Origin of the sequence: Candidatus Enterococcus testudinis, assembly GCF_002140915.1 — a bacterium.
GTDB lineage: Bacteria > Bacillota > Bacilli > Lactobacillales > Enterococcaceae > Enterococcus_D > Enterococcus_D testudinis.
The window spans coordinates 1512186-1569856 of the sequence record NZ_NGKU01000001.1 but is presented as its reverse complement, the minus strand read 5'-3'; the positions used below and the strand labels follow the sequence as shown (position 1 = coordinate 1569856).

The window sequence follows — 57671 nt, the reverse complement described above, 5'->3', positions numbered from 1 at the left end:
AAAGGGGGAAAAATACTGGATTGCTTGCTGGACATTGCCTTGATGCAAACCGCCTGCGATGAATAATGGCTTGTCTATCTGTGCTTTTTTGGCGACGACCGACCAATTAAAGGCCCGACCATTACCTCCGGCATAGCCGGTCGTATCAGCAGGGGCATCCAATAAGACGAAATCAGCTTTTGACCCAGCAAGTTCTTTGTGCAAATCTGGCGACTCTCCATTGAAAGCATGGATGACTGAGAGCTGCAATTGCTGAAATGCACCTTCTGTCAAAGCCTGCTGCACAGAGTCTGTCAGTTGTCCATGCAGTTGCACGTGAGATATGCCGGCGCTGACATAAGCGGCTTTTATTTCAGCAAATGTTGGTTGGACAAAAACCCCTACTTTGTGGACCGTTTGTGGTACATGGTGTGTGATTTCCTTGACAGATGCTGGCGTGATCAAACGGCGGCTTTTGGCGAAAACAAAACCAAGATAGTCGGCACCTGCAGCCACGGCCGCTTCGACATGGCGTGCTTGTGTCAAACCGCAGATTTTTACTTTGGTCATCAGCGCGCCACCTGCAATTCTTTGACCGTCGCTGCAATAGCCCCGCTACGCATCAAGGTTTCTCCTACCAATATGCCGTGATAATCCCTTGTGACCCGTGCTACATCCGCTTTTGTTCGAAAGCCTGATTCACTAATAAAAATCGTTTCCGTCTGTTTCGGTGCCAAGTCGACACTGACATCGATTGACACTTGGAATGTCTTCAAATCTCGATTGTTGACACCAATGATTTTGGCACCTATAGCTTGGGCTCGTTGCAGTTCCTCAGCATTATGCACTTCTACAAGGACCTCTAAACCTAGTGCATTCGCATCTGCATATAACGCAGCCAACTGAAGATCTGAGAGTGCCGCAACAATCAATAGTACGATACTTGCCCCAGCATTTTTCGCCCGAACCAATTGTTTTTGACTGATAATAAAATCTTTACACAGTAACGGGATATCTACGACTTGACTCACCTTGCGTAAATCGTCGATTGCGCCATGAAAGTATTGTTCATCTGTCAGTACAGATATGGCACTGACGCCCGCGTCTTGGTATGCTATGGCTTGAGCAACACAATCAACTGCTTGATTGATCAAACCTTTAGACGGAGAAGCCCGCTTGACTTCACCAATGATGTGTATCCGGTCAGTGTCTTGTTGTACCTTATGAAAAAAGGAAGGTCGAGGTTTGCTATCTCGTATACGTTCCTCTGGCATATTGGCTACTTCTTCGGCTTTTGTTGCTAAAATTTGTGTCAAAAAATCCATAGTTGATCTCCTTAGGTTTATTTTATGAAGCAATATGTTGGTTTGATGCAGTGATCAATGCTTGCAATTTGTCAAAGGCAGCACCAGAGGCAATACATGCTCTAGCCAGCGCAAATCCTTCTGAGAATGTGTCCACTGATCCATGAGCACAAAATCCTAATCCCGCATTGAGTACGACTGTTTCTAAGTATAGAGAAGGTTTATTCTGTAAAACGTCTGTTAAAATCGTTGCATTGCGTGTTGCATCGCCGCCAATGATTGCTTGGATCGGTGCGGATGCAAATCCATATTCCTTCGGATCCAGGACGATATTTTCGACCTGTTGCCCTTGAAATCTGCTGATCTGTACGGGACCAGCTAAATTGGCTTCATCCATGCCCTGATATCCATGAATGACCATCCCACGCTTTCGCCCCAAAGCGCCTAAGCTATGGGCAGTATCTTCCAGGGTTTCGCCAGCGTAGGTGCCCATTAATTGGGTAGTTAACGGCACAGGATTGATCAATGGGCCTAGCAAATTGAAAATCGTCGGCGTGGCTAGCTCTTGTCTGACTTTCATCACAACCTTCATTCCTGGATGCAAGGACGGCGCAAATAAGAATGCAATCCCGATTGAAGACAACATATCTGCAATATGTGTCGGTGTGGACTGGATATTGATGCCCAAACTGGCTAAAACATCGGCACTGCCAGAACGGCTGGATACGCTGCGGTTACCATGCTTCGCCATGGTGATACCGCCGGCCGCCAAAACAAATGCGGTCGTTGTTGAGATATTGAAACTATTAGAATGATCACCGCCAGTCCCGCAATTGTCCATCGCATCTCCTTGATACGGAATGGCAATAGCCTGTTCTTGCATGATCTGAGCCAATGCAGTCAATTCTTCTGCTGTGATGCCTTTATGTTTTAGCGCCATCAATGCAGCGCCTAATTGGCTATCCGTGTATCCGCCAGTCAAGACTCCTTGGGCAAAGCAGCGCATTTGGTGATGCGTGAGATGATGCCCCATAAATAACTGTTCTTGGATTTCCTTAAGATAACTTGTTGTGTTCTCAACAATCGTGCTATTTGGCATGTCTTACCCCTCCAATACGTGACTGTGTTGTTTTTTTGGTTCGCTTGATAAACGCGTCGATAAAATAGGCACCTTTTGGCGTTCCTAATGATTCAGGATGAAACTGCAGTCCGATAATCGGTTTTTCCCGATGTTGGATTGCCATGATTGTCTCATCAACGGAGGCCAGTACCTCGAATTCAGGCGACAAAGTGGTCGGATCAATCACGAGGGAGTGATAACGCATCACTGTCATTTCTCCAGTGAAATCTTTCAGGATACCGGACTTTTGAACATGCAAAGTGGATTGCTTGCCGTGCATCACTTGTGGCGCGCCAACAATCGCTGCCCCATAGGCCAACCCAATCGCTTGGTGACCGAGACAAATACCTAGAATCGGTTTGCTTGATTGAAAAGCGGCGAGTATGTCCATCATCTGTCCAGCTTCTTCTGGTCGACCAGGTCCTGGTGAAAGGACGATACCTTCCGCTTGCTCGGCTGCTTCGAATAAGCCCGGATCATCATTGCGCATGACGTGGATCGATTGCTTTGGAAATAACTGAACCAAGTTATAGGTAAATGAATCATAATTATCAATCAAAAGAATCATTTTGCGGCCACCTCCAATAGTGCTTTTGCTTTATGCAATGTTTCTTGGTATTCCAACACCGGCTCTGAATCATAAACGACTCCAGCTCCAGCTTGTACATATCCATAGCCGTCTTTGACCACCATGGTTCGAATGCCAATCGCGAAATCAGCCTGATCGTTTCTTGAAAAGTACCCAACAGCTCCCGCATATACGCCTCTGCGGACTGATTCCCACTGATAAATGCGGGTCATCGCTCTGATTTTCGGTGCGCCGCTGACAGTACCAGCTGGCAGGGTTGCTCGTAAGGCATCCATTGCTGTGATCTGTTTGCGTCGTCTGGCAGTCACCACAGAAACGATGTGCATCACATAGCGGTATTTTTCAACGACCATACATAGTGGCACGGTGACGCTACCGATTTCCGCGATTTTTCCCAAATCATTTCTGCCTAAATCAATCAACATTAGATGTTCTGCACGTTCTTTCTCATCCGCCAATAGTTCTTCAGCTAACGCTTCATCTTCTTGTTTCGTTTGACCACGTTTTCGAGTGCCAGCAATCGGATTGGTAATGATGTTCTCGCCGTTGACGCGAATCAAGCTTTCTGGCGAACTGCCGATCACTTTGAAATCATCTGTCAAATCAAGGTAATATAAATAGGCTGAGGGATTGGTAACGCGCAATTTGCGGTAATAATCAAAGGGTGCTTGCGCAAAAGGTGCTTTTAGCCGTTGAGAAGGCACGACTTGGAACAAATCCCCTGCTTTGATCAATTCCTTCGCTTGTGCGACGACAGCTTCATATGTTTGCTGCGTCATATTACTCGTGAATGACAAGTGTTCATCAACTGGGGGGTAATTTTCTAATGGACTCAGAACTGTCAGTCGGGCCTTCGTCTTTTCAAATATTGCTGTCATCTCAGCCTCACTGCGCTGGCTGTAACAGTTTTCTACGATCAGCGACAATGTTTCTTGTTGATGATCAATAACAATGAAGGTTTCAAATAGCAAGAAAGCCAAGTCAGGAATCTGTAATTCATCATAAGGTATCTTGCCGATATCTTCATAGCAAGCAGCAATATCGTAGCCAGCATAGCCAATGGCTCCGCTTTGTAAAGGAAGGTTTGGAATGGAAGGTAATGCCCGTAAAACATGCTGTTCCATTTCTTTCAAAGGGTCTGTACAAGGCGTTTCCACGGTCTTTCCAGTCAAAAAATCAAATCTTGTAAAGATCCCCTCTTGGTATGTCAATTTAGCAACTGGGTCAAATGCGATGATCGAATACCTTCCCGTATCTTCCTCTCGCGGGATACTTTCTAATAAGCAAGTCGATCGTCCTTGGATCCGCAAGAACACGGATACCGGTGTCAAGCAGTCACTAGTAATCTTGGTTGTCATGTACATCTATACTCATCCTCTCTTTTCAGCTATAAAAAAAACCCTCAAGCAAGCCAAAATCAAGCTTGCTTGAGGGCGAGTCATCGCGGTACCACCTCAATTGGAAACGATCGCTAAAAAAATCAGTCTTCGTTTCATCTTTCTCAGTCGTCAAACAACGACCTTCTGCGTTAACGGGCATTCCCGCATGTCCCTACTTTCATTTCAAGACATGATCTGCTAAGGCCATTTCCCAATCTTCTTTGTGCCAGACTCTCATCAATACTGGCTTTCTGTAACAAAGAAATCAATCGGTACTTCTCTTAGTATGATAGTGATGCTATGCAATTGATCAACAACGAAAGGGTCTACCCTTCCGATGTTCGGCAAATGAGTGACAGCAAAAAAGCCCCCACGCAAACAAACTGTCTGCATGAGGGCGAATCTCTCACGGTGCCACCTCAAATTATACTCTTCATCGTCAAACAACGACTTTGCGCTATAACGGGCGCTGCCCGAAATGACCTACTTCTTTCAATCATTTGACACAAAAGTCCATTTCTGAAAGGTTGATTTACTGATTCCCACCACCATCAGCTCTCTGAAAAATCGCACTTGCATACTTCTCTTTTGACTTGTCTTGTTCTTATTGCTAGCAATGTTACGCGATTCTGAATAGTCTGTCAATAGAAAATAAATATTTTTTTTATTTGCTTTTTGTATTTGTGCATATTCGTTCACATATTGACTACGCTACTGCCAATAAATCAACGATGATTGCTGCAGCATGTGCGGCTCCTTCAACATGAAAATACTGCTTCAACAGTCGTGCCTTATTATAAACTGTTGGATCTAATGCTTGAAGTGCAGCAGCTATTTTCTTATGGGTCACAGGCTTTGTCAGCTCAACGGCATTGCCATACTCTACACAGGCCGCAATATGGCAATGCTGTTCGTATTGCATCCCAATAGCGATGAATGGTTTCCCAGAGGCGCAGGCTGTTTGAACAGTCCCCTCCCCGCCGTGTATGAAAGAAAAATCGATCCAGTCTTTTAAAGAACTTGTAGGCAAGTAGTCACATATCAACCATTGCGGATGTATTTCCGTATCCCTATCCAATAGTTTTTTAATCGGTGCAATCACCGCGATATCTGCTCTGCCAGATAAATAGTGCAAAATCTTCTGCAAGATTTTCGGATCGCCAGAACTACCCATAGCCAAATACATGATTTTCTTGCCTTGCTGTCTTTGCTGCTGGATGAATGTCAAGACTTCATCAGACAGCTTACTGTTTAAATTAGCAAAAATAGGTCCCACGATGCGATAATGCCCAGGCAAAGTTGCATCCGGCATAAATAGAGCCGGCGTGGTGATCAAGTTTAAGTCACCATCCATTAAAGCATGACTGCGATGCGGCAATTGAAGACCATATGCCGCGGCAGTCTTTTTAAAGGCGGTTGGTTTCCAGGTGATTTTGGCGAGTATTTGACGTATCAAAGACCACATCGGTTTTTTCAACGGACCCAACCGTTGAAGACTGATAGGAATTGGCGTGTTAGCATCTGCCAAAAACGGCCCACTTAACGCATAAGGTTTCACGTAAATCAGAGGAATATCTTTGATTCTGGCAGATAAGAAAATTGTGACGTTCGATCCCGTGACGATTGATTGCGGCTCATTGGTTGTTAGAAAGGCCAATTCGCTGGCGACTCTTTCTTTTACCATTTGTTTTGTAAAAGGATTTTTAAAAGACTTCCCTTGATCGAAGGCAATGATTTGCTTTTCTTGCTGAATCGTAAGTACTGGGGACAATAAATGGTACTCAAAACCAGCGGCTGTAATCAATGGTGCAAAAGTGCTAGAAAAACCAATAAAGTCACAATGATAGGTATCGGGTAATTGTTTCGCAATCTCAACCATTCTCGTTGTTTCGGCAAGATTGAAAACAGCTGGTGCAAAAACGATCGTCGGCATGATAGTCTCCTCCGGTTTTTACAGTCATTATAAAGTTTTTTTACCGATTAAGAAAATAGTCCTATTTTTCGGTCGCCATTTAGATTGAAAACGATAATTTTCCATTACTAAGGTAATATTTTTTGATATACTTAGGAAAATTAGGCTTGGAGATGACTTATGTTCAATAAATTTAAAAAACCTAAAACAAATATCGTTTCTCTCATGATTTACTTTTTCTTGCTATTTTATGTGGGTTCGGTGATCAAAAAATTAATTCAGGGAGAATTCGAAATCCTCGACGGTTGGCATTTGCTCAATCTTTTGCTCTTTCTTTGCATAACCTATTGGCTGCAGCAAGTACGATCTTCTGCTGTCTGTATTGGTATTTATAGTAGTTATATGTTTATCGTTGGTTGTCTATTTGCCTTTGTATTCGGTGATGTTCCCCTTGAATCACAGACAGTCGCTCTTTACCTCATTGGTGCTTTTTTTGGCGGTATTCTTTGGTATCTGATTGCAAAGAGTATGTTGGGAAGACAATGATCACTTTGAGCTGTTTTTCACTAGCTGCTTTCATAACAAATTAATCAGATTTTCTTTTTTTTCACCTGATGATTTTAAGAATGAAGCGTATGCTTGTTTTTATATTATTGGAGGTGTGAAAGATCGAACTTATTGGACATCTTGTTTTTTGGATACCAGCGCTTGTTTTTATTGTAGTCGGTTCTTTTTTTATCCAATGGCGCAAAAAAATCTTTCCAACATTTCTTTCAGCGGTACCTATGGCTTATTTTATGTTCAAAATTTTCACGTATCGGCATTATGAACCAAATCGCGTCTTGATTTTTTACTTGATTGGGTTATTTTTATCAGCCATTTTGCTGATTTTGGCTATTCGTTTTTTGATTAAAAAGCGCTGAGGGATTCAAACTTGTGTGTATCTGAACGAAAGAAAGGGAAAACTTCGACGGAAGTTTTCCCTTTTTTTTTATAAATACATACTTGCTCCCGGTCCTAATGGAATATTGAACAAGTAGAAAATCACGAATAAGACAATCCAGACAATCGTTAAAATGATCGTATGAGGCAACATCAGTGCGACGATTGTTCCGACACCTGTTTTCTTTTGGTACCTTGCTGCAAAAGTAACGATCAATGCGAAATATGGCATCAATGGCGTGATAATGTTGATTGGCGAATCACCGACACGATAAGCCGCCAGCACCGCTTCCGGAGAGACACCCAACTGATACAATAAAGGAATAAAAATTGGGGTCAAAATAGCAAACTTTGGAACAGCGCCGACCAGGATAAAATCAAACAACAAAATCAAGAAGATAAAACTCAAGAGCAATGGTAAACCGCCCAACTCCATGCTTTCGATCACTGACGCTGCATTGATGGCCAACACTGTACCCATGTTCGTAAAATTAAAATAAGCAATAAACTGTGCAATAATCAATAATAGGAAAATCATTCCGCTTAAATTACTGAACACTTTAATTATTGGATTGACTACATCCAGACTTGATTTGATTTTCCCTACACCAAGTCCATAACAAATCGATGGAATCAAAAAGAGTAACATGATCAGCGCAATCAAACTGTCCATGAATGGTGTGGAACCAATGATTTGATTGGTTTCCGCATGGCGTAATGGTGCGCCTGAAGGCAATGTGATCGCCATGATCATCACCACAACTGCAAGAAAACCAAACAAGGCATAACGCAAACCTTGGCTATCATCCATTTGTTCTTCCAAATTGCCGTCAAATTGATTTCTGTCATACACACCCAATCGCGGCTCAATCAGTTTTTCATTGATCAAGGTACAGACGATTACGACCAAAATAGTCGACGCAATTGAAAAATAAATATTGGCCATTAAATCGATGTTGTATGTCGGATCAACGATCTGTACAGCATCATTGGCAATTTCCGTCAACATGCCATCGATCGGTGTGATCAGAATATTGACACCAAAACCAGCAGAAACGCCAGCGAAAGCAGCGGCCAATCCAGCGATTGGATGTCGCCCAACTTTATAAAATACGGCAGCACCTAATGGAATCAAGACAAGATATCCTGCATCGGAAGCAATACTTGATAAAACACCTAGGAAAACCAAAATAGCCGTCAGCATGCGATTTGGCACGACGCGAACTAGTTTGTGGATCAATGAAGCAATCAATCCGACTTCTTCTGCAAATCCGACACCAATCATGGCAACCAACGTCACACCCAACGCTTGGAAGTTCATTAAATTCTGTACAACTGAAGTTAACATAAATCGGATACCGTTAACTCCTAAAAGACTTTCTACCTTGACAATTGATTCGGTGACTTCATGTGTATCTGGGTCGATCGTTTCCAGTAGTGCTGAAGCCCCGGTAAATTGAAAAATCGCAGACAATACGATGACACCCGCCATTAAAATAAGAAAAATAATTGCCGGATGAGGCACTTTATTTCCTAACCGTTCTATCGCATTTAGCATGCGATCCATCCTACTGACCTTCTGTGCTTCTTTCATCTTGTCACTTCCTTCTCTAAAAATTCATATTAAAAAACATATTATTTGAAATAATTATAACACATCGAATAGAATAAAACCTTTTAAAACGAAATTAAAACGTTTTTTCTATAACGATATATGTAAATTTACTTTGTTTTAAAATAACATCAGTTTTAGTAAAGGAGTTCTTTAAGTTTCATTTAAGGATTACCTGTTATGTTGATTTCGACATAATAATTTGGGTCTATACTAGCGGAAACTAGGATAGGCCTTTTCTTTTTGCAAAAACCTGGCTCTTATATGCTGGAATCCCGTAATCCACCAACTTAGCACTACGATCCTGCTTTTTTTTCTCATAATAATGGCAAAAGAAAAGCGGCACACCTTGTGCAAGATAAAAATCATGATGATTCATTGCTTGGATGTGGATATGGGGTTGTGTGGAATTGCCAGAGTTGCCACAACGACCGACTTCTTCCCCTGCGTTGATCCATGCACCTGCCTCACAAGTGATGGACCGTGCTTTCAGGTGAACGATCACCACATATTGTTTGCTTTTGTCATCTTGGATCATGATATAGTTTCCAGCAATATTTGCAGGCCCACCTGCTATCCGTTGTGCTTGCTTCATCATGTAAGGAATACCCGCAGGAAGCGAACGACGCACGTCATTGTCTTCTTCTTCACAATGCACAGCGACAATGCGTCCACTGACAGGGGCAAATACAGGCAGATCAAAACAATAGAAATCCACCGGGTCCTCTTTACTGATCAGCGTTCGCCACGTTAACTTGTTGCTGGAACGACCTTTGTCATTTACGCGAAAGAAATCATACGCATACGTCACACCAAATAAGGTTGTCCCGTGACTTGGCATTCTCTTTGCCGGTGTGGCACTGACAAGCCATTCGCCTTTAAAAGGCAACATGCCAATCACTTTTTTCTCCATTGTAAACTATTGATTTTCTACTAAAGTATCCATTTGCCTATCCCACCTCTTCACACGTATTCAACTATACATATCATTATTATACAATAAATACATATATACTCGGGAAATATGAAAAAAAAACCGACCCAATACGATATTGGATCGGTTATCTGCTCATATCATTGAAGATAGATCACTTACTGGTGTTGGGTACGCAAAGATCATCCGTGACAAATCATCCTTCGTTAGGTCTAACCCTAAAACGAAGACAAAGGTATTGATCAATTCATCTGCGAGCGTTGACAAGATGGTGAGCGCAGCAATGTTGTGTGCTTGATCATAAACGACTGTCATCTTCGCTTGCTTGTCGTTGATTCTTTGATACGTATACCATGTCGACAGGTCAATGACTTCACTACTGTATTGATCTGTATTTTTTTGTATAGTTTTTTCACTGACACCGATACGGGCTAATTTTAGATGTCCGAAAACTAGTGTTGGGATCAAAGGATACTGAATCGGTTCTTGTTTGCCAGCTAATACCTTCACTACATGTTGCGCTTCAAAACTAGCGACAGGCGTTAATTTCGGCAGCTGTTTTGAAAGAACATCACCGATGGCATAAATATGCGGTTGGTTCGTCCGTAAGTATGTATCCACCAGCACACCGTGTTGATCAAATTCCACATGGGCCCTTTCTAATTGCAACGTCTCAACATTGGGGATACGCCCTGTTGCACCAATGACCATGTCGGCTCTGAAATTGCCCTTATCAGTCTCCAATACATAGTAATCAGCTTCTTTTTTCAGCGCTTTCGGTGACGTATCCAAATGGAAAGCAATCCCTTGTGTTGATAGCTCAGCAACAAGTGCCGTCACCAGTTCTTGATCAAAGCCTTTTAATGGCTGCTGATTGTGGTGAATAATATGGACCTGAGCGCCAGCTGCTTGGGCAATTACTGCTAACTCAAACGTGATATATCCTGCACCGATAAATACGATTTCCTGCGGCAATTGATCTAAGTCTAGAAAATCGGTACTGGAAGACAAGTGTTCCTGACCGGGTATATCTATAACCGCTGGTCGCTGTCCGGTAGCAATCACGATTTTCTCACCAGTGATTTGCTGATCACCAATCATCAGCGTATGAGGATCGACGAATGCGGCTGCTCCAGAATAGGTATCTATATTTGCCTCTTTCAGACCTTGTTTTGTGCTTGTTTGTACTGGTTCTGTGTATCCTCGTTTATGTGCCATTAATTTGGTCCAATCAATCGTTACCTGTCCATCAATGCCTGAATCGAGCATCGCCGTTGCTGCTTCTTTGACCTCAACACCCCGCATCAACATTTTTTTAGGGTCGCACCCGCGATTTGGGCAAGTTCCACCCCATAAATCACTTTCGATGATCGCCACGCGCTTTCCTTGCTCCTGCAAAGGATATGCAACCGCCAAACCTGCGGGACCCGCACCGATGATCACAACATCATAGGTAGACATCTCTTTCCCCTCTTTCACTAAAGAATCTTGTTTCTTCTACTTATTATACCTAATCAATGGAAAAGCGTCCTACAATGTGCAATCCGCAACCTGTCCATAGCAAACAAACAGACGATTGAAGGACCACGAGTCCTTACAATCGTCTGTTGCATACGCGTTTATTGTTCTTCTATTTGCGCCAATTGGACAAAAAAGTCATTTTGAAGGGTACGATAAGCCGCGATCACTTGATCACACCATTGATCAAACTGTGGGTCTTCTTGCGCTAAATCAGGATGTTCTGCCATATAATCCAAGTACCTTTGCAGCCCTTCTTTGATTGATATCTGACAGTCGAAATCGGGTACCACTGTCTTCAAGCGACCAATATCAAAAAGGTTTGACCAGCGTTTATCTCCTTGGATCGATTGATCAAAGTCATAGTTGTCAGCTTTGCGTAATAGGTCAGTAGGAATATAGACTGGACGATAAGCCACGCCAAGCAAATCAGCCAATGTTTGATACAACATATCCCATGTGTGACTGGCAGGATTCATGATTTGGCAGATTTCACCAATCAATGCTTGTTGCTCAATGATTGGTACAAACCCTGATGCAAAATCCTCCGCGTGGGTACTCGCCCAAAGAGATTGGCCTTCACCATGAATGATTACTTCTTTGCCGTCAATCATCCGTTGGACTACGCCCCAACAATTTTTCCCTTTGATACTCAAAGGTATACGCTCTTTTGAATAGGTTTGTGTCGGGCGAATGATCGTCACAGGAAAGTTTTCTTCCTGATACGCCGTCAGAAATCGGGCTTCTGCAGCTGCTTTGTTTTGGCCATAGGGTGAAAAACGATTGCCAACAGGGCTATCTTCATCAATCAAGCAAGTTGCTTCATGATTAAGGGTTGCTACGGTACTGATAAAGACGAATTGCTTGGTCTTGTCTCTGAACAAAACAATATTTGTTTCAGCATCTTGGGCATTCCACACGATAAAGTTGATCACACAATCGTACCTACGATCGGCCAGTAGCGTCTTCATCGCTTCTTTATCTGTGATATCTCCTGTAAGCGTGGTGACTGCAGCTGGCAACAGATCGTTTTTGGTCCCTCGATTCAGGACATACACATGATTGTCTTTGTTTTGCGCTAATGCTTGGGTAATCGGTAATGAAATCGTTCCAGTTCCACCGATAATCAATATGTCTTTCATTGTAGTCTCCATTTCTGATCCAGTTTTTATCCGAGTAATGCGCCATTTGAGGCGATTACTTGTTTGTACCAGTCAAACGAGTCTTTTTTGCTGCGGGTCATCGTTCCGTGTCCTGCGTTATCACGATCTACATAAATCATTCCATAGCGTTTTTTCATTTCTCCTGTTGTAAAGGACACCAGATCGATGATTCCCCATGGCGTATACCCAATCAACGCAACGCCATCGTAATCAACAGCCTTTTGCAGCGCTTCGATATGGGCCCGCAAATAGTCGACGCGGGCTTGGTCATGGATCTGCCCATCTGCTTCAACTTGATCAATGGCACCGAAACCATTTTCGACGATAAACAAAGGCAATTGATACCGCTCATATAAATGATTCAATGTATAACGCAAACCGGTAGGGTCAATTGACCAGCCCCAATCGCTTGATGTGATATACGGGTTCTCCACTGAGTTGGCCAAACCGCCATTGACATTGTCATCCGATTGATTGTTGACACCCCTTTTGACGACAGTGGACATGTAATAGCTGAAGCCAACGTAATCTACAGTCCCTTGTTTCAATATTTCTGCATCAGAAGGATCCATATCGATCGTATAGCCTTCTCGTTCAAATTCTTTTAAGGCATAACTAGGGTAATATCCCCGAACATGAACATCTGAAAAGAAAAAGCGTTGGTGCATCGCTTCTGCAGCAGCCATTACATCTGCCGGATCACAAGAAAATGGATAGATAGGCACATGGGAAATCATACAACCTATTTGAAAATCAGGATTGATTTTTTTTCCGATCATCACGGCTTTCGCGCTGGCAACCAATTCATGATGCGCCACTTGGAACATGACTTCCCGTGGATTTTCACCGGCCGCCACTTTTACGCCTGAGTTGGTCCATAAGAACAACGGATTATCTGTATCCATTTGATTATTGATTTCATTGAATGTCATCCAATATGTGACTTTATCTTTGTAACGGTCAAAGACAGTTTCAGCAAAATGAGCAAAGAAATCAATCACTTTTCGATTGCGAAATCCGCCATATGTGTTGGCTAAGTGCAGCGGCATTTCAAAGTGGGATAAAGTAATGACTGGTTGGATGCCATGTGCCAATAATTCATCAAAGACAGCGTCATAAAAAGCCAATCCAGCCTCGTTGGGTTCAGTTTCGTCCCCATTTGGAAAAATACGACTCCACGCAATGGAAGTCCGCAAACACTTTAGCCCTATTTCTGCAAATAAAGCTATATCTTCTTTGTAATGGTGATAAAAGTCGATTGCTTCGTGATTGGGATAAAATATTTCTGGATCGATGTGTTCAGTGATTTTCCTCGGGACGCCATGGGCCCCAGCCGTCATCACATCGATAACACTGGGGCCTTTTCCGTCAGCATTCCAACCACCTTCAAATTGATGAGCAGCCAATGCGCCGCCCCATAGGAAGTTTTCTTGTACCATAATATGTCGCTCCTAACCTAAATTGATCTGCGCATCTGCCAAGGCCGCCTCTACAACGTCCATGACCCGTTGACTATGCGCCAAACGATCTTCCGCAAAAGATTGGTCGTTGCTGGCAATGACTTGCTGGAACATTTTGAACTCTTCGTACATGCGATGTTCATTGACTTTGCGGTCAATAGTCACTGCTGGTGTTTTCAATGCTTCATAGGCATAACTGTCCAAGACATTGGTTGGTCCATTGACGATAATGGACCCTTTGGTTCCTTGGATGGTTGATCGAATGGTTGCCGTTGAATCTTTGGCACCGATACAAACAACTTTCGTTTGATCATAATCTAATAATAACACACCAGAGGTATCGATTCCTTGTTCGATATTGGCATGATAGTGCACCGCATTTGGCGTGCCCAAAAGACCAACGACAAAGTGGATATTATAAATATTGATATCCATTAATGCGCCACCACCCATTTTGGGATTAAAAGCCGGCAAGACCGTTCCTTCTTTGAACAGATCATAGCGAGAAGAATATTGTGAATAATTACATTCAATCAATTTCAGATCACCCAATTCGGTCAGCTGTGCTTTGATTGCTTGGTAGTTGGCCAAATATTGATTGGTGATTGCTTCGATCAATATCAACTGCTTTTCTTTGGCGATTGCTGCTAACGCCAACAATTCGCTTTTCTTCAATGTGAAAGGTTTTTCACAGATCACATGTTTTCCTTGCAGCAATGCTTCTTTGGCAAAGTGATAATGCAAATGGTTCGGTAATGCGACATACACTGTATCCACTGTCTCATCAGCCAAACACTCAGCTAAATCCGTATAGATCATTTCAATGCCATGTGCCTCTTTCAAGGCCTTCATGCCAGGTACATCCGTTTCTGTACCTAAGATTGCCCGTAGTTCGATTTCTGGCAAGTCGTGGACAACTTTCATAAAGTCATGGACGATCATTCCTGCGCCAAATATTGCTAATTTCATATTACTTCCCCCAGTTGTTCTGCTAATAATTTTGTTAAAACATGAATGATGATTTGATGATCTTCCATGTGATCTAATCCGGATACACAAATAGCCCCAGTGACCACGCCATTTTCCACTATGGGAAAGCCGCCACCACAAATGGCGTAACGACTGTCCTGCGCCCATTGTGCAAAGAGAGGTATTTGGTCTTTTTGGTAAAAGGTATACAGCGAACTGTGGCCACTATCTAAAACCGTTGTTTCTTTTCTTTCCAACCAAGGACTTTCTTTTCGACCGTTCATCAAGAATCTGAGTACGGGTAAGCCACGATGTGTGATTTTTATGCCTACTGGTCTTGGATAAGTTTTTGTTACATGATCATTAATTTCTTCAGCAATTCGCAAGGCCAATTGATTATCAAAAAAACGAAATTGCAGTCGCCGTTCTTGCTCCAGTAGTTCATCAAAATCCATAAAATCAGCCTTTTTCTACAATTCCTTGTTCTGCAAATTGTGTATTTGTTTGTTGTTGTTCTAATCGTTCATTTTCTTGTTCTGTATCATAAGCTAATTTATCTGCTGTTCTGAAAAATGGATAATAGACCGCAGTAGAAACCAAAATTTGTACGATATTCAATACGGCACCACGCCAACCGGAAACTAAGAAACCGGAAATTACATGCGGTGTTGTCCAAGGGATATTGACACCATTTGTCAACGGTACTAACCCTGTACTCATGGAGATATCATTGGGGACAGTGAAGAATCGCTGCCACCCTTCACCAAGTTTATGTTCCATAAAGTTTATATAGGCAGGTATCGGCATATTCGCAAAAAGGATAAAAGAATGAACCAATGATCAATAACGGCATCGCTGCCATAAAGCTATTTTTAATGGCGGACAAGTAACGATTGCTATCTAATTTCATTGCAATTGGTGTTAATTTTTCTTCAAAAATCCCAATAAATTTATCCATTCTATGAACGCTCCCTTATCCTTTTTGGATTTGCTGAATACCAGTTTCTAACATCTCGATCTGTAAGATCGTTTCTTCATCTTTGACGATTTTGTCTTTGCCATTGATAATCGATTCGTACAACCCATCGTAGACACGACTATAATCGCCAATCTCCGAAATCACTTTTTCCTCGTGATAGTCGCCTTGTTGATCGATATACGTCAATGTCCCATAATGTTGTGGCAGATCAATGCCAAAATCAGCATTGTCAGGCATGTGAAACGCTTTTAAATGTTCTTCTTGACGGTCTTTGGTCTCTTTAACAAATACACCATTCTCCCCATAGACGACAAAGCTCGGGCGCTCCTTCAAGCGGAAGTAACTAGATTTGACCGATACTTTCATACGCCCATAAAACAAGTCTAGATCAAAGTAATCATTCATTCGATTTTTGCCTAATAATTGGCGGACTTCGTAATGAACATCATCCGGTCGGCCAAAGTAAGAAATGACTTGGTCTAAAGTATGACAGGCATGTCCATATAGATAGCTGGTATTCAATGAGAATTCCTTCACTGAACGAGGAATCTCTGGGCGGAAATAATCATAGTGCATTTCCACCTCAATCAAGTCGCCTAGCACCCCGCTTTCGATGACTTTCTGAACAGTTAAGAAATCTGAATCAAAACGGCGGTTTTGGTAGCATTGTACCAATAAACCCTTTTCCTTCGCCAAAGCAAATAATTCTTTGGCTTCAGCAGATGTTTCTGCGAATGGTTTTTCGATCAAAGCATTTTTGCCGTGAAGCAAAGCTTCTTTTCCTAAAGGATAATGTAAATGACTTGGTGTCGAGATCACCACCAGTTGAATCTCTGGATCGCCATAGATGTCATTGATATCCGTTGTATAATGGACACCATCGATTTTTGCCCAAGTATTTTCCTCTATCGGAGAATAAATGGTCTTTACGTTGATTTTGTCTGTTAATTTTGTAGAAAAAGGTAAATGATAGCGATTGGCACTTTTTCCATTACCAATGTAAGCAATTGTTAACATGTGTTTTTCCTCCAAATCTATTTGATGCCCTCATTATTCTTCATATCGACATAAATGAAAAGTGTTTCTAAGTAAACAGAATCTTTTGAACAAAGTATTTGCACATCTCCCCAAATACTTGAACATTTTGACCAGATAGTCTTGAACGTCGAAAATTTACCTTCTTGTTTTCGTTGAAATACGCTATCATTAAGAATGAGGTGGTCACATGTTACTGATTGATAAGTTACGAATAAAAGACGGATTGACGGATACAGAAAAAAGAATCGCTGATTATATCTTGCAACATTTGGCGGAAATTCCTTCACTTAATGTTGAAACGATTGCCAAGCACACCTATACATCTCATTCATCTGTGATTCGATTGGCAAAAAAAATGGGGTATGATGGCTTTAAAAATTTCCGCTTCGGTATAGCTGAAATGGCCCACTCGCAAATGTTTCATCCAGCATTTGTTGATGCAAATTTCCCATTCGCTTCAACCGATCCAACAGAAGATATTTTAAAAAAAATGGCCGATTTGACAATCAGTACTATCCATAAAACCCGGGCACAAATGAATAACGCGATTATGGAGCAAGCTGCTGAAACCATCGAAAAAGCGCAAAGAGTTTTTCTTTTCGCTTTGGGTGATTCCCAAATTCGAGCCCGCAGTTTCCAGAATAAATTAGTCAAGATCAATAAATATTTGATCGTTGCAGACGAATATGGGGATGACGCTTGGAATGCTGCCAATCTTTGTCCCAATGATTGTGCAATCTTTATTACCTATCGCGGCAAGAACGCACAGTACCAAAAGATATTAAAGCATTTGACGAGTATTGGTGTACCTTCGATCGTTATCACTGGCAATCCTAAAGCCAAAATCAGTAAATTAGCCAATCTAGCCATCGTTGCGTCACATGACGAACTCGATTTTCTAAAAGTTGGCACATTTTCTTCCCAAGTGGCCTTCGAGTATATCCTAGATGCCTTGTTTGCTCTTATGTATGCCAAAGAGTACCAGAAAAATATTGTAGAATTACGTAGAAAACAACAACTATTGGAGCAGGGTATTTTGTCAGAATATCCGCGAGAAGAATAAAGGAGAATGAACATGATCAATTGGGGTATTATCGGTGCAGGCAATATCGCTGCACGTTTTGCAGAAAGTCTAGCGCAGGTAGAAGATGCACATTTATATGGGGTTGCTTGTCGAACAATGGAGAAAGCCAATCGCTTTCGCGAAAAGTTCCCCTGTGACCAAGGGTATGATAACTATCAAACATTGCTGGATGATCCGGCAATCGATGTCGTCTATATTGCCTTGCCGCACTTGTATCATTTTGAATGGATCATCAAAGCACTCACCGCAAAAAAAGCTGTTTTATGTGAAAAACCAGCTACCATGACGGCTGAAGAAATGCAGACCGTCAAACAAACAGCCAATGAGACCCACGTCTTCTTTATGGAAGCGATGAAACCACGCTTCACCCCGGCTTATCGTCGATTGAAAGAACTAGTAGCAGAAGGGACGATCGGTACGATCAAACAACTATCTACGACTTTCCGTCGTCATTTGCCTGAAGAACATGCGTCTTATCACTATTTACCGAAACAAGGCGGTGCGTTGCTGGATATGGGTATTTATAATTTGGCTTTTATTCAAGATTTTGCCCCAGCCCCACTCTCAGCTGAGATTTTGGCTAGCACCGTGTTAGACAACGGGGTCGATACCTATGTCTATGGTCGTTTCTATCAAGACGACTTTGAAGCGTTTATCGAAACTGGTTTTGATCAAACCAAGGATACAGTTGCGGAGATTGTTGGTACCAAAGGAAAGATCAAAATTCCCAACTTCCATCGACCTGAATCATTTGTGTTGATCAAGGACGATGAGGAAACTGATTATCAAATTGGCTACGATATCGATGATTTTCATTCGGAGATTGATGCTGTGACACAAGCAGTGATCCGCGGGGATTTGGAACATCCATTGATGACTTTTGATGATAGCATCGCAAGTATTGCTTTGTCTGATCAACTAAAACAATTGCTGCAACAATAATAAAAGGATCAAGTGAATCGCAGGATGTCTGCGCGCACTTGATCCTTTTTGCTATTTAATAATTGGGGAAGTGCTGCCAACGTAGCTGTTCTTTTGTTTCTTTGTTTTGGAAGGCTCCTTTTTTTGTCGATTGATCAAATAGACGACCACTCCCGCCGCAGCAAGGATTGCTGCAACTGTCCCGATAATTCTCAACCAGGTTTTCCAACGAACATCGCTTTTCATCTGCGCATGGGCATCTACATAATCTGTTCGCATGCCGCGAACCAAGTAACGATGTGAGTTGACCATATAAGGTGTACAGGTCATCAAAGTCACATAGTCTTCATCTGGAACGATCAGCAGATCGTCGATGTCTGTCGGTTCAATGATGTTGATCTGATCCACTTCATAAGCCAGAGTCTCGCCATTGATATCGATAAAAAACAGGTCACCTTCTTTGACTTGCGGCAGTTTAGAAAATAGTTCTGCTTCTGGCATACCGCGGTGAGCCATGATCACTGCATGGGTACTTTTACCGCCGACAGGTAAGGAAGACCCATTCAAAAGGGCTGCCCCCTTCTTTAAAAAAATTTCGGTGCCTCGATCATAGACAGGCATTTCTCCGTTGATTGCGGGAATCGTCAATATACCCAACGTATGTTTGACGAAGAAATCTTGGGATGTATCTGTAGCTGATCCACTTGTGTCATTGGCCAGAAGTGCTTCTGCTGCAGCCAATTCCTTTGCAAGAATGTCCGCTTCTACTTGCTTTTCTTCATTTTCTGCAATCATTTTTGCTTGGATTGCGGCGAGTTCAGCATCATTTTTTGCGGTACTTTCCTTTTGAAATTGACGAATGACTTGTTGATCAAGGTATTGAGAGAAGGCATTTTGATCGAAAGGATACGTAAATATAGCAAAACCAATCAAGAAAAGAAAGGAGGCAAAAATTTGATTTTTTCTTACTGTTTTTTTTGCTCCTACGTGCTTTCATGCATTCTCTCCTCCTCGATCTTTGATTAAGTGTGACTAACTTTCGGTGTTTTTCTTAAAATATTTCACACCTGTCCCTACAAGAAGCAATCCAAGAATTACCAGAAAAACATTTGTGATTTCGCCTGTTTTAGGCAAAAAGCCTGATTCCTTGGTATCATCATTGCGTGTTGGTTCCACCTGAAGCTGTAGTTTTCCCTAATTCAGAAACGATGTCGTTGTCATGGACACTTGCAATAGGTAATGATTTATAACCTGGATTTCCTTCTAGGTCAGATGCTGATTCAGCAAAAGATACATAACCCATATGGATTACTTCTTCTAAATTATGCTCTTTGATCGCTTTAACAAAAGATTCGACACCATCTTTTAGATAAATCAATCTATCATTATCTTTCATACTTCCTGATCTATCCGCAACAATGACGATATCTACAGACTGAGCTGTTTCACTATTAAGTGCGTTTCCCTTAACTTCTAAAAAGATATTAAAAAGTCCCTCTGTTCCAGTTTCCTCTGCATACTTGCGAATAGCAAAATCAGCATCACCTTCCTCACGAACAGAACCATTGACGTAATAATCGAGCCATTTATCAGTAACCGTACTTGATAAGCCCGTATCATTATTACCCCAACAGGATTCAATACAGTCGTTCCTTCAGGTTGTGATGGATTGGGATAAACACCTGTTCCATCGCTCTTTGTTTTAATATCGATATTTGGATAATTTGCAATAAACGTTTCAGCAGTTGTCCCTTCAAATCCAGCAATTCGTAAAATATTTTGCGTTTCTTGCTCTGTTGATTCAGTTGTTGCTTCAACCGTTGATGAAGATTGCGTTGCATCACTTTCAACGATACTGTTCGTAGTAGTCGTTGTTGACGTTGTGGTGTTTTTTGCCAATGTTAGATGTTCAGGGGCAACGATTACTTGATGCGTACTTTCATCTAATACATTTTCTTTAATCTCCGATTCATCATTTTCGGATACTTTTAGATCACGTTGTAATGAAATTCTCAATCCGTAATCTGTTTCTGCTTTTCCAGAATGTAATGACGTTTCAAAGGAAACTTCACCAGATGCTGCACCATCAAAATCACTTAGGATCAACCAATTATCCTTCGTTAGTGATTGATTTAAAACATTTGGTGCAGACAATCCCGGTATTTCACTGACAGCAAATTTCAATTGTTCCGGCTCATACTCACCCTTTTTTGTCAAACTGTATCGTCCACTTGACGGTTTGATTATCTATTTTGTATGATGCGGTCACATTTGCCAAATCATCATTTAATAACACCTGATTTCTTGTGTAGCTCTCTGGTTCTACATGGACTTCTAACGTGTTTTTAACGTTAGTTAGAAACATTGCGACAAAGCTGAGTAACTGTCTCTTATACACATCTAATCTTGTGTGTTACACTTAAAATGATACACACCAATATTTATTTTCTTTACCTATTTAATGTGAAAAAATTATCAGACAATCATAAAGGAGAAATTGTCATGTAGATCGATCTTTTTTTAGAAAAGAGAGAAGTAAGAAAATTAGTTATTTACCAAGAAATAGTCGCGATGCAAGAAATAGAAAATGACCTCACTGTCTTAACTGAGGATACCCTTTCGTTGACGCGCTAATTCAACCAAAAAATGCAATCTTCAGTACCTGACCTACATCATTATCGGCAATTTCTTCTAGAGCATTCATTGGTTGCGCAAGTATTCTATACTATGCTTTTCACACCAGAAGCCTGCATCAAAGATTTTTTGCGAAAAACAATATTTGAGCCGTGCTACGGTTTTTCGAAAGCTGAGCGTGATCAAAGAAATTCTAGCCCCCTTCCATCTTCAGTTCAATATCAACAAGCTGGAATTGATTGGCTCTGAACTAGCCATCTGATACTTCTTTTGTAATATCTTTTAGTTTTTGAAACCGCACATCATTGACAGCTATCCTATGGAGGATCAAGGCTTGCAAGAAATGGTGAATGATCTTTACCATACATTTGATTCAGTTACGTCCATTGGAAATAAACAAAAATTTGAATTATGCTTGAAGATTGGACAGTTACGACGGGATGCTGGGTACTTGATTGATCAGGAGATTCCACAATCTGCTTTGGTACTTAAAGAATCAATTATTGATACCCACCAAAAAAGCTTCTACGCCTTTTTATCACAAAAATGCCCGCCATCTTATCTCAAAAAAGAGCAAATGAGTTTTTATTTTATCTTATATTCCGGCGCCATTTATATTCATCAAGACACACCTGTCTATGGTATGTTTCAAAAGTGGGCTTCAGAGGAAAATGAACCGTATCAAGTGATTAGACAATTAACTGGCGATATCGCTGCGCGCTTTTTACAAAATCAACGGCCGATAGACTATGAAGTGATCATTGCAAATCTAACCAGCGTTTTCAACGCTTGTGTCGTTTTAAGTGATGCACCCCCATTGATTTTTCTTTTACTTCAAAAGAATTGGCGCATCGAGGAGCCGTTGTCTAAACATGTGTATAAGTATTGCGCTAAATTCTTGAAACATCTCTCTCGCAGAAAAAAATATTTGTTTCTAGACGATCATCTGGAATCGTTGACTAATTTGTTCACCTTTTTTTTGTGGCCCACAGTAAAAGCCGCGATTCACAAACTGAAAATATCCGTTGGCATTGTTGCAGAAGATAACTTTATTACGATGCTACCCCTGTATAATTTCTTTACAGAACATCATTATGTTGATTTATCCCCTTACCAAGGTGACGAAGATGTCGACTTATTGGTAATCCCTCATCTTAGTTTTTATCCGGATAACTTTCATAAACAAGTATTTCATTACAACTACTTAGCTGTCGAAAATCAGTTTGCTGATTTAAAAAAAGCACTGGCTCAGCAGCAATTGTTAAAATATGAAAACAATCTACTTAGCCATGATGACTACCTCTATTGACCAATTGTAGGCAATTCAAAAAAAAGACGAATCAAAGATTAGATTATGTTGATTCGTCTTTTATTCTTCATCTAACATGATTCGTCATAGCACATCTCTTTTACCCAACTTGATCCCGGGAATTTCTTTGATTTGCATCAAATCTAAAAAGAACGTAAACAATGGAATGCCGATGATTAGGCCCCATATACCAAAGAGATGTTCACTCAAGTACAAAATGATAAATGTATAAAACATCGGTATCTCCGTTTTGTTCGCCATCAATCGCGGATTCAAGACATAAGACTCTAATGCATGGACAAAAACGATCACCAGCAAAATATAGATCACATCATTGAAGCCCCCCACTGAATAGGCAATGAATGTCAATGGCACACAAGAAATGATCACACCGGCTACTGGGATCAAACTGAGGAAGAAAATCATCAGAGCCAAACTCAGCAGCTGAGGAAAGCCCATAAACATCAGAGCCAAAACAGTGATTCCCGTATTGACTAACGCAATCACCAATTGCGTTTCGATCACATTCCCGAAGGCGCGGGTGAATTTGGCCCCTAAATCATAGACATCTTCAAAAAACCAAGCGCCACTGCCCTTTAAAAACAAATGTGAAAATTCAAGAGTCTTCTTATTATCGATCATAAAAAAGAAACTAAGCAAGAAAGAAATCAGTACAGTCAAGGCCAGTTCTCCAAAGTTATACAGATAATTGATTACGACCAAAACACCACTTTGCAATTTCTGGATATAATCACTGGTTTGCAAAAAGGTCAAAATAGACTCAATGATCTCATTGTTCGAATCAGTCCGCTGATAAAAAGATGAAACTGAATTGATAAGTTGAATGGTTTGATCAAAAATGATTGGTACATAATTGGTGATCACTAAATACAAAAACAATAGGATCAGACTATACGTAACAATACTCGTTAATTTTAGAGAGAGTTTCGTTTTATTGTGGATATATAGAATCACTTTGTAGACGAGATACGTAAAGATAAATGTGAGCAAGATAATGGTCATCATACTGCGAAGCAGATAAAGCAAAACGGCCATGACAAATAGAACCACCCAGCGACGCAACGCGCGGTTTTGTAAGAAAGCTTGATAGTATTTCATGCGAGACTCCTTTTCATTCTATGACTCAGGAAAACTGTTCCCCTACTATGCAATATATAATCACTTATTTCTCCAGATAGCAAGCCAATTTAACTGATTGCATCAAAAAAATAGGCGCCTTTTATCGGCGCCTATTTCTGTGTCACTATTTCATGTCTGGCTTTAACCGAACCGGGTGAAACAATCGATTCAAGTGACAACATGAACAAGCTAGCTGCCAATAAATCAGCACTGCCACCAAGAGATATGTGCATTCTTTGACAATAGTCATTTAAGAACTGAAAGTCATGATTCGGCAAAGCTTGTTGGTTTGCAGTTGCTGCCAATCCTTGTACATGGCTCAATACAGCAGGATCACTGCGATACAATATACAGGTGTCATCCAAACTAGCGATGATCGCCAACAACATATGCAATTTATTTTCATCCGAAAGGACCAAATCCCTGCTAAAATAATCAGCCAAGGCAATTTGAACATGAGGATAGCCCGCTGCGGCTTCACCAAAGGCGCCTAGACCGCCATATTTTTGTTTGACGGCATGTCCGTGGGTTTCATTGGTCGCTGCCCCTTGCCAATCAGCAAAGGAGACCAATGTTTGGATATCAGAAAAAATCTCAGGAAAGAACAAGGATTGTTTGCGGCTATATTGACTGCTGACGGCACTGACGAACAAACCTAGCGCCCAGATTGCCCCTTTGTGGGTATTGACGCCATTTGTTGCCTTCAGCATAGCTGTTTCTGCCCTTCGACCAATGGAAGCAATTGCTTCTCGTAGTGTTTGTGACATCGGTACCTGCCAAGCAGCTTGCGCCATTTCTTCAAAAAATGGTGTCAGGGTTTTGGCAGATACCAAAAACAATTGACTAAGATGATCGCACAAACATTGCAAGATTTTTTTCAAACAAAGTAAGCGTCATCTGCATGGAAGAAAAATTGGCAAATGAAGGATTGGCAAAATGTATTCTCCATGCTATGATATGAATTGAATAAAAAAACGGTTGAGCATTTGCTTCAAGGTTTCGTTCTTCTTAGGGCAGGAAGAACACTTGGATGCAGATGCTCTTTTTTTGGAGGTTATCATGACAGAATTATTGAGAGAAGCACCTTTGTTCCTATTGGTGATAGTTTTTATATGTGCACTTTTTGTCTTATCCAAGGCAGCCGATCAACTCACGGATCAAGCCGTCTTTTTGGCAAAAATCTTTCGTATCCCGGATATGATTGTTGGCGCAACGATCGTGTCTTTAGGCACCTCTTTGCCGGAATTTGCGACCAGTGTCACTGCAGTATCCCAAGGGTCCGGCGGTATGGCCCTAGGAAATGCATTGGGATCGATCATCACCAATACGAGTCTGATTTTGGGTATCGGCACTTTATACGGGGCGATCCCTACAACCAAGAAATCAATGAAAAACAGTTTATTCTTATTAGGCTGTCTCTTGATGCTCTATCTTCCGTTGGTTTTCAAACAAAGCCAACAATTGCCCTTAACGCTTTCCCGCTGGAACGGTTGGCTACTGCTGATTGCATTGCCGCTTTTTTTGATGCAAGCATTCAGAAAGCAAAAAAAAACGGAAATGACAGAGCAGACAAATAGACAGCAGTTATCGTTTTCTATAATGATCAAACCAATCATCTACTTGTTCCTTTCCGCATTACTCGTGGCAATCAGCTCTACATGCTTAGTCGCTTCGGTACAAATCACTGCCGCTCGGATCGGTATATCAGAAGCCATTATTTCGGCAACCATCGTGGCATTAGGCACTAGTTTGCCTGAACTATCAACAACGATCATGGCAGCAAAAAAAGGCTACGGTGCTTTGGCATTCGGCAATATCATCGGTGCAAGCTTAATGAATCTGTTGTTAGTTCTTAGCAGCACCCTCATTCTTTCTAAAGAAGCAGTGATCGTGCCTCGTGCATTTCTGCTTTTCCATTTTCCCATCGTATTTTTGATCTTAGTGTGTCTGCTATACAATTTGATCGTGTCAAAAAGCAGCCAATTCACAAAGAACGCAGGCATGGGTTTATTGCTGATTTATCTATGCTATCTTATTGGGAATATTTGGATAGGATAATAATTAGCCCACGCAAAAGCAGACGTTGGCACCTTGAATGCCAACGTCTGCTCTTCTTTATTCATTCTCGTTTATTGCGCTTGTTTTGCTGCATCAACGATTGCTTGCAAATAGCCGGAAGTATCGACGAATGTCGCACCGCTGACAACATCTTCTGGAGAATCACCTTCTCCTTGCTCAGATAATTCACCAATCACTTCGTTCACTTCATCAACGGTCTTACCAATCGTTGCATGGATGATTGCTTGAATATTTTCTGACCAAGTATAGGTCGCATCCATATTGGTTTTCATCAAATCCGAATAGGCTTCATCATTGGCTAATTTCGATGCCAAGACTTGACCGCTGACCACACCTTCCCCAAACCCTAAATCTGAATTAGGGATACCCGCATAACTATCTGCCCCTAAAAATTGCCATTCATCCATAAAAACAGCGGCAATCGTATCTCCAGCCATCGCCACTGTGACAATTGCGAAAGATTGTTCACCATGCGGTGCAGCAATCAATTGTGCTTGCGTAAAGTCGTCACTGTCCGTTTCCATTCCCACCGATACGGCACCCGTTTCTGCAGCTTCGATGATCGATTCCAAATATCCTTTGGTGTCGACAAAAGTAGCACCGCTGACGACATCTGGTATCTCCACACTTTCATCTGCAAGCGTTTCTGCTGTTTCTTTCAATTCATCGGCTGTTTTTCCAGCAGCAAAGTCCGTGATTGCTTTGATGTTATTCCCCCAAGTGACGGTCGAATCGCCACGTTCCGCCATCATAGCAGAATAGGCTTCATCATTTTCTTGTTTTGAGATCAACAATTGGTCCTCTGCATAGTTCTCTCCAAATTTTTGATCACTGTTCACGACGCCCGTCCATTCATCGCTGTTGGCTAAAAACTGAAACTCATCGATTTCAGCAGCCAGGATCGTTTCGCCTTTCATTGTGACCGTAACGACTGCAACCGATTTTTCACCATGAGGCGCAGCATATAACTGCCGCATATAAACTGTGTCATCTCCCGGTATCTCCGCTGAGGCATTGGCACCATTCGAAGTCTTGACTGCCACTTCTCCATCTTTTTCACTCTCTAACACGATTGACGTACTTGTTTCAGTTTCCGTTGTTGTATCTGTACTTTCCTCAGATGCGCCATCTGCAGCACAGCCCATCAGCAAGACAGCAGTAAGTGTCATGCATCCAGCTACATATCCTTTTTTCATCCTTTTCCCTCCATAACGCTCATTTTAAAGTGAATATATTCACAATAAGAAATATATTTATCACTTATCTTCATTAATTTTATCTAATGTGAGATAAAAAGTCAATTTGTTTCAAATATTCATTCATATGTGCAGTAAAAAGAAGAACTATCACTTTAAAAAGTCTATAGTTCCTCTTATGTGATTTTTAATTATCGGAGAAGTTCTTTTTGAAAAACCAACTCATGCTGCATGCGATGATCAAACTACCTAGCAGGACAAAGAATCCATTAGTTTGGTTCCCCGTATTTGGTAATTTCTGACTTTTATCCGCGTCATTGGTCTTATCTTGTGAAGACGAATGACTGCTGTTTTGCGTCTGATTTTTCCCGCTTTCGCTGGACGTTAAGTCAGATTTGCTGCTTGATTCCGTACTAGCAATCGTGCTTGGCTGCGAACTCGGTTTTGTACTTGATTCTGTACTTGGCTCTGTACTTGATTCTGTACTTGATTCTGTACTTGATTCTGTACTTGGCTCTGTACTTGATTCTGTGCTTGATTCTGAACTTGGTTCTGAATTTGATTCTGTACTAGGATCCGTACTCGGTTCTTCTTCATCTATTTCAGCATCACTGACCAGTTCATAAGCTGGATAATCCGAATACGGCGATGTGTGGCCATTGAAACGCGCGCCGACTCTTTCATCGAGTACACCCTCCGCACAAATTGCCTCTTTGATTTGCATCAGCCCTGATACATCAATACTGCCATCATCAAAACGTGTAACCACTGCTTTAGCTGCTTCAAGGGTTTGCTCTCCTGTAGTCAATGTTTCAAACCAGTCTTCCTCAATGACATGCCCTAGTTGATTGCTTGATTCCGCTATCTGTGGATGCCAATAATAATTCAGTGCATTATATACTTGCTGTTCATCTTGCTGCAAAGGCCGTATTTGTTCACCGATATCAAAGGCATCTGGAAAAATCGAGGTCCGGTATGAGAGTACACCTTCGGCATGAAAATCCGTTCGATCAGTTGATTGGGTATACAGTGCTATGTTATAACTGCCATTATTCAAGCTTGAGCTGCTTTTGATTACGATATCGGTCCCGCTATTAGAGTCTATACCTTTCGCTAAATTCTCAAATGCCAAACTATTGATGATTTCATGGTTGCCAGAAAGCGATGATCCACCCATTTTAAAGCCATTGCCATTGCCAGTTTGATCCATCCCTGGTATCCAACCATTTCTATAAGAAACAGAATTTTTGATCAGCACTTTACCAATTGGTCCCGTTTCCGTTTTGGCAAAGAAATCCCATCCATCATCCGCGTTATGGTATGAAATACAGCCATCAAAGACATTGCCGTCACCCACGGTCAATTTGGCAGCAAACCCATCTGCATCGCCAAAACCGGGATCATGATTTTCAAAAGAGGCACTATTTTTCACTGTATTGTAGGCGGGCCAGTTTTCATATGAATCTTGTGAGCTGCCACTGATTTGAAAACCAGTATTTCCATTTCTGTACGTTTGTATATCTTCAAATAGGTTATAACTTCCAGAAACTTGAATCCCCTTTTGCATGTCAGCGCTGTTTGTTACATCAAAACCACGAAATACCCAATGGTTTCCCCAATGCGTCAATCCATTGCCGGTCTTATTGAAATTCAAAATCGGTCGTTGTCCAGAATCATTCTTTTCAGCCACCAGATAGATAGGGTCCGTTTCCGTTCCGTCTATACCTTTAGGAATCGTCAAACGAGAAGTCAATGTGTAGTCACCCGGGGCAAGCACCAAAAATTGACCTGGCTTGGCATATTTCAATGCTTCTGCTAAAGATTTAGGGTTTTCCACTGATCCTATACCTGATGCCAAGCCGTCTGGGGTAATATAGACAGTATTCAATTCTGGCACTGCATAGTGAACAGTATGCTGAATTTCACGCGTATCGTAATCACTTAACGCTTGAAATTCATTTGGTGGATAATCAGGATCTGGCGTGAACACAAAAGTATATGGATTTTGCCCTTCTTCTAATACAACTGGAAAAACGAACTCTTGTTTGGCTTGAATCGATACTGATGGACCATCCAATAATGAAGAGGAATTTGATCCATCTAAAATATCCAGTTGACCATCTGCATTGGCTCTAAACCGTAATTGGTGATTCGAATTGCCAGTATGTGCAGCAGATGTGACAGCATATACTGGGGTAATATACTCGATTGGTCGCTCTTGGGCATCGGGGTCATCATTCGGATCAGAAAATACAAGCGAGATATCCTCTACAACGATCGTCATATTTCGAGCAGCCGTAAATCCAATATAAACATGTTCATTTTGTGATTGATATAATTCTTCCCAATGATAGAGGATATCAGAGCCAATCTCTACTCCGGTCTCAACACTATAATAAATTGCTTCAATACCTGTGTTGGTTTTTTTCATGATCACATCGATACTGGTCACATCTGCCGTAGCTGGATATTGACTACCATCGATATTGCCGAAATAGTTGTAATCACCGCTAGGTAACTGCAACTCTCCTGCAGAGGTTTCTAACGTTTTGTAACTGACGGACACAGTGCCAACTTCGGGCGCTCCTGTGATATGATCCACATCGACGCCTAAGACGGATCTTGTGCCTAAACCAATCCGCATGGTGTATTTATTGCTTCCTACATCACTGACTTTATTCTCGATTGGATCCCAATTATACTCTATACGACTACCCAGAATCGAATAGGAATTTCCATACACTTGTGACCCAAAGACATGGTTTTCGGGTACAGCATCGCGTAACATCACCGCAAATCCTTCTTGACCATTCGTCAGCGACCATGAATCAATAGTGATTCTGGCTTTTAGTTCAAAGTTGACTTCTTTTGAGACGGGATGATAATAATATGTCATGCCGTCGAAGCCGTTGGTTTGAAATTTACCGCCATTTTCAGTTGATGCAATCAATACACTGCCATCTTCTCTTTCCGTCACTTCATACTTATTCGCGTTCGTACTTTCACCAAAAACAACATACTGCCAAGTCGATGGCTCTTGCTCTACTTCACTTCCATGCGCCGTAGCAGATCCAACCAGTGTAACGCCTAAACCAGCAATCAACAAACATCTCAACTTTTTCATTTTTTGCCTCCTGATTTGTCAAATATTACCTCAACAGTACCGAAAAAATGGCATAACAGGAATAATCATTTCTTCAGATTATGAAAACGTTAACATTAACTAACGTTTAACGAAATGTTGTTTTTGCTTGACTTAAAGTCCACTTCAACCTATACACTCAACCTATCTTAGGATAGAAAGAAGGATGTATATGAAAGCTGCACTATTTGAAAAAGCTGGCTTGGTCTCAGTCAAAGAAGTTGAAAAACCTCATTTACAAGAAGATGATGATGTGATCATCAAAATCGTGCGTACCTGTGTCTGTGGCTCTGATCTGTGGTCTTATGCCCACGGAGACAATAAGGAATCTCATTCTGTCAATGACGGTCACGAAGCGCTAGGGATCGTGGAAGAAATCGGCACTGCGATCACCAGTGTGAAACCTGGATATTTTGTGATTGTACCGTTTACCCATGGTTGCGGGGAATGCGATGCATGTCGTTCAGGATTTGATGGTACCTGTGACCGTCATCAAGGATCGACCAATTGGTCAAAAGGGTTTCAATCCGAATATGTACGTTTCCACTCTGCGAATTGGGCGCTGGTCAAAGTCCCTGGTCAGCCATCAGATTACACTGAAGGTATGATCAAGTCTCTATTGACACTAGCTGATGTAATGCCAACTGGTTATCACGCAGCCCGCTGTGCCCATGTTGAAAAAGGTGACAAGGTCGTGGTGATTGGCGATGGTGCTGTCGGCCAATGTGCCGTTATCGCTGCGAAAATGCGAGGTGCTGCGCAAATCGTGCTGATGAGTCGCCATGATGATCGCCAAGAGATGGCGTTGCAATCAGGGGCAACTGCGGTCGTTGCTGAACGTGGTGAAGAAGGAATTGCCAAAGTAAGAGAAATTTTGGGTGGCGGAGCTGATGCTGCATTAGAATGTGTTGGCACAGAAGCAGCCTTTGATCAGGCGTTAGGCGTATTGCACAATGGCGGTCGAATCGGCTATGTTGGTGTTCCTCATTATAACAACCGGGCAATTGGCTCAACGTTTGCTCAAAATATTTCGATTGCCGGAGGCTCTGCTTCTGTCACGACATATGACAAACAACTTTTGCTAAAAGCTGTCTTAGATGCAGAGATTGATCCTGGCCGCGTATTTACTGAAACGTATCAATTAGCGGATATCAATCAAGCTTACGCAGATATGCAAGCTCGGAAGACGATCAAATCGATGGTTGTGTTGTAAGAATTTGAGTATGAGCCTAGAGCTTTTAAATGGATGCTCGTTCTAACTGGCGAAACAAAATCAGAGATTCGCGCTTTTACAATCAATAGATCATGCAGCTGACATGAAAAAGAAGACTGCCATTTCCAAATGTCGGAATGTTGAGTCTTCTTTCTCATTATGAGGCATTGATTAAACATATATGCTACTGAATCAATAATAGTAAGCGACAAAAAGGGCTAATCATAGTCGTAGTTACAGTTTCTGATATCAATTACCTCATCTACGATTCTCAGATTTTTAGGGCGATGTGTGATCATCAACACGATTTTATTTTTAAATAATGTACTTATCTCATGTAGTATCTTCTCTTCTGTATGTTCATCTAAAGCAGATGTTGCTTCATCAATGATGATTACTTCTGCATCTGAAAAAAACATTCTTGCAAAATCTATACGCTGCTTCTCACCGCCAGAAATATTCGCACCTTTTTCGCTAATTTGAGTAGCCAATCCTTATCATTCAGTATTTTCCAGTATAACTCAAAAAGTCCAGATGGATTTCATCTATTATCCACGACTTCTCACTCTTTTCAAACAAATAAAATAGTCTGCTATAATCATTAAAAAGGAGAAAAATATGTATCATATCCTGATTATAGAAGACGATAAAATCCAAAACGATGTCCTTGCTGGTTTTCTTAGAAAAGACGGCTATCAAGTATCTTCAGCTTATACAATAAAAAACGGACAAACACTATTTGATTCCACCGTTCATCTCATCGTCTTGGACGTAAATCTACCCGACGGAAGCGGGCTTGAATACTTGAAAAAGTTGAGAACGCAGAGTACTGTACCCGTCATCGTTCTAACAGCCCTAAATGACGAACTCACTCAATCTGATGTTTTTGAGTTAGAGGCGGATGCTTATATTGACAAACCTATCTCCCCATTTATTCTGACAAAGCAAATCAATGCACTGATGAAGCGGTTCTACAACGACCCAGAGACCGTTACTATCCAAGGCATCGAATTCGACTTTATCAATTATTTTGTACGCAAAGAAAAAGAAGAGATCCATTTAACAGCTACGGAGTTTCAAGTGATCAAGTTGATCTATCAGGGAAAAGGAATGACCATTCCTAAAGAACGCATTTTATCCTTAGTTTGGGGACCAGAGTATCAAAATGATCACCGACTCTTGGATCCGCACATCAAAAATATACGGAAGAAATTACATCCCGATATGATTACTACGATTAAAGGTATTGGTTATCGTTTGAATCAATAATAATAAAAGCAGCCTATTCATCTATAAAGGGGAAACCATGAGAAAACCATTCACTATCTTTGCAAGAACATTTCTATTCTCAAGCAGTATGCTAATCAGCGTGATTCTGATTGTCTTTTTATTGATCTATGCGTTTCTTCCCCAGTTTTATATGACCTATCAAACAAATCAGTTCCAACAACAATTCCAAGCAAAACGTTCTTCTCTTGAACAAGCACTAAACGTGAATGAAGAATTATCTGTATTGCAACAAGTCACCACATTCGAAGATGGCCAAATCTCTTTTATATTAAGCAATGAAACCGGTGAAATTCTATATGAATTCAACCAGATGAGTCATGGTATCAACATTGTCACCAGTGAACAATCCCTTGATAATGAAGAACTATCCATGACAACTGAATATCTTCAAGACAAGCTTTTCCTCGAGATGACATATTTTGTTTCTGAGGGGCAAAGATATTTACAGGTGTTTATTCCGATGCATTCCCTTATTCAAGCAAGAAAAGTCATCATGAATCTCTATCCATGGGCCGCATTACTCAGTATCCTTTTTGCTTTGGTTATGGCTTGGATTTTTTCGCGTTGGATCGTGGTGCCGATCAAAACCATTCGTCATGCCACAGCAGATATGGCTCTTCTAAAACCGGATGTACGTATCGAGTTGCGGCGAAAAGATGAAATTGGTGACCTTAGTCAAGAAATCAATACACTTTATCAAGAATTTTGCTTAACCATTCGCCGTCTAGAACAAGAAAAAAAAGACCATATAGATACTGAGAATAAGAAAATACGTTTCTTGCAAACAGTGTCTCACGAAATGAAAACCCCTTTGGCCAGCGCCAATGCCTTACTTGAAGGCATTCTTTATGATGTTGCCCCCTATGCTACTGAACCCCAATATTACCTGGAAGAGTGCCGGATGTATTTAGCTAAGACGATTGCGCTTGCAAAAGAATCCTTGCAATTATCAGAAGAATTTAATGAAGAGTCAAAAACATACAATCTTCAACAGATTCTTCAAGAAGTTTCTAGCCAATATCAGATCATCTTTCGCTCAAAACAACTATCATATGAAGAAAACATTCCAGACAACATCATGATCACCACAAAACTGGCGATATTTCAGCGCATCCTTTCCAATCTTTATTCAAATGCTGCGACGCACTCAGATACCGGCGGCATGATCTCGCTGAAAGTCAGAAATAATTGTTTGGCGATTACCAATACCTGTCAGCCATTAAGTAACGAGGAGCTTGAGAACGTCTTTACACCTCTATATACAAAGTCAAAGTATCCAGATTCTACTGGATTAGGCTTGACCATCACGCATCAATTGTTGAATCAACTGAAATTACCGTATACATTTACACCATCAGAAAAAGACGATGGGATGATGTTTTGTATTTTTCTCGATACAATCAAAAAAACCAACGAATAGGTAATCGTTGGTTTCTTTAATTTATTCTTCATCCAATTGTTCTATATGCACATTCTCCGCTCCTTCTTCTAACACTTTTGTTTCTGTATGTTCAATAATGATGCTGCTATCCGTTATCATTTCAGCATTTCCCTCAAGTTCTTCGTTTGTTTGATTGAGTTGTACTTGGCCCTCGTTGTCATTTTGTCCATTTTCTGAACAGCCACTCAACAGTATCATGCATAGAAGCCCCATCGATATTAATCTAGTTTTTTTCATACATACACACGCCACTTTCTTCCAAATTTTTACCATCTTGAATTCGAACAGTTCTCTCACAAACATCTGCCACACTTTGATCGTGGGTCACGATAATGATTGTTTTGCCTTCATCATGGAGTCGTTTCATAATCGTCATAATTGTTTTTTCATTCTCCTCATCTAATGCACCTGTTGGTTCATCCGCTAGAATGAGTTTTGGTTCGTGAACAATAGCCCGTGCAATAGCTACCCGCTGTGCCTCACCCCCACTCAGTTCTTTCGGGTACTTGGTTAGATGTCTGGCTATATCCAGCTCTTCAGCAATTTTATTTACTTTTTCTTGGATTTGCTTTTTTTTCATTCGTTGCAACCTTAGTGGCAGTGCGATATTGGCAAAGACGGTATATTCTTCAATCAAAGCAAAATGTTGTAAGACAAAACCGATCTGCTCTCTGCGAAAACGGGTACGTTGCTCACTAGAAAGTGCTGTGATCATTTGCTGCCCAAATTGATAGATGCCCTGCTCCAGTTCATCGATCCCAGATACAATATTAAGAACGGTTGATTTTCCTGAACCAGATTTCCCCATAATGGCAATCATCTCGCCACTATCTACCTGCAGCGAAAAATCTTTCAAAGCTGCAATGGGTTGTTTATGCCCATAAGTTTTAGCTATGCCTTCGAGATATACCAATGTCAAGTTTGTCCCTCCTCTTATTCTCTTTGTCTGAGTGTGCTGCTCATATCTACTTGATAAATGCGTGTATAGCCTATCAATATTTGCATAATCAATAGACAGAACTGAAAGAGCAAAACGATACAAACGGTCAGTAAAGTGAAGCCGAATGTTTCTCCCCTTTCTTGTAACCTGATAACACAAATGCCATAAATCACATTGGTTGCGACTATCAGAAGTATGCTTTCAAGATTCATTAATGACAGGAGAGAGAACTTCTTCATTCCTGTCAAAACAAACGTGCTGTATTTTTTACGATTGCGCAGTACCTTGTAATATACCTGGATGACTGACATCGAGAGTGTAACAAAAACAATCAATATACTCAGCTGTGTAAATTCCAAGGTTTCTTGCTTCAATCCTGATAAAATACTCACTGCTTGTTCCGTTTCAGACCATAAAGCAAGTTCATACATTTGATATTGATGAAAGATTTCTCTCACCGCTGTCAACACATGCTCTCTTTTGTCGGCGGGGAAAGCCAAACGTCCATCAAGTAATTTATCCGTTCGATAAGTTCTGAGAAAGACTTCGTCAAAGCCATCTGCCAAAAACGGATCGTAGTTTGTTTCGATAGCTGGTACGATCATAAAATGATCTAAAAGGATTTTGTGACCTTGATGACTGGTCACCGAACTGCCTTCTTCCAAAAAACCTTTCACAACAAGTGTGACATGATCCAGCTCCAACGTATACGCTGCATCAATCTGACTGCCAATCTGGTAATATGCTTTATATCCACTACCCAACACAACAGGTAATTCAAGCGGATCAGGCTCATCAATTACATAATCTCCTCGTGAAAAAACATCCCCCTCATCAATGTTCACTGATGATTGTTCGAAAAAAAGCGGATCTCCATGCATCCCCCATAATTGAACGCCAGATTCATTCACTGTTTCTATCATCGCCTCATTGTAATGGGGCATTTGATTTTCTAGAAAAAAGAAGATCCCGACATTCTGTGTATATGTATAGGTAAAATCAGGATGGTCCCTTAACGCCTCAAATACAGCTTTGCGTTCCATAGCTAAGGCATCTGTGTAAAACAAGCGTTCTAACACATCAAAGTCCCCTTGATAGGTCACCCGATACATATCAGTTTCTCCCTCGCCAAATACATCAATAAATTGTGTTTCATTCTCCTTTAAATCAATATATGTATCAACCGACCAAGTGATCGTCAAACACGTTGCAATCAATGCAAGCATGGAAAGGATAAAGACAATCATTGAATGCTTCATTTCTTTGAGTTCCAATAAAAAAATGGACCGCATCTGCTTCCCTCCTTAACTCCCCTTTAACGTATCGCTAATATTGACTTCCTCCATCGAGAAAAGGATGAAGATAACGATCATACAGGCCAAAGTCGCCATACTCACCGCTAAAACACCAAAATGCATCCATGTTAATCGTTCAAGATAAAACAAAGAATAATGATTACTGCCAAGAAATTGACGGAGTAGCACAACCGTAACAAAAGAAAGACTTGAGATATACAGCAATATTTTGAAATAATGTAAAGCAATAGCGTTTTTGGTCATACCGCATAATTTCTGGACAGCCACTTTATATCTTTGCCGATAAATAAAGAAAATAGTGGTCACGATTATATTTGCATTGGCGGCAATCAATGCAAATAGAAGCAATAATCTCGTACGTGAAGCCATGACAAATTCCAAATGCTCTCTGAATATACTTTTTGACAGTTGGATATCAGAGGCTAGTGATGCTTCAATTTGATGATAAGTTGCAGTGACTTCAGCATCATTTTTGCCATCGATATAGTAACGTCCACCAATATCTTCCCTATGTAATGCGGTGAGATTCAAGTAGACCGCAAAATCAAGATCCGTCTTCGTTTCTCGAAAAACACCGATCACTTCAAATTCCTGTTGATGAAAACCAACATAGCGGCGACCATTTTTCACGACCGTTTGTGACAACATTTCTTTTCCCAGCACAGCCACCGGCCTTTTCTGTGCTTGATCGGATACGCGAATAAACACTCCTTCCTCAAGAAAATCTGCAAAACCAAAAATATCAGCACCATAGTATCCACGAACAATTTCTTGTGGCATTTCGATCAATTCTTTTGACAGAACCACCCCACTAGATACTGCAAATGGAAAAGAATGCGGCTGATTGCTATGGTTCATCACGTCAAAACCAATAAAATTCTCTGAAAACATCCCACGTTTTAAAAAGTTTTTTTCTTGAAAATCTAAATGAAAACATAGGAGAACCAGTATAAAGAAAGAAACAAGCGCGAGCTGAAAGTAGTATAAAATATATTCATAGGGTATTTTTTTCACTGAAGGCCTCCTTTTGATAAAAAGTTTGAACTGAGGTATATCTACTTTTTATATTAGCTATATATTATCAATGGAATGTGGATTTAAACTGTAGCTAGAATGGAGTTTTTTAGTTGTTGATGTTTTCTATCCTAACTTCTTGAGCAAAGAAAAAAACCAAGAACAGTTTTGCTCTTGGTTTCTACGATAATGCTCAATTCAATTTTGTTCTTTATCCAAACCAATCAATTCACGTTGTTTCCGGTTGGATTCATCAGCTACAAATTTAAAGACTGTCTTCAGCTCTTTCGCAGAAGCATTCTTTTGTAGCGTGGAAAAGTTACGGTTATACTTTGCCATAATTTCCTCAACTTTTTCTTTCTCAGTCATGCAGCTCCTCCTCCAATCTTTCTTTTGTATAACTAATTGGCACTGTTAATTAACATTATCAATGTCCATCAAAATATCAGAAATCGTATGTTGAAAGTCCTTCACTAAGATATTGATTACTACCTTATCAAGAAATTTGACTTTCACACGCATCAAATTTTTTCTTGATTGGAAAAAAGCATTGATAAATCGTTCTTTAGGAACAAAGCGTCCTTCAATTTCTTCTCTTTTTTTAGTAAAATCCCATGCAATAAATGGATCTTGATAGACATAGTAGACAAGCACATTATAATTCTTTTTAAGTGCCCGTTCAACATTTTGATTGACCTTCGAGGTCGCAAAAGTACCATCCAGAATAAAACTGTAGCCCTTTTTTAGAACTAAATCGAGTGAAGCATCTACCAAAAGTGATGATCCTCGTTGAAATTCATTTGAATTATTCCCAACGTAACCTGGAAATAGGACACGAAATTTGTTAGCATCAATCACACAAAGATTGCTATTCAATGCCGATAATATTTGGGCAACTTCTGTTTTTCCAGCCAAGGACTCCCGGCCATAAAAATGGCAGTCTTTTCATCTTCTTTTTCTTTCCCATCGGTAATATAAGAAATCATCGATTTTTTGTTTTCCTTCGCATATTGTAATGAGTAATCCTCTGACAGTTTAATGCACCTCCTGACGCTTCTTCTTAGTTTATCATATTTTTATGCTGATAAACTAGGATGATCATCAAGTGTAGATTAAGTAGGTTTGAGATACAACCCAAATTCTAGGAAAAAAATAACTCACCAGAAATATTCGCATGATTTACCAATAATCACGTGTAGAAGTCATTCATTCTGACCAACTATAAATTTTATTTTACTCAAAAGACAGTCATTATAAAAAAATTGCCTACGAATGAAAGTCATCGTAGGCAAAACTATTATTCTCAACCATTATGAAGCTACTGTTTTCAAACAAACCCTTACTATTTCTTCGATTCGTCCTCATCCATTTTCTTTGAAGTCTAATATGGATAAAGCTTGACCTGACAATGTTTAAAAAATAAAAATAGTGAAATACAGTAAATCGACAGCAAAAATCCCAATCGATTGATTAGATATTGAATCTTGTGAAACTCGTCAGCCAGCTGTTGATGAGTTTCAGGATAAAGGTGACCGTACTTGTCTAAAGTTGTTTTAATTGAGGAATGACCGAGTCGTTTTGATACAGCATAAATATTTTTATTGTGTTCAATTAAAAATGCAACATGTGAATGTCTCAATCCATGTAATTTAATTGGTTTTACGCCAGCTTGAACAGCTAACTTTTGAATTCGTGTTCGAAATGTTTTGGGAGATGGTGGCAATCCATCAAAAGAAAAGACAAACTCAATCTCACCAATCTGTTCTTGTTCTTTTCGCCATGACTCTAAATCTTGTACTGTCTTTTGATCAAGGGCAATGGTTCTTATACTAGAACGATTTTTAGTTTCAGAGAATTCATAATCCGTTCTGGTTTTAATGTAAAGAGATTTATTCACATCACAAGTCATCTTGGAAAAATCAATATCTTCCCATTTTAGCGCAAATAATTCTTCGCTTCTCAAGCCAGTAACAAACAAGAAACGCATCATTCTTTTATAAAAGTCTTCGTAATAATCACACAATAAGAAGTTTGATAAACTCGTTTAAAATCTTCATATGTCCAAAAGTCAATTACTGGACGTTCAGTTCTTATTTTCCCAATCGAATCTACTGGATTTTCTTTAATGACCTCTAAAACTTTAGCACGTTCAAAAACTACTCTAAGTTTGTTAAAAATCTGTTTAATATAGTTATTCGACAAGTTCCTTCTTGATCCATCTTTGTTTTGAATAAAACATTCCTTCGCCAAGTATTGTTGAAATTCCTGGATATGAATCGGCCTGATATTTTCAACTTGCATATTACCAAAAAACACTATTGCTCGATTTAGCGCGTTCTCCGTTTTGATGTACGTTTTTTCAACAGTACCTAATTTATACCAAGGGAAAAAATACTTATCAAAATAGTCTTTAAATTTTATCCCTTTTAGATAAACTCCTTCAGATTCTTTGAAATTACGTCTTGCTTCTTCCAGTGCTTCATTTGCTTCACGCTGGCTAGTAAAACCTTTTTTTGAACGCTGAATCCTTTTCCCAAAACGATCTACTCCTAGAGTCGCTGAGTAAAACCAAGTATTTTTTGTTTTATCCTTATAAACGTTTGCTATTCGTCTCATTATGATGTTCCTCCCAAGAAATATTGAGAACTTTTTCAATAGTAGATACTGGAATTCTCTTGATTTTACTATTCTTGTAAAATACATATCCATCTATCACAAGTTGTTCTTTACACTTCTTGAAAATTTTGTTCGCATAATAATAAGAGTAGCCTAAATTCATTAGATCTTTCTTCGTTATTATATTCATTATAACACCCCCTTTTATTTTAGGGGAGGGTCTTATCAATGATTATATTACTTTGTATTGATTTTTCAGACCTAAATACTTCATCTGATTTTGCACCAACTTGGATAAGGCTCATTATGCTTACTCCAATAAAACCACCTGTAAAGAATAATATTGCTCCAATAAAAATACTCATCTTTATCCTCCATAATTTTTTGAACTAGGTTAGGTTACCTTATTGTTACCAAAGGTACATAGGAATCTCACCTCTCCGCTATTTACGTCGAGCTTTACAGAAGTATCATTATCATTTCAAAAAATCTTCGCAGTCACTGTAACAATACATTAGTGATTTATCGCAATTGAGTTTCGCTCATCTTTTTAAAAGATATTCTGGCGTCAATTCGATATAGGCTCATTTTGAAACTAAACGTACCTAACCTATATTATTCAGTTTTCAAAGATCAATTACTTCTCATTCATTAAATAGTCTGTTGATTCATTTTTGAAACTACTTTCTTTCAAATTTATTCAAATCAAATTTGCTAACGGCTAGAATAAACTTTACTGACAATTCCTGGTAGCAATCTTCATCGATTCTATTTGAATATTTAGTAGCCAACTTTATTAACAAAGGTTCAAATTGTTTTATCAAATTTATCATTGCTTGTTCGTTATCACTTTTCGCCAAATTAATAAGGGTACGCATATTCTCCAAAATTATTTCCTCCCAGAAAATTCTCTTTTTGGAGGAGTAAGTGTCCCTAAATTTTTTTACGAATCTTTTGAACTATTTTTCTCTTTCGTTTGGAAACTGCTTGGCTTGAAATCCCAATCAGAGTCCCAATTTCTCTATCAGATTTTTTTAAAAAGTATTTCATATATAAAATGGCTAGTTCTTCACAACTCAAATTAGTTAGACTATCATTCACCATTTCATATAATGATTTTTCTTCGAGAAACTCTACTGGATTCAATGATTTTTGTCTATCTAATCCCGTAGAGTTTTGTAACAAAGCCTCAGTTACAGATTCTTCATATGAGATCTAATGTGAATTATTGAACTTGTTTTTATAGTACTTCCCTGCATGATTTACCAAGCATAAATGAATGTACTTTATGAAACTATAGGTTAACTCTTCTTCATTCAAAATTTCGCACCTGCTTTTGAAAAATTTGACAAGTATGTTGTTATCTTCTATATTGCCAATAACCTCTGTATGCTCTATATACTGGAATAGAGTCATCTTTATGCATTTTTGGCAAGATATTACATGTTAAATTTGAATAAGTAAGATGAATCTCAAGATCACTAGTTAACCGTGAAATCAGTTCTTTATTGCTTAACGGAACTGAACTATTCTTTAAGATAGATACAACACCGGATGTAATTCTTTCAAAAGACACGTAATGTGCTGTCCGGTTTTTTCTAAAATAATTAGCCTCTTGAATTTTTTTTCCTTTTTTAAAGTAGAAATTGTTTTTTCTTTTTCTATTATTTGATCATTCCTATCACAATCTTCAGTATTGATTGGAGTGTTCATTTTTTTAATATGCTCCTTCAATTCAAAATATAGCTTTGTCAGCATTCTCCTTTCTTCGATTATTTCTCTCATTAAGTCGTATAGCATTCTTTTTTCTTTTTCGATCGACATTCTAATCCTCCTTCCATGTGTTAAATAGTCACTGGATAGAATTTTGAAACCACAAAAATAAAAAAGTAATAATTCATTGAACTACTACTTGGTTTAATTTTTATGTCAATAAAATTACTTAGCATTTTCTACTGTATATAGAAGAGCATAATGTTTAGCATTGGAGTTAAATAGTTGAACATAAAAAGATATCGATTATAAAGAACAGGCCAAGCAACAATTAGATGTTCTTGGGCTGTTCTTTATTTCTTATTTTTGAGTTATATATCAAAGTTAATGAACCTAGCAATAAAACAATGATTAAATATGTTAAGCTTATCTGATAAAAATCTAAATGATTTGAGAACCTTCCTAAAATAAAACTTGGTAACGCCGCTCCACCATACGAAATAAAATAAATCACTGATAGAACTCCCGCTTTCTCCTCTTCTCGGGATTTAATTAATAGGGCTTGCATAGCACTAGAGTAAGCAATCCCTTGAGCTATTCCCGCAACGATGGATGCTATCAAGAATAGCGGAAATAATTTTACTAAAAAAGATATGTACATCATCATTATACATAGCATAAATATTAAAATACCTATGTTTTCACCTCTAATTTGATTTAATCTTCCGCTCAAGCTACTACCAAGCAGATTTGGTGCCATAAAACTGGCTAGAATAATGGCAGATATAATCGGACTATTCATATGAAATACTGTGACTCCAATTGTTGAACTGAATGCCTGGAAATATCCACCAATTGCCCAAGTTCCCGCAAAGATACCGATTGCCGAAGGTAAATATTTACGTGCTTCGATTGGAATCTTTATTTGTGGTCGTAACGATTTTATAGCACCTATTCTCTTTGGAATAGATTCTTTTCCTTTTAAAATTCCTACCGAACAGATAGCTAAGAGAATAAAGAGTAACCAATAAATATATTTTGATCCGTGTGAATTAATTTGAACAAATACCCCAGAAAGTAGACCACCGAATGCAAGACCAACTAATACTGATGACCCAGTGATGGCATTCACTAACGTAAGTGACTTATTTGCACTACTTTCAACGATAAAAACAGACATCACACTAGAAGCAAGTCCGCAAGCTAGTCCTTGAAAAAAACGCGCTTCAATTATTCCTAGCGGTGATGTTGCAGTCAGAAGCAATAATAAACCAGTCATTCCTAATAATTGTGCTACAACAGAAACCGGCTTTCTACCAAGGTAATTTGACAACCTCGAAAGTATTATTAATGAAATAATACAACCAATAAAATAAAACACAGCGGTTAGCGATATAGATTCAGTAGTTAAACCGATTGAATTACGATAGATACTATATAAAGGTATTGGGCTCGCTGAAGCAGCAAAAAGAGTGATTAAGGATAGTGTCGCAAACCAGAAAGAAAGTGTTGTATTTTTTTTATTAACACTAGATAAATTTTGCATAGTTTCCTCCTGAAATAATATTTTTATAGCAAAGCCATTAATAAAGGTGTAGTGATTGTGGAAAGAATAGTAGTTACAAAAACAAGTTTTGATGCAAAGATGTCATCAGATTCATATTGTGATGCTAGTAGAGCTGTAGATGTTGCTGCTGGCATAGAGGTAAGGATAACAGATACTCCGACAATTACAGTACTAAATCCTAATGCCTTTAAGCTAAACAAAGTCAGTAATGGGATTGCAATTAGTCTTATAAATGTGAAAAGAAGAACATTGTTATCAATGAGTCCCTTTAAACTAATTGTTGCAATAATAGACCCCACGGCTATCATTGCTAAAGGTGAAACGGCGTCTGACATAGATACTAGGGCAGAGTCAATAAATTGTGGTAGCTCAATTCTCAATAACCCCCGAAACAATCCCAAAAATACAGCAATAATGGATGGATTTTTTAGTAATTGAAATAGTATAAGCTTTTTTGACTGTTTTTCTTGTGACAACATCGTAATCCCTGCTGACCACATGAATATTCTAATAGGTATTAGAAATATTGATGCTAAAATTAACCCTTCATTTCCAAACATGGATTCAACAATCGGAAGTCCAGCAAACCCGGCGTTATTAATCAAAGTCCCATATCTCATGATGTTTCTTCGAGTTTCAGAAACATTTTGATAGATGACTTTACCAAGTATTGAAGCTAATAGACAAGCAACTAGTGAAATTAATAATGCAAAAAAACCTTCCTTTAACATTGAGATGGTCACTTCTTTAAATGAATTGAAAACCATACAAGGCATGAGGATCGTTAGAATAAAACCAATGAATTGTTTCCTATTCACCTCGGTGATTATTGATAATCTAAAGCATATGATTCCAGCAATTAAATATACAATCAACGTTAATTGAATTGATAACATTTGAAAAAAATGATCCATAGGCTTCTCCTCTTAATAAAAGTAAAGATGCTAGAAAACTGTTCTAGCATTTAAAAATCGTCTAAAATTAGTCCTCATTGAAAATTTCTTTTGCTTGATTAAATGCGGACCATGCTTTAGGCCATCCAGTATAGAATGCTAACTGTGTAATTATTTCTACAATTTCGTCTTTTGTTACACCGTTGGCTTTAGCCTTCTTTAGGTGGACACTCAGTTGTTCGAAACTTCCAGCTGATATCAATGCCGAAATAGTAACTATGCTTCTATCTCGTGGAGAAAGTTCAGATTCTCTTGACCAAACTTCACCAAATAATACATCATCATTAAATGCTGCGAATTGAGGAGCAAACTTTCCTAGTTTATCTCTTCCAGCTGTTACTTTATTACTCATTTTTTCTACCTCCAAGAATTTAAATTTTAGATAATGCTTCGGGAATGGGAGTTTCTCCGCCACTCATCCTAATAACTATACCAATCGTATTTGAATGATCCAACATTTGTGCCAAGACGTCTGCTACACCATCAATAGAATTCTCTCCCAAATTTTCAACACCAAATCTCACTTTTCCATCGGCTGGAGCTTCCATTAAACGAGAAGGTTGTAAAATAGTGTAGTTTAAGTCGGATTGATCCATTAACTAATGATCAGCAAAAAATTTAGCTATACAATAATTCTTCATACCTTTAATTTCTGGTAATTCCCAATAGGCCGGTCGTGTGGCAAAAAAACCACTTAGAAGGATGAACCGTTTAATACCTTTTTTTCTGCTGCTTGCATGGCTTTTACGGCACCGTAGGCTTCGATTTGAAGTAAATCTCTACCATTTGTTCCCACCGTAAAATAAACAACATCTGCGTCCCCGTATGCCGTAACCAATGCTTCAATAGGGTTGTGTAAATCTATGCTGGCTGGAATAATACTCTTACTCTTATTAATCTTCGAGAGATTTCTTGCTCCTGCATAAACAGGATGCCCTCGTTTTACCAGCTCCATACAAAGTGAGCTTCCGACTCTTCCAGAAGCTCCGATAATAAAAACCTTCATAAAAGAATCCTCCTTATATTTCTTTCTTTAAAAGAATAAGCTTGAGAGTATACTCTAAGTCAACAAATAAATTCCAATAAAGAGAAAAGAGAACCCCAAAATAACAAAGGGATTCTCTAAAAATGTTAAACTAGCTTGGGATGAACCTTCATCAATAAATCGTTGATATGAATGCTACTGATATTGACTGGCTCTATATTTTCATAATCATTTGAGTTTATGATAACAACTGGAATTTGAGTATTGTAACCGGCCTCGCTTATTTTTCTAAAATCAGCCGTGACCAATAATTGTCCTCGCTTAACATAATCGCCTTGTTTAACGTGTGTTTCGAAATATTTTCCTCCTAATTCGACTGTCTCAATCCCTATGTGAATCAATACTTCAGTTCCACTATCTGAAACGATTCCGATGGCATGTTTTGTAGGGAATAAGGTATTTATTACCCCGTCAAAAGGAGCGACAATCTGATTATCCGAAGGTTCAACTCCAACTCCTTTTCCCAATAATCCAGCTGAGAAGACTTCATCATTAACTTGTGACAGGGGAATTACTCTTCCATTTACAGGACTGGTAATTGTAACGTCATCATTAGAAATAATTGGTTCTGAGTCCACTTTTTTCACATTCTTATCAGTTTCTTCTTTACCATCATATCGTTTGAACAAAACTACTGTTGCGATAGCTGATACTGTAATAGTGATTGCTAAAGCAATTAGAATTTGATAAAAATAGCGCATCGAATTATCACCAATATACATGACTACAGCTGGCAATCCAGAAGACCCTGTTGCGAAGCGTCTTGTTGCTGTAATTCCAGCAAATAGCCCTCCAGCTGCTCCTCCAATTAAACCAGCGATCAATGGATATTTTTTAGGAACATTTAGACCATATAATGCTGGTTCAGTAATCCCCATTAAACCTGTAATACCAGCTGAAGTACCAATTTGCTTAGTCTTCAAATCTTTTGATAAAAGACCAACAATAAGCGAAGCTGTTCCTTGCCCAACATTAGCTAATAATACACCGGGTCCAAAGATTGAGTCGTATCCCATTTGAGATAATTGTATGAATCCAAGCGGAGCTAAACCATGATGTAATCCAAATATAACTAATAACGAGTATAGTCCTCCCATAGCTAAAGCAGGCGCCCAACTTACATTTTCACTCAACCATGTGAAACCTGAAGTAAAGATGGCACCAATATAATCTCCCGCTGGTCCAATGATTGAAAGAGCTAAAACACCCATTACCATAAACAGAATCATAGGAACAAAAACGAGTCTTAAAGCTTTCGGAACAATCTTATTCAAGAATTTTTCAATTGGTGCTTGTACTAATACAACTAAAATTATAGGAATAACTGAGTTCGTATAACGAACCAAATATAGCGGTAAGAATCCAAATAAATCCACAGGATTTCCTGCTTCGACTAGACCTCCCCAAGTTGCATGAACCATGATTCCTGCTACTACAGCAGCAAGGTATGGGTTCACCTTTAATTTTTGAGCAGTAGTAAAACCAAGTAAAATTGGTAGAAATGCAAATGTCGCATCTCCTATCATATTAATGATAACGTAGGTCTGATTTGCAGGATCTACTAAATTGAAAGTAACTAGAATAGCTAAAAATGCTTTTACCATTCCTGCACCTGCTAGAGCAGGAATGATTGGAGAAAAAATACTTGAAACAAAATCGGCAACTACATCTAATGGTTTCTTCTTTTCATCAGAGTCAGATTGTCCTGAAGTGTTTCCGCCAGTGAAACCTTTCGAAGCCATATACTTCTCAACCTCTTCATTAACTTCGGCTACATGCATACCTATAACAACTTGAAACATTCCTCCATTGATCAATACTTTTGGGACACCATCTAATTCAGAAATCGTTTCCTTATCAGCTAAGCTATTATTTTTTAGTTTAAAACGAAGTCTTGTTTGACAGTGATGAAGTGATTCAATATTACTAATACCACCGACATTGTCAACAATATCCTTAGCAAGCTTTTCGTACTTTCTACTCATCTTTTTTCTCCTTTTCTTTTTAGAAAATCTCTTGTTTCAGCTGAATAGAACAAGGAATAATCAAAAAAGGCTACTCTGCGCAAAGTATGACGCCTTCAATTTGTAAACCAACAGTACCATCCTAAATACAACGAAACAAGCGTTTTCAACCAATTAGGAACAGTGTTCCATAAAAACTATTTTTTTCCTTTTTTTCCGGAACAAAGAGGAACGCACTTGTTCCTTTTTTTTGATAAGCTGTTAATAAATAAAAAAAGGAGAATGCGTATGTGTAAAAAAACTTTTCCAGATGGATTTTTATGGGGTGGCGCGACTGCCGCAAATCAGATTGAAGGAGCTTGGAATATTGATGGCAAAGGACCTTCTACTGCTGATGTAATGCTATTTCGTGATCCAAAATCTATCGCTGAACTAAATAATGTACATGCAAATACTGATATTACTGATGAAATGATTGATGATGCACTGAAATCTACAGATTTGACAAAATATCCTAAAAGACATGGAATTGATCACTATAATCATTACCAGGAAGATATAGCCTTGTTCGCAGAACTGGGCTTCAAAGTATACCGCTTCTCTATTGCTTGGTCTAGAATATTCCCTAATGGAGATGAGACGACTCCTAATGAGAAGGGGCTTCAATTTTACGAAAATGTTATCAACGAATGTCTTTCTTATGGAATAGAACCAATCATTACGCTTTCTCACTACGAACCACCTTTAGAGTTTTGCCGTAAATATAATGGCTGGTATAATAGAAAAGCGATTGATTTCTTTATGAACTATGTTGAATCAGTCATTAATCGATTTAAAGGGAAAGTAAAATACTGGTTGACATTTAATGAAATTGACAGTATTTTACGCCATCCATTTATGACAGGAGGATTAATTGAGTCTCGGTTTAGCCCTGATGAATTCCAACAAGTTATGTATCAAGCTATGCATCATCAGTTTGTAGCAAGTGCAAAAACTGTAAAATTAATCCATGAAATAGATCCTGCTGCTAAGGTGGGATGTATGACAACAAAATTAACATACTATCCCTATAGTTGTAAGCCAGAGGATGTCTTAGCTACACAACAAAGAATGCGACAAGTCTATGCTTTTTGTGATATTCAAGTATTTGGTGAATATCCGGCGTTTTTAAAAGCAAAATTTAAAAACAATAATATTGATATTCACATGACAGAAGACGATGCAAAAGTGATGAAAAATAATCCGGTTGACTTTGTTTCATTCAGTTTCTATCAAACTTCTTGTGTTGCGGCAAATGCTGACGGTTTAGCTTTAACAGCTGGTAACACTACAATCGGAATAAAAAACCCTCACCTGCCTGCAAGTGAATGGGGGTGGCAAATTGACCCTTCCGGTTTAAGATTATCCCTAGTTGATTTATATGATCGCTACAGAAAACCATTGATGATTGTTGAAAATGGGTTAGGTGCAAAGGACGTTGTCCAAGAAGATGGAACCATTGATGATCAATATCGTATTGACTATATCGATGCTCATATCAAAGCAATGTATGATGCAATCCATGAAGATGGCGTAGAACTAATGGGTTACACAGCTTGGGGGCCTATAGACTTACTTTCAAACTCAACGAGTCAAATGTCGAAAAGATATGGATTTATCTATGTAGATTTAGACGATTACGGTAACGGTACGTATAATCGTATCAAGAAAAAATCATTTAATTGGTATAAGAAGGTAATTGAAACTAATGGTGCTAGCGTTCTTGAAGAAAAAAGTCAAGTAACAGTCTAGTTTTAAAATGACCAACAAAGTCTAAGCTTTGTTGGTCATTTTATTCTTTCAAATCATCAAATTCACCTTCACGCATACTGTAAAGCGAAGCATTTCTTCGATACTCTAATTCCTGTGAGTTTTGTACTTTATGTGTGTAGTTTTCATCAAAATTTTGAGCAAAGCAACATGCATATAACAAATTGAAAATATGCATGATAGATTCTTCAGATGTAAAGTTAGATATCTTACTGTACAGCCTTTCTCTGGATGAAATAGTTAATACACAATCAATATTCTGACGAATATAATTATTCCCACCTCCTGTTATTCCAATCAGATTGACCCCCCTATCCTTTAGTGGTTTGATATATTTCATTGGTTCTCTTAAATCGTTATTTCCTGAATATGAAACAATAACAGCACAATCCCCTTCCTTTAATGCAGCTGAGACCATTCCACTTTCATCAACAGAAGCAACAGACATAATTATCCCTATACTTTCCATTTTTCGTTTTAAAACTCTACCGAGAAGATTATTGGGACTTATTCCAAATAGAACTATATATCTCGATGATAGAATCATACTCGTTGCTTTATCCAAGGCGTAAGTATCAATTTGATCGGCGGTTTCTTCTAAACTTTCTATCTGTATTTTAGTAATCTTTTTAACAATGGATTCCGTAGTGTCATTTGGCATAAATGGCAAATTAGGATCTACCTCAGAGTAATGATTTTCAGTATAATTCGCCTCTTCAAGAAAATCTTGGAGAAATTCTTTCCACCCAGAATAACCCATCGATTGTGCGTATCTGAAGAGGGTCGTTTTTGATGTATATGTTTGTTCAGCAATTTGTTGCATTGAATAATCTCTTATTTTACTTTTCTTTAATAATAGAAAATCTCCAATATTTTTTCTTGCATCATTGTATCTTACAGCAGCTTCTTCAATTTTTTGAAAAAGATACACAGCAATCATTCCCCTCAGTAGAATTTTAATTATACAGGTTTATTATAGATAATCTAAATAATCAAATGTAACTTCTATATCCCCGGTTTTTTTGAATATCTCAACTCCAGAAGTTATCCTTCCAATCTTTTGTAGATCACTTATTACTTCGTTGTTTTGTTCATAAAAAATTACGAAGCTGTGTCTAGGAGTCCAATAGGCTATGTCACCTACTTCATACCCACTTGTTTCAGCCTCGTCTGCTGGTAAAGCTCTATCGAAACGGTAACACATCTCTCTAGAGTATAAATCCATCATAGGCACAGTTAGTGGAAAATCGTTAATCAAAGCTTTTGTTGTAGCATTATCGTAAAATTCTGCTTTTAGTTCTTGTGTTCCTACTATTACTTTAACCTGTGTAGTTGTCATTTGTGTTTCCTCCATTAAACTATCCTCACTTTTTTTTGTTGACTGCGAGCTTGTGAAGTTATTACTGTCTTTTTCTTGTCCTCGCTGTTCGCACGCCGATAAGCTAAAAAGCCCTAGCAGGACAACAATAATATAAAATTTCAAGAAACCCCCTCCAATTTTCTAAGTAAACTAAGAATACACTTGAGAGCGCACTCTCAGTCAATAGACTATCTTATGTGAAACTTGTAAGAGTATAAATCAAATGTTAAACTAGAACCAGACTTGAGAATAACTCTCAAACAATATATTGGAGTGATGAATTTGATGTATACTGTAGCTGAAGCAGCGAAAATTGTTAATACTTCTCCACACACATTAAGATATTATTCAAAGGCAGGTTTGTTACCTTTTGTAGAACGGAGTGAACGTGGTATTCGCCTATTTAAGAAAGAAGATTTTTCTTGGCTTTTCCTCATCGACTGTTTGAAAAATACTGGGATGTCCATTCGGGATATCAAACAATTTGTTGATTGGGCAATGGAAGGTGACGATACTATCAATGAACGCCTTAAGATGTTTGAAGAAAGAGAAATTGCAGTCAAAGAACAAATAGCACAATTAGAAGAATACTTGGAATTTATTCAGTACAAAAAATGGCGTTACGAAGTTTCCAAAAAAGCAGGAACTACGACTGTACACGATTCAATGGATGAATCCGAAGTTCCCGAAGAAATTATTAGGATAAAACAAAAAGTTGATGCACTTCATAACTTCTCTGAATAATTAAATTTTATGGAGGATACAAAAATTCCTGTTTTTTTTATTGACTTAGAGTATGCTCTCAAGTGTATCTTTATTTTAATAACTCAGAGAGGTAATTAAGTATGCGACAAAAACAGGCGTCTTCAATTATTTTATTCGGATTAAATGACTATTTGATAGACAGTGTTTATGAAGATCTATTTCTCTTATATCGTTCTCGCGTTTTAGATGATGAATTTTTAATAATTGTTGTCGGTTTTGATCTGAACGGTGAACAGGCTTTTAGAGATCGAGTAATTAAAAGTGTTACAGCACACTCTCCTTCACAGATGGAACAATATCGTTTCCTAAACAGAATTATTTTTATCAAGTATAACATGGACTCTGTGCAAGAAATTATTCAATTATCATTATCGATCCAGCTAGCTGAAGAGGAATTTGAGTCGTATGGAAATAGAGTATTTCTTATACCTGAAGGTAATATGAATAGAATCTTAGTGGAAACATTTGAAACATATGATTTTTTTACTGTTAAGGGAATTAATAAATTAGTTTTACTAAACGATTATAATAGTAATAAGATCTTATTTAATATCATAAATGAATTCGATTCAACTGGGTTTATGCATTATACAATAGAAAAGCATCAGTTTCTAAATCGGAATCAATTAACATCTCAAATTGAAATAATTATTCCTTAGTTCGATGCTATTTTCCACAAGAAAAGATTTGACTGAGAGTGTACTATCAAGAGTATATTTAAGGTAACTTGATTTGAAAGGAAGATTTTACATGACAAAGCAACCAGATAGTAGTCCTGTTTTTGCATTAGGAGAACTTTTTGATAGCCCTTATTTTAATGGAGAAGTTTATCGTCAACCGTTGGTACCGAAAAATGATTTAAATTGTCCTACAAGCAATATTACTTTTGCTCCTGGCTGTGTGAATAATTGGCACTCACACAAAGGAGGACAAATTCTTCTTGTTACAGATGGCAGAGGTTGGTACCAAGAAGAAGGTAAGGAAGCACAAGCACTGTCTCAGGGTGATGTCGTCCAAATTCCAATGAATGTTAAACACTGGCATGGCGCTGCAAATGATAGTTGGTTCACTCATATTTCTATCACGACTAATATTGAAAATGGTGGTACCGACTGGATGGAACCAGTAAATGTTGAGGAATATAATAAGCTACCATAAATAGTAAAACAAACACACTACAGAATTAGAGTATCTGTAGTGTGTTTTCCTGTTGAATACGGCATCCAAAATTGACCACCTCTGCCATCTGCACCTAATCCTTTTTTCATCAAACTTGTTTCGTTGGATATATCGTAAATTCATTAACATTTACATCTTCTGGTTGATCTATTGCAAAGAAAACAACTCTTGCAACAGCATCCGGAGTAATTCCAACCTTATTATAATGCTCAGTCATTCTTTCTTTTGCAGCCTTATTAGTGATTGTATCCAAAAGTTCAGTATTGATAGCGGCTGGATATAGAGTTGCTGTTCTGATATTTGTACCTTCTTGAGCACTTTCCATTCGGATGACTTCCATTAGGTTTCTTACTGCAAACTTAGTTGCACCATAAACACCTGAGCCAGCAAATGACTTTATTCCTGCAACAGATGATGTCGTGATAATTTGTCCATGCTTTTGTTGAGTAAAAATCGGCATAACTGCAGCAACACCATATAATACTCCCATCAAATTAATATCTACTGTTTTTTTCCATTCATCTACTTGTAATGAGCTTATTGGTGAAGTAGGCATAATTCCTGCATTATTAAATATAACATCTAATTTCCCATACTTTTCAATAGCAAAATCAACTAATTTTTGAACAGATTCTTGTTTCGTTACATCCGTTACTTTATAACTAGCCTCTCCACCTTCTGTTTTGATACTCTCTACAATTTTTGAAAGCCGTTCTTCTCTTCTAGCAGCCAAGACAACTTTTGCCCCATTACTTGCTAAAAGCTCTGCCGTTGCTTCTCCAATACCTGAAGAAGCACCCGTAATTATGATAACTTTGTTTTTGACTGACATCTAGAAATACCTCCATATTTTATTTAACTACAATACGATAAACCTGAGAGTACGCTCTCAGTCAAATGAAAAATCGACTTATATTTAAATTTATCAGTAATCAAAATTCATGTCAGAGACGAGATACTTTCTCTCGGCCTAGTAATAACTAGAAAATTTATTAAATAGCGATCTTTTTAAATTACTCCCTTTTCTGACAAAATTTCTAATAGTATTAGGTAATCAAGTATACATGCAATAATAGGAAATACTAATGCACAAAATTATGAAATTGAATTACTGGAATGGCAACAGTTTTTTTGACAAATTTTATAAGGTGCAGAACTTCTTTCCGTATGCTATTCCGATTGTCCTTGACAATGAGCCTCCTCGGATGTGACGATCTTCGGCAGGAGCTAACAGTTAAAGTTAGACTGCCTTGCTAGCGTTAGCACTTCCGAGCTCATTATCAAGGATTCGCTGCGCCAATCTCTGGTTACGGTAACCAACCGGTGTCTCGTAGCCAAGTGTACCGTGCAACCGAAGGTGGTTCCACCAATTGACATAGTCAAACAACTCCAAATCCAATTGTTGTAAGGTTTCAAATGTGTATTGATAGACAAATTCTACTTTCAACGACTTAAAAGTTGATTCAGCTACGGCATTATCAAAAGGACAGCCTTTATGACTCAATGATCGATTGATGTCAAAAGTTGTTAATAATTCATCAATAGCTTGGTTATCAAACTCTTTTCCACGATCAATATGAAAAATCTCAACCTCTGTCAGAGGTTGTTTGATACGGCTAAATGCTTTTTTTACTAGAACGGCATCTTTATGTTCTCCACAAGCATAGCCGAGAATTTCTCGATTGAACAGATCCAAAATGAAACAGACATAATTCCATTTTTTCCCGACTCGTACATAAGTCAAGTCTGTTACGATCGCTTCTAATGGGTTGTCTCTTAAGAATTTACGATTCAATACGTTTGTCGTTTTGGCTTCATTGCAAGTAGAATGATGTACTTTAAAATAAGCAACAGTATAGCTCGATTTTAATCCTCTATTTTTCATGATTCTACTAATTTTTCGTCGGCTGATCTGAATGCCTCGTTTTGATAAGGATTTTTTTATTTTTCTTGAGCCGTAGGCCTTTCGGCTGCGGATAAATTCTTCAGCGACTGCTTCTTCAAGTTCTGATTCGTCTTTCTTTGGTTTTGATTGATAATCATAGGACTGACGTGATAGACCTAATATTCTGCACATCGCTGATATAGGGTAAAGATGCTTATTCGCATCGATTACTTGTCTCTTCGTCCGAATATCAGCGCTGCTTGCTTTAAAATATCATTTTCCATTTCTAATTGCTGGTTTCTTTTACGTAGTTCTAACAATTCTTTTTGTTCAGGCGTAAGATTATCTTTTCCCTTGAATGAACCACTCGTTTTAGATTGCTTTACCCATTTGTCAAATGCTGAAGCCGTTAGTTCATATTCTCGAATGATTTCTACACGTGGCTTTCCAGCTAAGTAAAGATTGACGATTTGTTGCTTGAATTCTTGTGAAAAAGTTCTTTGTGTTCTCTTAGACATAAAAATTCCTCCTGGTAAGTTTTCTTCTAGTCTACACACCTTAATTTTTCTGTCTAGTTAATTGTAGCCTATCCACCAGTTGAACAGCAGCATTAAAGTGCTTCAACACTACCTGAATCTCCATGGACATCAATTCTTTGAGAACTGACTCTAAATAGTGCTGATTCCTCTTTTAAACATAGTTATTCCTCCAAAATAAAAACAGATCCGCAATCCTAAATCAATATAGGATTACGGATCATAATGATAATATATATTTTTTGAAAAGATGTAACAAATGATATGGAACGAAAGAATTATTTTGCTAAAGTACATCTCCATATACTTAAGTTCTTTTTCCGGTGCTGTTGGATAAGGTTTAAAATATGTCTCCAAAAACTCGGTGGTTTCTTCCGTAGTTTTGGAATCAATTTTTGAAATATTTGCTCCTTGTTTTGCTTCATATGCCGCATTTTCTAGCTGTATACTCATGGTTGCAAGCTAATTACAATATACTTCCCTTTTCCATCTTCAAAGATCTAAATTCGGTATGCAGAAAAAAATTATTTTTTCCTTCTGTAATCTTTGGTTCACTAAAAATGAGATAATAAATTCTTCCAAGCACTTCTCAATATTAAAAAAATGTTTTATTATGGAATAGATGACATTAACCCTCAGATTCTTCATTCCGCCACAACCATCTTAATCCATTAAAAGTATATTCTGTAGCCGCTCGTCCATCATGAGAATAGCCCTCCTGAACATGAAAGAGAATATTTCCCTCTGAGTCACTTGACTGTTCACGGAAATTCCCACTTGTCATTGTCACCATTGATTGAATCTGTCGATTAAAATTGCCAAATTCAAAGTCATTAGATCCAGTTAAAGCAAAAATCGAGAACTCATCAGGTGAATAATTTGAATCTGTTACAGCAGCATCGACTAGATCCCCTCATAATCCATCGCACCACTCATTGGTATAAAATAACGAAATTGATCCAAGCAATTGACGAGTGTGTGCCACGTTGTAACTGACCCTATTGAAAAACTTGCAAATGCGCGGTGGTCTCGAGAAGCTTCAATGTCGTTCATTTCTATTCCTTCTGCATAGGTTGAATATGCTCCTTCAATTGCTGGAATTAGGTCGTTTACTAACTCGTTATGATAGTTGACCGTAAGCGTATTAAAGGCCCAAGAATAGTTAGCACTATCCTGAGTACTTAAGTTATTATATGTTGAACACACAATAATAAGTGGATCGATATCCCCTTCACTAATTAAATGGTCAACAATACTCTAAATTCTGTTGAAGCAGTTGGTGTGCCTAACGTAGTTGTTTCGTTTCCCCAACCCCCATGCATTAGATAGAGGACATTGTATTTCTTTTGACTATCATAATCGGCAGGCAGATACACAATTGCTCGTTTCACAATTGATCATACTTCAAAGATTCATACATCTCATAAAACATTTCAACCAAATTGCCTTGAACTTCAGATAATTCATAATATGTCTCTGGAACAGCTTGATACTCGAAATACATATTTTGCAAATCTCCACTCCTTTCTGAGATTTGGGAAGAATAACTTGATTCTAACGTATTCGGAAATTCATTTTCACTCATGTCATCATTACAACCGGCTAAAATAAAAACAGCACAAATCATTATATATATATATATATATATATCTACTCCAATACATAAAAACCACCTCCATTGTATATAAATTTGTGATTAATTTATAACAAAAAGCCAAAATGATACTAAAAGGAGTCGAACATGTTTCATTAATATACTTAGTTATGGAGGGATGAAAACATTCTTTTTCCTATTTCTCAGGTTTTAGCGTATATTCCCAATACAATTTAGCCTGTTCCTTGACTTGTAATGTTTGAATTTGGTATAAATTACCTTTAATCTTTCCTAAATTATATCTTGGCACGTCTAGTGTGAATTCTTCATCATCTAAATTTATACCTAGACACTTCCAAGTAGGAAAATAGTAGATGCCTCCAATCGAAGAGTGGTACTGTCTTTTATCCTCTATGACCATGTCTAGCTTCTTTGAAAAATAAAAACTATTAGTCCGATCTTTTTCAAACAAAAGCGGACTTTTGAGTGAGGTAGATTTAAGCTTCATATCAAAAATATTTGGTACCAACTCGATTTCACTTCGCGCATCGCCTATTTGAAGAAAAAGGTTACATCCGCTAATTTTCCAGATTTTTCCTTCCAAGAATTCTACCTCCTTTTCTACAGTCATTAAGCCCTAGTCCTTTTCAGTACCATATATATTTAAGAATCTTAGTTCATATAGATTATACATGCGGAAATAATTTCTCAAGCCATTAAATTCCCTTCAAATCAAATTTTTTAAACTAGTTCACAGACGGACATGCTACATCTAAGCTTAGTTTACACGTTGAAGTTCACTCAATAGCAAGTATTTTTTTGAACAAAAAAAAGTAAAATTTTTCATTTATAATTGCCCTAAATTTTACTTCATACATTAAAAATTAAATGATCAATGAGCCAGTCTACTCATTTAATTTAGGGATTTTCAAATCACAGAAGGACGCGATAATAATAAATACTAAGGAAGTTGCTGAAATGTTGGATTTGACAGTGGATAGGATTCTCTATTATGAACGATTTGGAATAATTCTTTCAATCACTCGTGATAAAAATAGTTATCGTGTT

64 protein-coding genes, 2 pseudogenes and 2 other annotated features (1 of these 68 only partly in view) are annotated in these 57671 nt (G+C 38.7%); of the genes and pseudogenes, 14 read left to right on the top strand and 52 right to left on the bottom strand.

Going from position 1 to position 57671, the window contains the following annotated elements; all coding sequences use genetic code 11:
- The 6 genes from A5886_RS07475 to A5886_RS07450 form a co-directional block, all read right to left on the bottom strand.
- Positions 1 to 549, bottom strand: partial view of a phosphoribosylanthranilate isomerase gene (locus A5886_RS07475; protein WP_086274375.1) — the 5' portion only. 114 nt of this gene lie to the left of the window's left edge; only the first 549 of its 663 coding nucleotides appear in the window; it begins with the start codon at positions 547 to 549; the stop codon falls past the left edge of the window.
- Positions 549 to 1304, bottom strand: coding sequence for an indole-3-glycerol phosphate synthase TrpC (trpC, locus tag A5886_RS07470; protein ID WP_086274374.1), 756 nt, complete (start codon positions 1302 to 1304; stop codon positions 549 to 551). The genes A5886_RS07475 and trpC overlap by 1 nt, the downstream gene beginning before the upstream one ends.
- 22 nt (positions 1305 to 1326) lie before the next feature.
- The gene (gene trpD / locus A5886_RS07465; protein WP_086274373.1) at positions 1327 to 2382 is read right to left on the bottom strand and encodes an anthranilate phosphoribosyltransferase; all 1056 of its coding nucleotides are present in this window, start codon (positions 2380 to 2382) and stop codon (positions 1327 to 1329) included.
- Positions 2372 to 2971 carry an anthranilate synthase component II gene (locus A5886_RS07460; RefSeq protein ID WP_086274372.1) on the bottom strand — a complete coding sequence of 200 codons (600 nt, stop codon included), beginning with the start codon at positions 2969 to 2971 and terminating at the stop codon, positions 2372 to 2374. The genes trpD and A5886_RS07460 overlap by 11 nt, the downstream gene beginning before the upstream one ends.
- Positions 2968 to 4356, bottom strand: coding sequence for an anthranilate synthase component I (trpE, locus tag A5886_RS07455; RefSeq protein WP_086274371.1), 1389 nt, complete (start codon positions 4354 to 4356; stop codon positions 2968 to 2970). The genes A5886_RS07460 and trpE overlap by 4 nt, the downstream gene beginning before the upstream one ends.
- A gap of 62 nt (positions 4357 to 4418) precedes the next feature.
- Positions 4419 to 4667, bottom strand: a binding site (T-box leader).
- A gap of 94 nt (positions 4668 to 4761) precedes the next feature.
- Positions 4762 to 4974 (bottom strand) — a binding site (T-box leader).
- Between the two features lie 103 nt (positions 4975 to 5077).
- Positions 5078 to 6304, bottom strand: coding sequence for a glycosyltransferase (locus tag A5886_RS07450; RefSeq protein WP_086274370.1), 1227 nt, complete (start codon positions 6302 to 6304; stop codon positions 5078 to 5080).
- Between the two features lie 159 nt (positions 6305 to 6463).
- On the opposite strand from A5886_RS07450, the gene A5886_RS07445 reads away from it, so the two are divergent.
- The gene (locus A5886_RS07445; protein WP_086274369.1) at positions 6464 to 6829 is read left to right on the top strand and encodes a hypothetical protein; all 366 of its coding nucleotides are present in this window, start codon (positions 6464 to 6466) and stop codon (positions 6827 to 6829) included.
- A 445-nt stretch (positions 6830 to 7274) separates the two neighbouring features.
- Here the strand turns inward: A5886_RS07445 and A5886_RS07435 are convergent, their stop codons facing one another.
- The 10 genes from A5886_RS07435 to A5886_RS07390 form a co-directional block, all read right to left on the bottom strand.
- On the bottom strand, positions 7275 to 8819 hold the full coding sequence (locus A5886_RS07435) for an AbgT family transporter (RefSeq protein ID WP_086274367.1): 1545 nt from the start codon (positions 8817 to 8819) through the stop codon (positions 7275 to 7277).
- Between the two features lie 241 nt (positions 8820 to 9060).
- A complete protein-coding gene (locus A5886_RS07430; RefSeq protein ID WP_086274366.1) occupies positions 9061 to 9750 on the bottom strand; it encodes a M23 family metallopeptidase in 690 nt (229 codons plus the stop codon).
- A gap of 156 nt (positions 9751 to 9906) precedes the next feature.
- Positions 9907 to 11232, bottom strand: coding sequence for a dihydrolipoyl dehydrogenase family protein (locus tag A5886_RS07425; RefSeq protein WP_086274365.1), 1326 nt, complete (start codon positions 11230 to 11232; stop codon positions 9907 to 9909).
- A 158-nt stretch (positions 11233 to 11390) separates the two neighbouring features.
- Positions 11391 to 12431 carry an NAD-dependent epimerase/dehydratase family protein gene (locus A5886_RS07420; protein ID WP_179190002.1) on the bottom strand — a complete coding sequence of 347 codons (1041 nt, stop codon included), beginning with the start codon at positions 12429 to 12431 and terminating at the stop codon, positions 11391 to 11393.
- Between the two features lie 26 nt (positions 12432 to 12457).
- The gene (locus tag A5886_RS07415) at positions 12458 to 13891 is read right to left on the bottom strand and encodes a 6-phospho-beta-glucosidase (RefSeq protein ID WP_086274363.1); all 1434 of its coding nucleotides are present in this window, start codon (positions 13889 to 13891) and stop codon (positions 12458 to 12460) included.
- A 12-nt stretch (positions 13892 to 13903) separates the two neighbouring features.
- Positions 13904 to 14881: a Gfo/Idh/MocA family protein gene (locus tag A5886_RS07410; RefSeq protein ID WP_086274362.1), complete on the bottom strand. Its 978-nt coding sequence runs from the start codon at positions 14879 to 14881 to the stop codon at positions 13904 to 13906.
- Positions 14878 to 15336 carry a heme-binding protein gene (locus A5886_RS07405; protein ID WP_086274361.1) on the bottom strand — a complete coding sequence of 153 codons (459 nt, stop codon included), beginning with the start codon at positions 15334 to 15336 and terminating at the stop codon, positions 14878 to 14880. Before A5886_RS07405 ends, A5886_RS07410 begins: the two co-directional genes overlap by 4 nt.
- 4 nt (positions 15337 to 15340) lie before the next feature.
- Positions 15341 to 15601 (bottom strand): hypothetical protein, encoded by a 261-nt coding sequence (locus A5886_RS15820; RefSeq protein WP_218776633.1) that lies wholly within the window; start codon positions 15599 to 15601, stop codon positions 15341 to 15343.
- Positions 15602 to 15650: 49 nt separating this feature from the next.
- A complete protein-coding gene (locus tag A5886_RS07395; protein ID WP_086274360.1) occupies positions 15651 to 15839 on the bottom strand; it encodes a hypothetical protein in 189 nt (62 codons plus the stop codon).
- A gap of 15 nt (positions 15840 to 15854) precedes the next feature.
- The gene (locus A5886_RS07390; protein WP_086274359.1) at positions 15855 to 16877 is read right to left on the bottom strand and encodes a Gfo/Idh/MocA family oxidoreductase; all 1023 of its coding nucleotides are present in this window, start codon (positions 16875 to 16877) and stop codon (positions 15855 to 15857) included.
- Positions 16878 to 17085: 208 nt separating this feature from the next.
- On the opposite strand from A5886_RS07390, the gene A5886_RS07385 reads away from it, so the two are divergent.
- Both A5886_RS07385 and A5886_RS07380 read left to right on the top strand, forming a co-directional pair.
- Positions 17086 to 17961, top strand: a complete 876-nt coding sequence (locus tag A5886_RS07385; RefSeq protein WP_086274358.1) for a MurR/RpiR family transcriptional regulator — start codon at positions 17086 to 17088, stop codon at positions 17959 to 17961.
- Positions 17962 to 17973: 12 nt separating this feature from the next.
- Entirely contained in the window at positions 17974 to 18924 is a 951-nt protein-coding gene (locus A5886_RS07380) for a Gfo/Idh/MocA family protein (protein WP_086274357.1), read from the top strand.
- 51 nt (positions 18925 to 18975) lie between these two features.
- Here the strand turns inward: A5886_RS07380 and A5886_RS07375 are convergent, their stop codons facing one another.
- From A5886_RS07375 to A5886_RS07360, 4 genes are all read right to left on the bottom strand, one after another.
- Positions 18976 to 19836, bottom strand: coding sequence for a class C sortase (locus A5886_RS07375; protein WP_086274356.1), 861 nt, complete (start codon positions 19834 to 19836; stop codon positions 18976 to 18978).
- A gap of 99 nt (positions 19837 to 19935) precedes the next feature.
- Complete coding sequence (locus tag A5886_RS16200) at positions 19936 to 20079, bottom strand: LPXTG cell wall anchor domain-containing protein (RefSeq protein WP_086274355.1); 144 nt, start codon at positions 20077 to 20079, stop codon at positions 19936 to 19938.
- Complete coding sequence (locus A5886_RS07365) at positions 20060 to 20299, bottom strand: hypothetical protein (RefSeq protein WP_086274354.1); 240 nt, start codon at positions 20297 to 20299, stop codon at positions 20060 to 20062. Before A5886_RS07365 ends, A5886_RS16200 begins: the two co-directional genes overlap by 20 nt.
- Before the next feature lie 77 nt (positions 20300 to 20376).
- Complete coding sequence (locus A5886_RS07360) at positions 20377 to 21120, bottom strand: hypothetical protein (protein ID WP_086274353.1); 744 nt, start codon at positions 21118 to 21120, stop codon at positions 20377 to 20379.
- A 490-nt stretch (positions 21121 to 21610) separates the two neighbouring features.
- On the opposite strand from A5886_RS07360, the gene A5886_RS16195 reads away from it, so the two are divergent.
- Positions 21611 to 21799, top strand: a complete 189-nt coding sequence (locus A5886_RS16195; protein ID WP_179189999.1) for a helix-turn-helix domain-containing protein — start codon at positions 21611 to 21613, stop codon at positions 21797 to 21799.
- Positions 21800 to 21871: 72 nt separating this feature from the next.
- Positions 21872 to 22846 carry a hypothetical protein gene (locus A5886_RS07350; RefSeq protein ID WP_086274351.1) on the top strand — a complete coding sequence of 325 codons (975 nt, stop codon included), beginning with the start codon at positions 21872 to 21874 and terminating at the stop codon, positions 22844 to 22846.
- An 84-nt stretch (positions 22847 to 22930) separates the two neighbouring features.
- Here the strand turns inward: A5886_RS07350 and A5886_RS07345 are convergent, their stop codons facing one another.
- Entirely contained in the window at positions 22931 to 23965 is a 1035-nt protein-coding gene (locus A5886_RS07345) for an AI-2E family transporter (protein ID WP_086274350.1), read from the bottom strand.
- Between the two features lie 131 nt (positions 23966 to 24096).
- Positions 24097 to 24867, bottom strand: a complete 771-nt coding sequence (locus A5886_RS07340; RefSeq protein ID WP_086274349.1) for a triphosphoribosyl-dephospho-CoA synthase — start codon at positions 24865 to 24867, stop codon at positions 24097 to 24099.
- 178 nt (positions 24868 to 25045) lie between these two features.
- Here A5886_RS07340 and A5886_RS07335 point away from each other — a divergent pair, with 178 nt between their 5' ends.
- Positions 25046 to 26044: a sodium:calcium antiporter gene (locus A5886_RS07335; RefSeq protein WP_143353774.1), complete on the top strand. Its 999-nt coding sequence runs from the start codon at positions 25046 to 25048 to the stop codon at positions 26042 to 26044.
- A 71-nt stretch (positions 26045 to 26115) separates the two neighbouring features.
- Here A5886_RS07335 and A5886_RS07330 read toward each other — a convergent pair whose 3' ends face one another.
- Positions 26116 to 27261 carry a peptidoglycan-binding protein gene (locus A5886_RS07330; RefSeq protein WP_143353773.1) on the bottom strand — a complete coding sequence of 382 codons (1146 nt, stop codon included), beginning with the start codon at positions 27259 to 27261 and terminating at the stop codon, positions 26116 to 26118.
- 187 nt (positions 27262 to 27448) lie between these two features.
- A complete protein-coding gene (locus A5886_RS07325) occupies positions 27449 to 30385 on the bottom strand; it encodes an LPXTG cell wall anchor domain-containing protein (protein WP_086274347.1) in 2937 nt (978 codons plus the stop codon).
- A 190-nt stretch (positions 30386 to 30575) separates the two neighbouring features.
- Here A5886_RS07325 and A5886_RS07320 point away from each other — a divergent pair, with 190 nt between their 5' ends.
- Positions 30576 to 31616 carry a zinc-binding dehydrogenase gene (locus A5886_RS07320; RefSeq protein WP_086274346.1) on the top strand — a complete coding sequence of 347 codons (1041 nt, stop codon included), beginning with the start codon at positions 30576 to 30578 and terminating at the stop codon, positions 31614 to 31616.
- A 218-nt stretch (positions 31617 to 31834) separates the two neighbouring features.
- Here A5886_RS07320 and A5886_RS07315 read toward each other — a convergent pair whose 3' ends face one another.
- On the bottom strand, positions 31835 to 32107 hold the full coding sequence (locus A5886_RS07315; RefSeq protein WP_086274345.1) for an ATP-binding cassette domain-containing protein: 273 nt from the start codon (positions 32105 to 32107) through the stop codon (positions 31835 to 31837).
- Between the two features lie 127 nt (positions 32108 to 32234).
- On the opposite strand from A5886_RS07315, the gene A5886_RS07310 reads away from it, so the two are divergent.
- Both A5886_RS07310 and A5886_RS07305 read left to right on the top strand, forming a co-directional pair.
- Positions 32235 to 32885 (top strand): response regulator transcription factor, encoded by a 651-nt coding sequence (locus A5886_RS07310; RefSeq protein ID WP_086274344.1) that lies wholly within the window; start codon positions 32235 to 32237, stop codon positions 32883 to 32885.
- A 37-nt stretch (positions 32886 to 32922) separates the two neighbouring features.
- Positions 32923 to 34326, top strand: a complete 1404-nt coding sequence (locus A5886_RS07305; protein ID WP_086274343.1) for a sensor histidine kinase — start codon at positions 32923 to 32925, stop codon at positions 34324 to 34326.
- A 21-nt stretch (positions 34327 to 34347) separates the two neighbouring features.
- On the opposite strand, the gene A5886_RS07300 is transcribed toward A5886_RS07305, so the two are convergent.
- The 18 genes and pseudogenes from A5886_RS07300 to A5886_RS07230 all read right to left on the bottom strand — a co-directional run bounded on the left by A5886_RS07300 (position 34348) and on the right by A5886_RS07230 (position 47496).
- Positions 34348 to 34545 (bottom strand): hypothetical protein, encoded by a 198-nt coding sequence (locus A5886_RS07300; protein ID WP_086274342.1) that lies wholly within the window; start codon positions 34543 to 34545, stop codon positions 34348 to 34350.
- A gap of 25 nt (positions 34546 to 34570) precedes the next feature.
- Entirely contained in the window at positions 34571 to 35266 is a 696-nt protein-coding gene (locus A5886_RS07295) for an ABC transporter ATP-binding protein (protein ID WP_218776632.1), read from the bottom strand.
- A gap of 14 nt (positions 35267 to 35280) precedes the next feature.
- Positions 35281 to 36579 (bottom strand): hypothetical protein, encoded by a 1299-nt coding sequence (locus A5886_RS07290; protein ID WP_086274341.1) that lies wholly within the window; start codon positions 36577 to 36579, stop codon positions 35281 to 35283.
- Between the two features lie 12 nt (positions 36580 to 36591).
- On the bottom strand, positions 36592 to 37617 hold the full coding sequence (locus A5886_RS07285) for an ABC transporter permease (protein WP_086274340.1): 1026 nt from the start codon (positions 37615 to 37617) through the stop codon (positions 36592 to 36594).
- 198 nt (positions 37618 to 37815) lie between these two features.
- On the bottom strand, positions 37816 to 37986 hold the full coding sequence (locus A5886_RS07280; RefSeq protein WP_086274339.1) for a hypothetical protein: 171 nt from the start codon (positions 37984 to 37986) through the stop codon (positions 37816 to 37818).
- Positions 37979 to 38603: pseudogene (locus tag A5886_RS07275) on the bottom strand (zeta toxin family protein). Before A5886_RS07275 ends, A5886_RS07280 begins: the two are co-directional and overlap by 8 nt.
- A gap of 491 nt (positions 38604 to 39094) precedes the next feature.
- Positions 39095 to 40233, bottom strand: a pseudogene (locus A5886_RS07270) (site-specific integrase); the annotation flags it as partial.
- Positions 40208 to 40423: a DUF3173 family protein gene (locus A5886_RS07265; RefSeq protein WP_086274338.1), complete on the bottom strand. Its 216-nt coding sequence runs from the start codon at positions 40421 to 40423 to the stop codon at positions 40208 to 40210. The pseudogene A5886_RS07270 and the gene A5886_RS07265, both read right to left, overlap by 26 nt.
- 19 nt (positions 40424 to 40442) lie before the next feature.
- Complete coding sequence (locus A5886_RS15665) at positions 40443 to 40598, bottom strand: DUF3789 domain-containing protein (RefSeq protein ID WP_143353772.1); 156 nt, start codon at positions 40596 to 40598, stop codon at positions 40443 to 40445.
- A 315-nt stretch (positions 40599 to 40913) separates the two neighbouring features.
- The gene (locus A5886_RS07260) at positions 40914 to 41111 is read right to left on the bottom strand and encodes a helix-turn-helix domain-containing protein (protein ID WP_256926254.1); all 198 of its coding nucleotides are present in this window, start codon (positions 41109 to 41111) and stop codon (positions 40914 to 40916) included.
- Positions 41112 to 41166: 55 nt separating this feature from the next.
- Positions 41167 to 41337 carry a sigma factor-like helix-turn-helix DNA-binding protein gene (locus A5886_RS16190; protein ID WP_373404600.1) on the bottom strand — a complete coding sequence of 57 codons (171 nt, stop codon included), beginning with the start codon at positions 41335 to 41337 and terminating at the stop codon, positions 41167 to 41169.
- Positions 41338 to 41766: 429 nt separating this feature from the next.
- Entirely contained in the window at positions 41767 to 42057 is a 291-nt protein-coding gene (locus A5886_RS07255; RefSeq protein ID WP_086274336.1) for a hypothetical protein, read from the bottom strand.
- Between the two features lie 220 nt (positions 42058 to 42277).
- The gene (locus A5886_RS07250) at positions 42278 to 43492 is read right to left on the bottom strand and encodes an MFS transporter (RefSeq protein ID WP_179189997.1); all 1215 of its coding nucleotides are present in this window, start codon (positions 43490 to 43492) and stop codon (positions 42278 to 42280) included.
- 23 nt (positions 43493 to 43515) lie between these two features.
- Complete coding sequence (locus A5886_RS07245; RefSeq protein ID WP_086274334.1) at positions 43516 to 44427, bottom strand: AEC family transporter; 912 nt, start codon at positions 44425 to 44427, stop codon at positions 43516 to 43518.
- A 67-nt stretch (positions 44428 to 44494) separates the two neighbouring features.
- Positions 44495 to 44818, bottom strand: coding sequence for a carboxymuconolactone decarboxylase family protein (locus A5886_RS07240; RefSeq protein ID WP_086274333.1), 324 nt, complete (start codon positions 44816 to 44818; stop codon positions 44495 to 44497).
- Between the two features lie 19 nt (positions 44819 to 44837).
- Positions 44838 to 45062 (bottom strand): Rossmann-fold NAD(P)-binding domain-containing protein, encoded by a 225-nt coding sequence (locus A5886_RS16055; protein ID WP_256926169.1) that lies wholly within the window; start codon positions 45060 to 45062, stop codon positions 44838 to 44840.
- A 98-nt stretch (positions 45063 to 45160) separates the two neighbouring features.
- A complete protein-coding gene (locus A5886_RS16050) occupies positions 45161 to 45472 on the bottom strand; it encodes an NAD(P)H-binding protein (protein WP_256926168.1) in 312 nt (103 codons plus the stop codon).
- 125 nt (positions 45473 to 45597) lie between these two features.
- The gene (locus A5886_RS07230) at positions 45598 to 47496 is read right to left on the bottom strand and encodes a beta-glucoside-specific PTS transporter subunit IIABC (protein ID WP_086274332.1); all 1899 of its coding nucleotides are present in this window, start codon (positions 47494 to 47496) and stop codon (positions 45598 to 45600) included.
- 267 nt (positions 47497 to 47763) lie between these two features.
- Here A5886_RS07230 and A5886_RS07225 point away from each other — a divergent pair, with 267 nt between their 5' ends.
- Entirely contained in the window at positions 47764 to 49266 is a 1503-nt protein-coding gene (locus tag A5886_RS07225) for a glycoside hydrolase family 1 protein (protein WP_086274331.1), read from the top strand.
- Between the two features lie 40 nt (positions 49267 to 49306).
- Here A5886_RS07225 and A5886_RS07220 read toward each other — a convergent pair whose 3' ends face one another.
- Together A5886_RS07220 and A5886_RS07215 are read right to left on the bottom strand one after the other, a co-directional pair.
- A complete protein-coding gene (locus tag A5886_RS07220) occupies positions 49307 to 50215 on the bottom strand; it encodes a MurR/RpiR family transcriptional regulator (RefSeq protein WP_179189995.1) in 909 nt (302 codons plus the stop codon).
- 42 nt (positions 50216 to 50257) lie between these two features.
- The gene (locus tag A5886_RS07215) at positions 50258 to 50767 is read right to left on the bottom strand and encodes a cyclophilin-like fold protein (RefSeq protein WP_256926167.1); all 510 of its coding nucleotides are present in this window, start codon (positions 50765 to 50767) and stop codon (positions 50258 to 50260) included.
- A 162-nt stretch (positions 50768 to 50929) separates the two neighbouring features.
- Between A5886_RS07215 and A5886_RS07210 the strand changes: the two genes are divergently transcribed.
- The 3 genes from A5886_RS07210 to A5886_RS07200 all read left to right on the top strand — a co-directional run bounded on the left by A5886_RS07210 (position 50930) and on the right by A5886_RS07200 (position 52567).
- Entirely contained in the window at positions 50930 to 51388 is a 459-nt protein-coding gene (locus A5886_RS07210; protein ID WP_218776652.1) for a MerR family transcriptional regulator, read from the top strand.
- Positions 51389 to 51489: 101 nt separating this feature from the next.
- Positions 51490 to 52068 carry a hypothetical protein gene (locus A5886_RS07205; RefSeq protein WP_086274328.1) on the top strand — a complete coding sequence of 193 codons (579 nt, stop codon included), beginning with the start codon at positions 51490 to 51492 and terminating at the stop codon, positions 52066 to 52068.
- Between the two features lie 91 nt (positions 52069 to 52159).
- Positions 52160 to 52567: a cupin domain-containing protein gene (locus tag A5886_RS07200; protein WP_086274327.1), complete on the top strand. Its 408-nt coding sequence runs from the start codon at positions 52160 to 52162 to the stop codon at positions 52565 to 52567.
- Positions 52568 to 52676: 109 nt separating this feature from the next.
- Here the strand turns inward: A5886_RS07200 and A5886_RS07195 are convergent, their stop codons facing one another.
- The 7 genes from A5886_RS07195 to A5886_RS07175 form a co-directional block, all read right to left on the bottom strand.
- Positions 52677 to 53420 carry an SDR family oxidoreductase gene (locus A5886_RS07195; protein WP_086274326.1) on the bottom strand — a complete coding sequence of 248 codons (744 nt, stop codon included), beginning with the start codon at positions 53418 to 53420 and terminating at the stop codon, positions 52677 to 52679.
- A 408-nt stretch (positions 53421 to 53828) separates the two neighbouring features.
- Positions 53829 to 54991 (bottom strand): IS3 family transposase gene (locus A5886_RS07190; protein WP_143353771.1). Its coding sequence is split into 2 segments (ribosomal slippage): positions 53829 to 54715 and positions 54715 to 54991, totalling 1164 coding nucleotides; the frame shifts between segments, so codons are not numbered across the junction.
- A 231-nt stretch (positions 54992 to 55222) separates the two neighbouring features.
- A complete protein-coding gene (locus A5886_RS16185; protein ID WP_086274325.1) occupies positions 55223 to 55462 on the bottom strand; it encodes a conjugal transfer protein in 240 nt (79 codons plus the stop codon).
- 450 nt (positions 55463 to 55912) lie between these two features.
- Positions 55913 to 56062 (bottom strand): hypothetical protein, encoded by a 150-nt coding sequence (locus A5886_RS15805; RefSeq protein WP_179189993.1) that lies wholly within the window; start codon positions 56060 to 56062, stop codon positions 55913 to 55915.
- 185 nt (positions 56063 to 56247) lie between these two features.
- Positions 56248 to 56400, bottom strand: coding sequence for a hypothetical protein (locus tag A5886_RS15800; RefSeq protein ID WP_179189992.1), 153 nt, complete (start codon positions 56398 to 56400; stop codon positions 56248 to 56250).
- Positions 56397 to 56522, bottom strand: coding sequence for a hypothetical protein (locus tag A5886_RS16045; RefSeq protein ID WP_256926166.1), 126 nt, complete (start codon positions 56520 to 56522; stop codon positions 56397 to 56399). Before A5886_RS16045 ends, A5886_RS15800 begins: the two co-directional genes overlap by 4 nt.
- Before the next feature lie 277 nt (positions 56523 to 56799).
- Positions 56800 to 57207, bottom strand: coding sequence for a hypothetical protein (locus A5886_RS07175; protein WP_086274323.1), 408 nt, complete (start codon positions 57205 to 57207; stop codon positions 56800 to 56802).
- A 284-nt stretch (positions 57208 to 57491) separates the two neighbouring features.
- Here A5886_RS07175 and A5886_RS16040 point away from each other — a divergent pair.
- A partial coding sequence (locus A5886_RS16040) for a MerR family DNA-binding transcriptional regulator (protein WP_256926253.1) occupies positions 57492 to 57671 on the top strand: 180 nt, incomplete at its 3' end.

What these genes read in the sequence shown, in the direction of transcription:
- trpC (WP_086274374.1), bottom strand. Translation starts at nt 1,304, where the DNA reads ATGGATTTTTTGACACAAATTTTAGCAACAAAAGCCGAAGAAGTAGCC.
- trpD (WP_086274373.1), bottom strand. Translation starts at nt 2,382, where the DNA reads ATGCCAAATAGCACGATTGTTGAGAACACAACAAGTTATCTTAAGGAA.
- A5886_RS07460 (WP_086274372.1), bottom strand. Translation starts at nt 2,971, where the DNA reads ATGATTCTTTTGATTGATAATTATGATTCATTTACCTATAACTTGGTT.
- trpE (WP_086274371.1), bottom strand. Translation starts at nt 4,356, where the DNA reads ATGTACATGACAACCAAGATTACTAGTGACTGCTTGACACCGGTATCC.
- A5886_RS07450 (WP_086274370.1), bottom strand. Translation starts at nt 6,304, where the DNA reads ATGCCGACGATCGTTTTTGCACCAGCTGTTTTCAATCTTGCCGAAACA.
- A5886_RS07445 (WP_086274369.1), top strand. Translation starts at nt 6,464, where the DNA reads ATGTTCAATAAATTTAAAAAACCTAAAACAAATATCGTTTCTCTCATG.
- A5886_RS07435 (WP_086274367.1), bottom strand. Translation starts at nt 8,819, where the DNA reads ATGAAAGAAGCACAGAAGGTCAGTAGGATGGATCGCATGCTAAATGCG.
- A5886_RS07430 (WP_086274366.1), bottom strand. Translation starts at nt 9,750, where the DNA reads ATGGAGAAAAAAGTGATTGGCATGTTGCCTTTTAAAGGCGAATGGCTT.
- A5886_RS07425 (WP_086274365.1), bottom strand. Translation starts at nt 11,232, where the DNA reads ATGTCTACCTATGATGTTGTGATCATCGGTGCGGGTCCCGCAGGTTTG.
- A5886_RS07420 (WP_179190002.1), bottom strand. Translation starts at nt 12,431, where the DNA reads ATGAAAGACATATTGATTATCGGTGGAACTGGAACGATTTCATTACCG.
- A5886_RS07415 (WP_086274363.1), bottom strand. Translation starts at nt 13,891, where the DNA reads ATGGTACAAGAAAACTTCCTATGGGGCGGCGCATTGGCTGCTCATCAA.
- A5886_RS07410 (WP_086274362.1), bottom strand. Translation starts at nt 14,881, where the DNA reads ATGAAATTAGCAATATTTGGCGCAGGAATGATCGTCCATGACTTTATG.
- A5886_RS07405 (WP_086274361.1), bottom strand. Translation starts at nt 15,336, where the DNA reads ATGGATTTTGATGAACTACTGGAGCAAGAACGGCGACTGCAATTTCGT.
- A5886_RS15820 (WP_218776633.1), bottom strand. Translation starts at nt 15,601, where the DNA reads ATGAGTACAGGGTTAGTACCGTTGACAAATGGTGTCAATATCCCTTGG.
- A5886_RS07395 (WP_086274360.1), bottom strand. Translation starts at nt 15,839, where the DNA reads ATGGATAAATTTATTGGGATTTTTGAAGAAAAATTAACACCAATTGCA.
- A5886_RS07390 (WP_086274359.1), bottom strand. Translation starts at nt 16,877, where the DNA reads ATGTTAACAATTGCTTACATTGGTAATGGAAAAAGTGCCAATCGCTAT.
- A5886_RS07385 (WP_086274358.1), top strand. Translation starts at nt 17,086, where the DNA reads ATGTTACTGATTGATAAGTTACGAATAAAAGACGGATTGACGGATACA.
- A5886_RS07380 (WP_086274357.1), top strand. Translation starts at nt 17,974, where the DNA reads ATGATCAATTGGGGTATTATCGGTGCAGGCAATATCGCTGCACGTTTT.
- A5886_RS07365 (WP_086274354.1), bottom strand. Translation starts at nt 20,299, where the DNA reads ATGAAAGATAATGATAGATTGATTTATCTAAAAGATGGTGTCGAATCT.
- A5886_RS07345 (WP_086274350.1), bottom strand. Translation starts at nt 23,965, where the DNA reads ATGAAATACTATCAAGCTTTCTTACAAAACCGCGCGTTGCGTCGCTGG.
- A5886_RS07335 (WP_143353774.1), top strand. Translation starts at nt 25,046, where the DNA reads ATGACAGAATTATTGAGAGAAGCACCTTTGTTCCTATTGGTGATAGTT.
- A5886_RS07330 (WP_143353773.1), bottom strand. Translation starts at nt 27,261, where the DNA reads ATGAAAAAAGGATATGTAGCTGGATGCATGACACTTACTGCTGTCTTG.
- A5886_RS07325 (WP_086274347.1), bottom strand. Translation starts at nt 30,385, where the DNA reads ATGAAAAAGTTGAGATGTTTGTTGATTGCTGGTTTAGGCGTTACACTG.
- A5886_RS07320 (WP_086274346.1), top strand. Translation starts at nt 30,576, where the DNA reads ATGAAAGCTGCACTATTTGAAAAAGCTGGCTTGGTCTCAGTCAAAGAA.
- A5886_RS07310 (WP_086274344.1), top strand. Translation starts at nt 32,235, where the DNA reads ATGTATCATATCCTGATTATAGAAGACGATAAAATCCAAAACGATGTC.
- A5886_RS07305 (WP_086274343.1), top strand. Translation starts at nt 32,923, where the DNA reads ATGAGAAAACCATTCACTATCTTTGCAAGAACATTTCTATTCTCAAGC.
- A5886_RS07300 (WP_086274342.1), bottom strand. Translation starts at nt 34,545, where the DNA reads ATGATACTGTTGAGTGGCTGTTCAGAAAATGGACAAAATGACAACGAG.
- A5886_RS07290 (WP_086274341.1), bottom strand. Translation starts at nt 36,579, where the DNA reads ATGCGGTCCATTTTTTTATTGGAACTCAAAGAAATGAAGCATTCAATG.
- A5886_RS07280 (WP_086274339.1), bottom strand. Translation starts at nt 37,986, where the DNA reads ATGACTGAGAAAGAAAAAGTTGAGGAAATTATGGCAAAGTATAACCGT.
- A5886_RS07265 (WP_086274338.1), bottom strand. Translation starts at nt 40,423, where the DNA reads ATGAATATAATAACGAAGAAAGATCTAATGAATTTAGGCTACTCTTAT.
- A5886_RS15665 (WP_143353772.1), bottom strand. Translation starts at nt 40,598, where the DNA reads ATGAGTATTTTTATTGGAGCAATATTATTCTTTACAGGTGGTTTTATT.
- A5886_RS07260 (WP_256926254.1), bottom strand. Translation starts at nt 41,111, where the DNA reads ATGCGTACCCTTATTAATTTGGCGAAAAGTGATAACGAACAAGCAATG.
- A5886_RS16190 (WP_373404600.1), bottom strand. Translation starts at nt 41,337, where the DNA reads ATGGTGAATGATAGTCTAACTAATTTGAGTTGTGAAGAACTAGCCATT.
- A5886_RS07255 (WP_086274336.1), bottom strand. Translation starts at nt 42,057, where the DNA reads ATGTCGATCGAAAAAGAAAAAAGAATGCTATACGACTTAATGAGAGAA.
- A5886_RS07250 (WP_179189997.1), bottom strand. Translation starts at nt 43,492, where the DNA reads ATGCAAAATTTATCTAGTGTTAATAAAAAAAATACAACACTTTCTTTC.
- A5886_RS07245 (WP_086274334.1), bottom strand. Translation starts at nt 44,427, where the DNA reads ATGGATCATTTTTTTCAAATGTTATCAATTCAATTAACGTTGATTGTA.
- A5886_RS07240 (WP_086274333.1), bottom strand. Translation starts at nt 44,818, where the DNA reads ATGAGTAATAAAGTAACAGCTGGAAGAGATAAACTAGGAAAGTTTGCT.
- A5886_RS16055 (WP_256926169.1), bottom strand. Translation starts at nt 45,062, where the DNA reads ATGGATCAATCCGACTTAAACTACACTATTTTACAACCTTCTCGTTTA.
- A5886_RS16050 (WP_256926168.1), bottom strand. Translation starts at nt 45,472, where the DNA reads ATGAAGGTTTTTATTATCGGAGCTTCTGGAAGAGTCGGAAGCTCACTT.
- A5886_RS07230 (WP_086274332.1), bottom strand. Translation starts at nt 47,496, where the DNA reads ATGAGTAGAAAGTACGAAAAGCTTGCTAAGGATATTGTTGACAATGTC.
- A5886_RS07225 (WP_086274331.1), top strand. Translation starts at nt 47,764, where the DNA reads ATGTGTAAAAAAACTTTTCCAGATGGATTTTTATGGGGTGGCGCGACT.
- A5886_RS07210 (WP_218776652.1), top strand. Translation starts at nt 50,930, where the DNA reads ATGTATACTGTAGCTGAAGCAGCGAAAATTGTTAATACTTCTCCACAC.
- A5886_RS07205 (WP_086274328.1), top strand. Translation starts at nt 51,490, where the DNA reads ATGCGACAAAAACAGGCGTCTTCAATTATTTTATTCGGATTAAATGAC.
- A5886_RS07200 (WP_086274327.1), top strand. Translation starts at nt 52,160, where the DNA reads ATGACAAAGCAACCAGATAGTAGTCCTGTTTTTGCATTAGGAGAACTT.
- A5886_RS07195 (WP_086274326.1), bottom strand. Translation starts at nt 53,420, where the DNA reads ATGTCAGTCAAAAACAAAGTTATCATAATTACGGGTGCTTCTTCAGGT.
- A5886_RS16185 (WP_086274325.1), bottom strand. Translation starts at nt 55,462, where the DNA reads ATGAGTATACAGCTAGAAAATGCGGCATATGAAGCAAAACAAGGAGCA.
- A5886_RS15805 (WP_179189993.1), bottom strand. Translation starts at nt 56,062, where the DNA reads ATGAACGACATTGAAGCTTCTCGAGACCACCGCGCATTTGCAAGTTTT.